This window comes from Aeromicrobium tamlense, from assembly GCF_013408555.1.
GTDB lineage: Bacteria > Actinomycetota > Actinomycetes > Propionibacteriales > Nocardioidaceae > Aeromicrobium > Aeromicrobium tamlense.
Map to the genome: position 1 here is coordinate 3,259,485 of NZ_JACBZN010000001.1, position 56,170 is coordinate 3,315,654.

53 protein-coding genes and 1 tRNA gene (2 of these 54 only partly in view) are annotated in these 56,170 nt (G+C 71.6%); 33 read left to right on the forward strand and 21 right to left on the reverse strand.

Features of this window, described 5'->3' with window-relative positions; genetic code table 11:
- Positions 1–880, forward strand: partial view of a DUF7059 domain-containing protein gene (locus BJ975_RS15960; RefSeq protein WP_317628242.1) — the 3' portion only. 572 nt of this gene lie to the left of the window's left edge; the window shows 880 of its 1,452 coding nt (coding positions 573–1,452); its start codon lies off the left edge, out of view; its stop codon occupies positions 878–880.
- Here BJ975_RS15960 and BJ975_RS15965 read toward each other — a convergent pair whose 3' ends face one another.
- Positions 881–2,050: an MFS transporter gene (locus BJ975_RS15965; RefSeq protein WP_179427704.1), complete on the reverse strand. Its 1,170-nt coding sequence runs from the start codon at positions 2,048–2,050 to the stop codon at positions 881–883.
- A 111-nt stretch (positions 2,051–2,161) separates the two neighbouring features.
- On the opposite strand from BJ975_RS15965, the gene topA reads away from it, so the two are divergent.
- From topA to BJ975_RS15990, 5 genes are all read left to right on the forward strand, one after another.
- On the forward strand, positions 2,162–4,846 hold the full coding sequence (gene topA / locus BJ975_RS15970; RefSeq protein WP_179427706.1) for a type I DNA topoisomerase: 2,685 nt from the start codon (positions 2,162–2,164) through the stop codon (positions 4,844–4,846).
- Positions 4,847–4,927: 81 nt separating this feature from the next.
- A complete protein-coding gene (gene aqpZ / locus BJ975_RS15975; RefSeq protein WP_218845978.1) occupies positions 4,928–5,680 on the forward strand; it encodes an aquaporin Z in 753 nt (250 codons plus the stop codon).
- Between the two features lie 304 nt (positions 5,681–5,984).
- The gene (tmk, locus tag BJ975_RS15980) at positions 5,985–6,647 is read left to right on the forward strand and encodes a dTMP kinase (RefSeq protein ID WP_179427708.1); all 663 of its coding nucleotides are present in this window, start codon (positions 5,985–5,987) and stop codon (positions 6,645–6,647) included.
- The gene (locus BJ975_RS15985; protein ID WP_179427710.1) at positions 6,644–7,774 is read left to right on the forward strand and encodes a DNA polymerase III subunit delta'; all 1,131 of its coding nucleotides are present in this window, start codon (positions 6,644–6,646) and stop codon (positions 7,772–7,774) included. The genes tmk and BJ975_RS15985 overlap by 4 nt, the downstream gene beginning before the upstream one ends.
- Positions 7,771–9,291 carry an alpha/beta hydrolase gene (locus BJ975_RS15990; protein WP_179427712.1) on the forward strand — a complete coding sequence of 507 codons (1,521 nt, stop codon included), beginning with the start codon at positions 7,771–7,773 and terminating at the stop codon, positions 9,289–9,291. Before BJ975_RS15985 ends, BJ975_RS15990 begins: the two co-directional genes overlap by 4 nt.
- Before the next feature lie 75 nt (positions 9,292–9,366).
- Here BJ975_RS15990 and BJ975_RS15995 read toward each other — a convergent pair whose 3' ends face one another.
- A complete protein-coding gene (locus BJ975_RS15995) occupies positions 9,367–9,666 on the reverse strand; it encodes a chorismate mutase (RefSeq protein ID WP_179427714.1) in 300 nt (99 codons plus the stop codon).
- A gap of 84 nt (positions 9,667–9,750) precedes the next feature.
- On the opposite strand from BJ975_RS15995, the gene BJ975_RS16000 reads away from it, so the two are divergent.
- A tRNA-Thr gene (locus BJ975_RS16000) sits at positions 9,751–9,826 on the forward strand.
- A 69-nt stretch (positions 9,827–9,895) separates the two neighbouring features.
- Here the strand turns inward: BJ975_RS16000 and BJ975_RS16005 are convergent.
- The 3 genes from BJ975_RS16005 to BJ975_RS16015 form a co-directional block, all read right to left on the reverse strand.
- Positions 9,896–10,417 carry a DUF1990 family protein gene (locus tag BJ975_RS16005; protein ID WP_179427716.1) on the reverse strand — a complete coding sequence of 174 codons (522 nt, stop codon included), beginning with the start codon at positions 10,415–10,417 and terminating at the stop codon, positions 9,896–9,898.
- Positions 10,418–10,656: 239 nt separating this feature from the next.
- A complete protein-coding gene (locus BJ975_RS17210; protein ID WP_218845980.1) occupies positions 10,657–12,708 on the reverse strand; it encodes a discoidin domain-containing protein in 2,052 nt (683 codons plus the stop codon).
- An 81-nt stretch (positions 12,709–12,789) separates the two neighbouring features.
- Positions 12,790–13,959, reverse strand: a complete 1,170-nt coding sequence (locus BJ975_RS16015; protein WP_179427719.1) for a pyridoxal phosphate-dependent aminotransferase — start codon at positions 13,957–13,959, stop codon at positions 12,790–12,792.
- Between the two features lie 231 nt (positions 13,960–14,190).
- On the opposite strand from BJ975_RS16015, the gene BJ975_RS16020 reads away from it, so the two are divergent.
- From BJ975_RS16020 to BJ975_RS16045, 6 genes are all read left to right on the forward strand, one after another.
- On the forward strand, positions 14,191–14,838 hold the full coding sequence (locus BJ975_RS16020; RefSeq protein WP_179427721.1) for a sortase: 648 nt from the start codon (positions 14,191–14,193) through the stop codon (positions 14,836–14,838).
- Between the two features lie 49 nt (positions 14,839–14,887).
- Positions 14,888–15,532: an orotate phosphoribosyltransferase gene (gene pyrE / locus BJ975_RS16025; protein ID WP_179427723.1), complete on the forward strand. Its 645-nt coding sequence runs from the start codon at positions 14,888–14,890 to the stop codon at positions 15,530–15,532.
- Positions 15,529–16,137: a TrmH family RNA methyltransferase gene (locus BJ975_RS16030; RefSeq protein ID WP_179427725.1), complete on the forward strand. Its 609-nt coding sequence runs from the start codon at positions 15,529–15,531 to the stop codon at positions 16,135–16,137. Before pyrE ends, BJ975_RS16030 begins: the two co-directional genes overlap by 4 nt.
- Before the next feature lie 29 nt (positions 16,138–16,166).
- Entirely contained in the window at positions 16,167–17,183 is a 1,017-nt protein-coding gene (fbaA, locus tag BJ975_RS16035) for a class II fructose-bisphosphate aldolase (protein ID WP_179427727.1), read from the forward strand.
- Between the two features lie 167 nt (positions 17,184–17,350).
- Entirely contained in the window at positions 17,351–17,788 is a 438-nt protein-coding gene (locus tag BJ975_RS16040) for a universal stress protein (RefSeq protein ID WP_179427729.1), read from the forward strand.
- Positions 17,789–17,819: 31 nt separating this feature from the next.
- Positions 17,820–18,224, forward strand: a complete 405-nt coding sequence (locus BJ975_RS16045) for a DUF3151 domain-containing protein (RefSeq protein ID WP_179427731.1) — start codon at positions 17,820–17,822, stop codon at positions 18,222–18,224.
- A 1-nt stretch (position 18,225) separates the two neighbouring features.
- Here BJ975_RS16045 and BJ975_RS16050 read toward each other — a convergent pair whose 3' ends face one another.
- From BJ975_RS16050 to BJ975_RS16060, 3 genes are read right to left on the reverse strand one after another with little or no spacing between them, the layout of a single operon-like run.
- On the reverse strand, positions 18,226–19,101 hold the full coding sequence (locus BJ975_RS16050) for a diacylglycerol/lipid kinase family protein (RefSeq protein WP_179427733.1): 876 nt from the start codon (positions 19,099–19,101) through the stop codon (positions 18,226–18,228).
- A gap of 10 nt (positions 19,102–19,111) precedes the next feature.
- Positions 19,112–20,512 carry a condensation domain-containing protein gene (locus BJ975_RS16055; protein ID WP_179427735.1) on the reverse strand — a complete coding sequence of 467 codons (1,401 nt, stop codon included), beginning with the start codon at positions 20,510–20,512 and terminating at the stop codon, positions 19,112–19,114.
- Entirely contained in the window at positions 20,509–21,900 is a 1,392-nt protein-coding gene (locus tag BJ975_RS16060; protein ID WP_179427737.1) for a condensation domain-containing protein, read from the reverse strand. The genes BJ975_RS16055 and BJ975_RS16060 overlap by 4 nt, the downstream gene beginning before the upstream one ends.
- Positions 21,901–22,158: 258 nt before the next feature.
- On the opposite strand from BJ975_RS16060, the gene BJ975_RS16065 reads away from it, so the two are divergent.
- The 8 genes from BJ975_RS16065 to purB all read left to right on the forward strand — a co-directional run bounded on the left by BJ975_RS16065 (position 22,159) and on the right by purB (position 30,072).
- A complete protein-coding gene (locus BJ975_RS16065; RefSeq protein ID WP_179427739.1) occupies positions 22,159–23,442 on the forward strand; it encodes an adenylosuccinate synthase in 1,284 nt (427 codons plus the stop codon).
- A 32-nt stretch (positions 23,443–23,474) separates the two neighbouring features.
- Complete coding sequence (locus tag BJ975_RS16070) at positions 23,475–24,002, forward strand: hypothetical protein (RefSeq protein WP_179427741.1); 528 nt, start codon at positions 23,475–23,477, stop codon at positions 24,000–24,002.
- The gene (locus BJ975_RS16075) at positions 23,999–24,955 is read left to right on the forward strand and encodes a hypothetical protein (RefSeq protein ID WP_179427743.1); all 957 of its coding nucleotides are present in this window, start codon (positions 23,999–24,001) and stop codon (positions 24,953–24,955) included. Before BJ975_RS16070 ends, BJ975_RS16075 begins: the two co-directional genes overlap by 4 nt.
- A gap of 1 nt (position 24,956) precedes the next feature.
- Complete coding sequence (locus BJ975_RS16080) at positions 24,957–25,703, forward strand: hypothetical protein (protein WP_179427745.1); 747 nt, start codon at positions 24,957–24,959, stop codon at positions 25,701–25,703.
- Complete coding sequence (locus BJ975_RS16085; RefSeq protein WP_179427747.1) at positions 25,696–26,235, forward strand: hypothetical protein; 540 nt, start codon at positions 25,696–25,698, stop codon at positions 26,233–26,235. The genes BJ975_RS16080 and BJ975_RS16085 overlap by 8 nt, the downstream gene beginning before the upstream one ends.
- A gap of 41 nt (positions 26,236–26,276) precedes the next feature.
- The gene (purD, locus tag BJ975_RS16090) at positions 26,277–27,521 is read left to right on the forward strand and encodes a phosphoribosylamine--glycine ligase (RefSeq protein ID WP_179427749.1); all 1,245 of its coding nucleotides are present in this window, start codon (positions 26,277–26,279) and stop codon (positions 27,519–27,521) included.
- 104 nt (positions 27,522–27,625) lie between these two features.
- Complete coding sequence (locus tag BJ975_RS16095) at positions 27,626–28,627, forward strand: Lrp/AsnC family transcriptional regulator (protein WP_179427752.1); 1,002 nt, start codon at positions 27,626–27,628, stop codon at positions 28,625–28,627.
- 23 nt (positions 28,628–28,650) lie between these two features.
- A complete protein-coding gene (purB, locus tag BJ975_RS16100; RefSeq protein WP_317628241.1) occupies positions 28,651–30,072 on the forward strand; it encodes an adenylosuccinate lyase in 1,422 nt (473 codons plus the stop codon).
- Between the two features lie 84 nt (positions 30,073–30,156).
- Here purB and BJ975_RS16105 read toward each other — a convergent pair whose 3' ends face one another.
- Together BJ975_RS16105 and BJ975_RS16110 are read right to left on the reverse strand one after the other, a co-directional pair.
- Positions 30,157–30,705, reverse strand: a complete 549-nt coding sequence (locus BJ975_RS16105) for a maltokinase N-terminal cap-like domain-containing protein (protein ID WP_179427756.1) — start codon at positions 30,703–30,705, stop codon at positions 30,157–30,159.
- Positions 30,706–30,709: 4 nt separating this feature from the next.
- Positions 30,710–31,897 carry an MFS transporter gene (locus BJ975_RS16110; protein ID WP_179427758.1) on the reverse strand — a complete coding sequence of 396 codons (1,188 nt, stop codon included), beginning with the start codon at positions 31,895–31,897 and terminating at the stop codon, positions 30,710–30,712.
- Positions 31,898–31,950: 53 nt separating this feature from the next.
- Here BJ975_RS16110 and BJ975_RS16115 point away from each other — a divergent pair, with 53 nt between their 5' ends.
- Positions 31,951–32,811 carry a phosphoribosylaminoimidazolesuccinocarboxamide synthase gene (locus BJ975_RS16115; RefSeq protein WP_179427760.1) on the forward strand — a complete coding sequence of 287 codons (861 nt, stop codon included), beginning with the start codon at positions 31,951–31,953 and terminating at the stop codon, positions 32,809–32,811.
- Between the two features lie 13 nt (positions 32,812–32,824).
- Here BJ975_RS16115 and BJ975_RS16120 read toward each other — a convergent pair whose 3' ends face one another.
- Entirely contained in the window at positions 32,825–33,676 is an 852-nt protein-coding gene (locus BJ975_RS16120; RefSeq protein WP_179427762.1) for a serine/threonine-protein kinase, read from the reverse strand.
- A 27-nt stretch (positions 33,677–33,703) separates the two neighbouring features.
- Between BJ975_RS16120 and BJ975_RS16125 the strand changes: the two genes are divergently transcribed.
- The 3 genes from BJ975_RS16125 (at position 33,704) to BJ975_RS16135 (ending at position 36,717) form a co-directional block, all read left to right on the forward strand.
- Positions 33,704–34,249 (forward strand): RNA polymerase sigma factor, encoded by a 546-nt coding sequence (locus BJ975_RS16125; protein ID WP_179427764.1) that lies wholly within the window; start codon positions 33,704–33,706, stop codon positions 34,247–34,249.
- A gap of 66 nt (positions 34,250–34,315) precedes the next feature.
- Complete coding sequence (locus BJ975_RS16130; protein WP_179427766.1) at positions 34,316–35,035, forward strand: hypothetical protein; 720 nt, start codon at positions 34,316–34,318, stop codon at positions 35,033–35,035.
- Between the two features lie 119 nt (positions 35,036–35,154).
- On the forward strand, positions 35,155–36,717 hold the full coding sequence (locus tag BJ975_RS16135; protein ID WP_179427768.1) for a long-chain-fatty-acid--CoA ligase: 1,563 nt from the start codon (positions 35,155–35,157) through the stop codon (positions 36,715–36,717).
- 66 nt (positions 36,718–36,783) lie between these two features.
- On the opposite strand, the gene BJ975_RS16140 is transcribed toward BJ975_RS16135, so the two are convergent.
- On the reverse strand, positions 36,784–38,100 hold the full coding sequence (locus BJ975_RS16140; protein WP_179427770.1) for a UDP-glucose dehydrogenase family protein: 1,317 nt from the start codon (positions 38,098–38,100) through the stop codon (positions 36,784–36,786).
- A 112-nt stretch (positions 38,101–38,212) separates the two neighbouring features.
- On the opposite strand from BJ975_RS16140, the gene BJ975_RS16145 reads away from it, so the two are divergent.
- From BJ975_RS16145 to BJ975_RS16155, 3 genes are read left to right on the forward strand one after another with little or no spacing between them, the layout of a single operon-like run.
- A complete protein-coding gene (locus tag BJ975_RS16145; RefSeq protein ID WP_179427772.1) occupies positions 38,213–38,494 on the forward strand; it encodes a GNAT family N-acetyltransferase in 282 nt (93 codons plus the stop codon).
- Positions 38,491–39,705: an Nramp family divalent metal transporter gene (locus tag BJ975_RS16150; RefSeq protein ID WP_179427774.1), complete on the forward strand. Its 1,215-nt coding sequence runs from the start codon at positions 38,491–38,493 to the stop codon at positions 39,703–39,705. Before BJ975_RS16145 ends, BJ975_RS16150 begins: the two co-directional genes overlap by 4 nt.
- Before the next feature lie 18 nt (positions 39,706–39,723).
- Positions 39,724–40,581, forward strand: a complete 858-nt coding sequence (locus BJ975_RS16155; RefSeq protein ID WP_179427776.1) for an Fpg/Nei family DNA glycosylase — start codon at positions 39,724–39,726, stop codon at positions 40,579–40,581.
- A gap of 62 nt (positions 40,582–40,643) precedes the next feature.
- On the opposite strand, the gene BJ975_RS16160 is transcribed toward BJ975_RS16155, so the two are convergent.
- Positions 40,644–41,543 (reverse strand): DUF6801 domain-containing protein, encoded by a 900-nt coding sequence (locus BJ975_RS16160; protein WP_179427778.1) that lies wholly within the window; start codon positions 41,541–41,543, stop codon positions 40,644–40,646.
- Positions 41,544–41,781: 238 nt separating this feature from the next.
- Between BJ975_RS16160 and BJ975_RS16165 the strand changes: the two genes are divergently transcribed.
- The gene (locus tag BJ975_RS16165) at positions 41,782–42,405 is read left to right on the forward strand and encodes a hypothetical protein (protein ID WP_179427780.1); all 624 of its coding nucleotides are present in this window, start codon (positions 41,782–41,784) and stop codon (positions 42,403–42,405) included.
- Positions 42,406–42,442: 37 nt separating this feature from the next.
- On the opposite strand, the gene BJ975_RS16170 is transcribed toward BJ975_RS16165, so the two are convergent.
- Positions 42,443–43,168: an ABC transporter permease gene (locus tag BJ975_RS16170; RefSeq protein ID WP_179427782.1), complete on the reverse strand. Its 726-nt coding sequence runs from the start codon at positions 43,166–43,168 to the stop codon at positions 42,443–42,445.
- Positions 43,165–43,881, reverse strand: coding sequence for an ABC transporter ATP-binding protein (locus tag BJ975_RS16175; RefSeq protein WP_179427784.1), 717 nt, complete (start codon positions 43,879–43,881; stop codon positions 43,165–43,167). The genes BJ975_RS16170 and BJ975_RS16175 overlap by 4 nt, the downstream gene beginning before the upstream one ends.
- Positions 43,882–43,977: 96 nt before the next feature.
- Between BJ975_RS16175 and purL the strand changes: the two genes are divergently transcribed.
- The 4 genes from purL (at position 43,978) to BJ975_RS16195 (ending at position 49,822) form a co-directional block, all read left to right on the forward strand.
- Positions 43,978–47,832 carry a phosphoribosylformylglycinamidine synthase gene (purL, locus tag BJ975_RS16180; protein ID WP_218845982.1) on the forward strand — a complete coding sequence of 1,285 codons (3,855 nt, stop codon included), beginning with the start codon at positions 43,978–43,980 and terminating at the stop codon, positions 47,830–47,832.
- A gap of 90 nt (positions 47,833–47,922) precedes the next feature.
- Complete coding sequence (locus BJ975_RS16185) at positions 47,923–48,102, forward strand: hypothetical protein (protein ID WP_179422414.1); 180 nt, start codon at positions 47,923–47,925, stop codon at positions 48,100–48,102.
- 79 nt (positions 48,103–48,181) lie between these two features.
- On the forward strand, positions 48,182–48,799 hold the full coding sequence (locus BJ975_RS16190; protein WP_179427786.1) for a DUF47 domain-containing protein: 618 nt from the start codon (positions 48,182–48,184) through the stop codon (positions 48,797–48,799).
- Positions 48,800–48,805: 6 nt separating this feature from the next.
- Complete coding sequence (locus tag BJ975_RS16195) at positions 48,806–49,822, forward strand: inorganic phosphate transporter (protein ID WP_179428393.1); 1,017 nt, start codon at positions 48,806–48,808, stop codon at positions 49,820–49,822.
- Between the two features lie 11 nt (positions 49,823–49,833).
- On the opposite strand, the gene pstB is transcribed toward BJ975_RS16195, so the two are convergent.
- The 6 genes from pstB to BJ975_RS16225 all read right to left on the reverse strand — a co-directional run.
- Complete coding sequence (pstB, locus tag BJ975_RS16200) at positions 49,834–50,613, reverse strand: phosphate ABC transporter ATP-binding protein PstB (protein ID WP_179427788.1); 780 nt, start codon at positions 50,611–50,613, stop codon at positions 49,834–49,836.
- A gap of 20 nt (positions 50,614–50,633) precedes the next feature.
- The gene (gene pstA / locus BJ975_RS16205; protein ID WP_179427790.1) at positions 50,634–51,695 is read right to left on the reverse strand and encodes a phosphate ABC transporter permease PstA; all 1,062 of its coding nucleotides are present in this window, start codon (positions 51,693–51,695) and stop codon (positions 50,634–50,636) included.
- 1 nt (position 51,696) lies between these two features.
- Positions 51,697–52,629 (reverse strand): phosphate ABC transporter permease subunit PstC, encoded by a 933-nt coding sequence (gene pstC, locus BJ975_RS16210; RefSeq protein ID WP_269304030.1) that lies wholly within the window; start codon positions 52,627–52,629, stop codon positions 51,697–51,699.
- Positions 52,630–52,703: 74 nt separating this feature from the next.
- Positions 52,704–53,810 carry a phosphate ABC transporter substrate-binding protein PstS gene (pstS, locus tag BJ975_RS16215; RefSeq protein WP_179427791.1) on the reverse strand — a complete coding sequence of 369 codons (1,107 nt, stop codon included), beginning with the start codon at positions 53,808–53,810 and terminating at the stop codon, positions 52,704–52,706.
- A gap of 133 nt (positions 53,811–53,943) precedes the next feature.
- Positions 53,944–54,816: an NUDIX hydrolase gene (locus BJ975_RS16220; protein WP_179427792.1), complete on the reverse strand. Its 873-nt coding sequence runs from the start codon at positions 54,814–54,816 to the stop codon at positions 53,944–53,946.
- 17 nt (positions 54,817–54,833) lie between these two features.
- Positions 54,834–56,170, reverse strand: partial view of an RNA degradosome polyphosphate kinase gene (locus BJ975_RS16225; protein ID WP_179427793.1) — the 3' portion only. Its footprint extends 796 nt past the window's final position; only the last 1,337 of its 2,133 coding nucleotides appear in the window; the start codon falls outside the window, past its right edge; it ends in the stop codon at positions 54,834–54,836.

Sequence of the window (56,170 nt, forward strand, 5' to 3'; positions counted from 1 at the left end):
GGCGATCAACGGCGTCGACCTCGACGTCCGCGAGGGCAGCCTCTTCGAGCCCGTCGCGGGGGAGCGGTTCGACCTCATCTCCACCAACCCGCCATTCGTCGTCTCGCCGCCCGAGGGCGACCGCCTCGTCTACCGCGAGACGGGCTTCCCCGGCGACGACGTCGTGCGCCGCATCGTCACGCAGGCGCCCGACCACCTGAACGACGGCGGCTGGTGCCAGGTGCTCGCCGCGTGGATCCACGAGGACGGCGTCCCGTGGCAGGAGCGGCTCGCGTCGTGGATCGAGCCCACGGGGATGGACGCGTGGGTCGTGCAGCGCGAGCGGGTCGACCTGCCCGAGTACGCCGAGATGTGGCTCGCCGACGCCGGACTGCGGCACGCGCCCGGTCACCTCGAGCGCTACGACCGCTGGCTCTCGTGGTTCGCCGAGCAGCGCATCGAGGCCATGGGCTTCGGCTGGATCACCCTGCGAAAGGCCGGCCGCGCGACGCCTCAGGTGAGGATCGAGGAGTGGACCGGTCCCGTGGCACAGCCGGTGAGCTCCGAGTTCGCCGCTTGGGCCGGCCGCACGGACGCGCTCGACACGGGTGACCTGCTCGACCGCGCGTGGCGGGTGGGCGACGACGTCGTCCAGGAGACGGCGGGCCCCGTGGGCGCGCCCGACCCGGCCATCATCCGCGCCGTGCGGATGGGTGGCCTGCGCCCCACGCGCCAGCTCGACACGATCGAGGCGGGACTCGTCTCGGCCAGCGACGGCGACCTCACGGCGGGCCAGCTGCTCGACGCGATCGCCCAGCTGCTCGAGCAGGACGCCGCCGAGGTGCGCCGGACCTACGAGCCCGCGGTGCGCGAGCTCGTGGCCGACGGCTTCCTCGTCTAGCTACTCGGCCCGCACGGGCACGGGCCGGCGCTGACCGCCCAGCGACACGAGCGCGATGGCGACTGCGATCCCGCCTCCGGCCGCGAAGCCCGCCGCCGCGCCCCACTGGTCGATCGCGGCGCCGATGACCGGCGCGCCGGCGGCACCGCCGACCGTGAAGGCCGTGGCCTGCCAGCCCATCGCCTCGCCGCGACGGGACTCGTCGGTGAGCTTGGCGATGTACTCGCTGCACGCGGTCATGATCGGCGCGCACAGCAGCCCGGCGGGGATCGACGCGAGCGCCAGCGTCCACGGCGCGTGCGCGATGCCGACCGGCATCGTCAGCAGGCCCATCGCCAGCAGCAGGTAGGTGGGCCGGATCGACGCCGGGCGCGCTCCGTAGATGAGACCGCCGACCAGCGACGACAGGCCCCAGCCGAGGTACACGACGCCGACGAGCCCGACCGCGTCGAGCTCGCGCAGCACGGCGATGATCCCGAGGTCGGTCGACATCAGGGCCACCATCGCGCCGCCCGACACGAGGAAGAGGAACATCAGGTCGCGCGTGACCCAGTCGAAGCCGCGGGTCCGCTCGGCCGGGGCCTGGCCCTCGCTGCGGGTGGGCGGGTCGAGCCACCACAGGATGAGCAGCCCGAGCGCGACGGTGAAGCCCACCGCGAGCAGCGCGATCTCCGGCGAGGCGGCCACCACCAGCACGCCCGCGGCCGCGGGGCCGATGATGAACGAGGCCTCCGCGATGACCGAGTCCAGCGCGAAGGCGCTGCGGTGGTGGCTCGACGGCAGGTTCGCCGCCAGCGACACCCGCACGATGGAGTGCACGGGCGCGATGAACAGGCCCATGACGAACGCCAGCGGGAGCAGCCACAGGTAGGTCGCGGTGGCGGCGAGCGGGTAGACGACGAAGAGGACCGCGATCGAGGGGATCAGCGCGCGCCGCACGCCGAGTCCGTCGATCATCCGGCCGCGCCAGGGTGCACCGAGGCCCGCGCCGATGGTCTCCACGGCGGCGATGATCCCGGCCTCGCCGTAGGAGGCGTCGAGCCCCTCGACGACCAGCAGGGTCAGCACGAGCGGGACCGCCATCATGGGGATTCGGGCGAGGAACGCCGCGATGTACAGCGGCACGGTTCCGGGTGACCGGAGCACCTGTCCGTAGGTCACCTTCTCCACTCGCCGGATTCTTCCACGGCTGACACCTGTGAGAAAAATGGTTGACAGGAGGCGCTACGGTGGGCCTCCATCGGCCTCTCTCCCCAACAGGCCCCCTCGGAGGAACCCAACGTGACATCACTGGTGATCGTCGAGTCGCCCAACAAGGTGCGCAGCATCGCGGCGTACCTCGGCGACGGCTACGTCGTGTCCTCCTCGGTGGGCCACATCCGCGACCTGCCGCAGGGCGCCGACCAGATCCCCGCGAAGTACAAGGGGGAGTCGTGGGCGCGTCTCGGCGTCGACATCGACAACCGGTTCGAGCCGGTCTACGTCGTCCCGGCCGAGAAGAAGAAGCAGATCGCCGAGCTGAAGAAGCTGCTCAAGGAGGCCGACGAGCTCGTGCTCGCGACCGATGAGGACCGCGAGGGCGAGGCCATCGCGTGGCACCTCTTCGACGAGCTGAAGCCGAAGGTCCCGGTCAAGCGCATCGCCTTCAACGAGATCACCAAGGAGGCGATCCAGCGCGCGATCGCCAACCCCCGCGACATCGACCAGGACCTCGTCGACGCGCAGGAGACCCGCCGCATCCTCGACCGCCTCTACGGCTACGAGATCAGCCCGGTCCTGTGGAAGAAGGTCATGAGCGGCCTGTCCGCCGGCCGCGTGCAGTCGGTGGCCACCCGCCTGGTCGTCGAGCGCGAGCGCGAGCGGATGGCCTTCCGCACCGCGTCGTACTGGGATCTCGAGGCCACGTTCGGCTGCGACCTCGAGCCCTCGCGCTTCCCGGCCAAGCTCGCCACGGTCGACGGCAAGCGCGTCGCCTCGGGCTCGAACTTCGACAGCAGCGGCTCCCTCAAGGGCAACGTCGTCCACCTCGACGAGCCGGCCGCGCAGGCGCTGTCCACCGCGCTCGAGGGCCGCGAGTTCACCGTGCGCTCGGTCGAGTCCAAGCCGTATACGCGTCGCCCCTACGCGCCGTTCCGCACCACCACGCTGCAGCAGGAGGGCTCGCGCAAGCACGGCTTCGGCGCCCAGCGCACGATGTCGATCGCCCAGAAGCTGTACGAGGGCGGCTACATCACCTACATGCGCACCGACTCGGTCACGCTGTCGCAGACCGCGCTGACCGCCGCGCGCTCGCAGGTCAAGGAGCTCTACGGCGCCGACTACCTGCCCGACAAGCCGCGTGTCTACAGCTCCAAGGTGAAGAACGCCCAGGAGGCGCACGAGGCGATCCGCCCCGCCGGCGAGACGTTCCGCACCCCCCAGCAGACCGGCCTGTCCGGCGACGAGCTCAAGCTCTACGAGCTGATCTGGAAGCGCACGATCGCCTCGCAGATGGCCGACGCGAAGGGCAACTCGGTCTCGATCCGCATCGGCGCGGCCACCGAGAACGGCCAGGACGTCGAGTTCGGCGCCTCGGGCCGCACCATCACGTTCCACGGCTTCCTCAAGGCGTACGTCGAGTCCACCGAGGACCCCGACGCCGAGGGCGACGACCAGCAGACCAAGCTCCCGAACCTCTCCGAGGGCGACGTCGTCACCGCGGTCGAGCTGGCCGCCGCCGGCCACCAGACCAAGCCGCCGGCGCGCTACACCGAGGCCTCGCTCATCAAGGAGCTGGAGGACCGCGAGATCGGTCGTCCCTCCACCTACGCCTCGATCGTCAACACGATCCAGAACCGCGGCTACGTCTACAAGAAGGGCACGGCGCTCGTGCCGGCCTGGGTCGCGTTCAGCGTGATCCGCCTGATGGAGCAGCACTTCCCGCGGCTCGTGCAGTACGAGTTCACCGCCGAGCTCGAGGGCGTCCTCGACGAGATCTCCCACGGTCGCGAGAACCGCGTCGCCGTCCTCGAGGGCTTCTGGTCCGGTGAGGGCGAGACCGACACCGGCCTCAAGCGCCTCGTCGACAACCTGCCCGAGATCGACGCCCGCGGCCTGGCCACGTTCGAGCTCGGCGAGGGCATCGCCGTGCGCGTCGGCCGCTACGGCCCTTACGTCGAGGGCCCGCCCATGGTCCCGGCCAAGGACGGCGGCGAGCAGCCCACCCGCGCCAACGTGCCCGAGGACCTGCCGCCGGACGAGCTCACGCTCGAGAAGGCCAAGGAGCTCCTCGCCACGCCCGCCGGCATGGAGAAGGTGCTCGGCACCCACCCCGAGACCGGCCTCGAGATCGTCGCGAAGAACGGCCGCTACGGCCCCTACGTCACCGAGTCCCTGCCCGAGGACGCCAAGAAGGGCGCCAAGCCCCGCACGGCGAGCCTGTTCAAGTCGATGGACCTCGACTCGATCGGCCTCGACGACGCGGTCCGCCTGCTGACGCTCCCGCGCGTCGTCGGCACCGACGTCGACGGCACCGAGATCACGGCGCAGAACGGCCGCTACGGGCCGTACCTCAAGAAGGGCACCGACTCGCGCTCGCTGGAGTCCGAGGAGCAGCTGCTCACGATCACCGAGGAGCAGGCGCGGGCGATCTACTCCCAGCCCAAGACCTACGGTCGTCGCGCTGCCGCCGCCCCGCTGAAGGAGCTCGGCGAGGACCCCACCAGCGGCAAGCCGATCGTCGCGAAGGACGGCCGCTTCGGCGCCTACGTCACCGACGGCGAGTACAACGCCACGCTGCGCAAGGACGACGACATCGAGACGCTGACGCACGAGCGCGCCGTCGAGCTGCTCGCCGAGCGCCGCGCGAAGGGACCCGCGAAGAAGGGCGCCAAGAAGACGGCGAAGAAGGCCACCAAGAAGACGGCGGCCAAGAAGACCACCGCGAAGAAGGCCACGACCAAGAAGTCGGCCGCCAAGAAGTCCTGAGCCCGCCCCTGCGGAGGTCTCGCCCACGACCGCGTTCGTGCCCTACGGTGTAGGAACCCTTCGCAGTGGGACGGAGCACTCATGACCGAGGCACCCGAGTACACGATGGCCCAGCGGCTGGGCGCCGAGGCGCTCGGCACGTTCTGGCTGGTCTTCGGCGGCTGCGGCACGGCGATCTTCGCCGCCACCGCGATCCCCGTCGACGCGCAGATGGCGGTCGGGGTGGGCTGGCTGGGCGTCGCCCTCGCCTTCGGCCTCACCGTGCTGACCGGCGCGTACGCGTTCGGTCCGGTGTCGGGCGGGCACTTCAACCCGGCGGTCTCGGTGGGCCTCGCGGTCGCGAAGCGGTTCGCGTGGCGCGACCTGCCCGGCTACGTCGCGGCGCAGGTCGTCGGCGCCACGCTGGCCGGTGCGGTGCTGCTGATCATCGCGCGCGGGATCGAGGGCGGCTTCGACCCGGTCGAGACCGGCTTCGCCACCAACGGCTACGGCGACCGCTCGCCGATGGGCTACAGCCTCGCGTCGGTGGCGCTCATCGAGGTCGTGCTGACGGCGGTGTTCCTCTTCGTCATCCTCGGCACCACCGCGAAGCGCGCCGCGGTGGGCTTCGCGGGCCTGTCGATCGGCCTGGCGCTGACCCTGATCCACCTCATCAGCATCCCGGTGTCGAACACCTCGGTGAACCCGGCGCGCTCGCTGGGCGTCGCCTGGTTCGCCGGCGGCGACGCGATGATGCAGGTCTGGGTGTTCATCCTCGCGCCGGTGGTCGGCGCCGCGATCGCCGGCTTCTCGCACGACTTCCTGCTCGGCCGCGACCGCGATCCCGTCGCGTAGATCGATGTGGGCGTGGGTGGGCCGCGCCTCGGAGCGCCTCTTCGGCCCGGGCCCGTCGGCAGGCCGGTACTTCTGCGTCACGGGTGTCTGGCTGGCGATCCTGCTCGCAGGGGTCGTCGTGGCACCGGCGTTGCCGTCGCCGGTACGGGAGACACTTGTCGCCGTGCTCATGTGCCTCGGGATCGCCTTCGTGCCGGTGCAGTTCCACGCACTCCGGAGCTTGGACTCCACTCGTCGACGCTGATGTCCACAGGCGTGCTCGGCCGTGCGCGCCGGTGTCGGGCGCGCCGACTAGGCTCGCCCCATGCAGCCATCGGACGACCCCCTCGTCACCGAGGTCGGCGTCTTCGTCGCGTTCGAGGGCGGCGAGGGCTCGGGCAAGTCCACCCAGTCGCGACTGCTCGCGTCCTGGGTCGAGTCGCGCGGGCACACCGCGCTGCTCACGCGTGAGCCCGGCGGCACCGAGGTCGGCGCGCGGCTGCGCTCGATCCTCCTCGACCCGGCCACCGGCGACCTGTCACCGCGCACCGAGGCGCTCATCTACGCCGCCGACAAGGCCGAGCACGTCGACACGATGATCCTGCCGGCGCTCGCCGACGGCTCGGTCGTCATCACCGACCGCTACGTCGACTCCACGCTGGCCTACCAAGGCGCCGGGCGGGCCCTGCACGTCGGCGAGCTCGAACCGCTCGCCCGCTGGGCCACCGCCGACCTGCGCCCGCACCTCACCGTGGTCCTCGACGTCGACCCGCGCGTGGGCCTGGCCCGCGCGGGCGAGCCCGACCGCATCGAGGGCGAGCCGATCGAGTTCCACGACCGCGTCCGCCGGCACTTCCTCGACCTCGCCGACGCCGACCCCGAGCACTACGTCGTCCTCGACGCCGACGAGGCGCCCGAGGCGATTCACGAGCGCGTCCGTGCCGCGCTCCTGCCGTGGCTCCCGCAGGCGCGAGGGGCGCAGGCATGACCGCTCCCGTCTGGGACGAGCTCGTCGGCCAGGACGACGTCGTCGCCACGCTCGGGTCGGCCGTCGCCGGGCAGATGACCCACGCGTGGCTGTTCACCGGGCCGCCCGGATCGGGTCGCTCCAACGCCGCCGTCGCGTTCGCCACCGCCCTGCAGTGCGAGCAGGGCGGCTGCACGACGTGCCACTCGTGCGTCACCGCCGCCGCGGGCAGCCACCCCGACATCGCCGTCATCAACACCGACGGCCTCAGCATCGGCGTCGACGCCGCACGCGACGCGGTCCGCCGCTCGGCCCTGCACCCGTCGATGGGGCGCTACCAGATCCTCGTGGTCGAGGACGCCGACCGCCTCACCGACCAGGCCGCCAACGCGCTGCTCAAGTCGATCGAGGAGCCCGCGCCCGGCACGGTCTGGCTGCTGTGCGCGCCAGCCGTCGAGGACGTCATCATGACGATCCGCTCGCGGTGTCGACCCGTTTTGCTGCGCACGCCGCCCGCCGCGGCCATCGCGCGGCTGCTGCACGAGCGCGACGGGATCGAGCTCGACGTCGCGCAGCGCGCCGCGGCCGCGGCCCAAGGGCACATCGGCCGCGCCCGCGGGCTGGCCCGCGACCCCGAGGCCCGTCGTCGTCGCGCCGAGATCCTCGCGCTGCCGGTCGGCCTGCGCGGACTCGGCGACTGCCTGCGCGCCGCGCAGCGGATCGACCAGGAGGCCACCGCCCGTGCCAAGGAGCGCTGCGACGTGCTCGACGCGCGCGAGCTGGGCAACCTGCAGGAGTCGTGGGGCGTCGAGGAACGGGGCCGCCGTCCGGCGGGCTACGCCGGCGCTCTCTCGTCGCTCACCAAGGAGCAGGAGCGCCGTCGCAAGCGCATGGCGCGCGACGCGATCGACGGCGTGCTGCTCGACCTCCTGTCGTTCCAGCGCGACGTGCTGGCGCAGCAGCTGGGCACCGGGGCGGCCGCCATCAACGCCGACGTCGCCGACGACATTGCCACGATGGTCGCCCGCTCCACGCCCGAGGGCACGCTCGCCTCGATCGACGCGATCGTCGGCTGCCGCGAGGCGCTCCAGGCCAACGCCGCGCCCCAGCTGGCGCTCGAGCACATGATGTCGAGGTTCCTCGGATGAAGCGCGTCACCGTCATCGCCCTGGTCTCGCTGCTGGTGGTCGCGCTGGTCGCCGGCGCCGTCAGCGCGCTCTTCCTCGTCGACCGGCCCGCGCCCGACCCCGAGCCCACCGGCGAGACGGCTCCGGCCGGCCTCGAGCGCTTCTACGACCAGGACCTCACGTGGCGCGACTGCCGTGACGACCGCTGCACCACGATCGAGGTGCCGGTCGACTACGAGGATCCCGACGGTGAGACCCTCCAGCTGGCCGTCCGCCGCGTCCCCGCCACCGGCAAGGGCGGGAAGGCGATCTTCGTCAACCCGGGAGGGCCGGGTGGATCCGCGGTCGGCTTCGTCGGCTACCTCGCCAGCGAGCTGCCCGACGACCTGCGCCGCACGCACGACGTGATCGGCATCGACCCGCGCGGCGTCGGCGAGAGCACCCCGCTGGAGTGCCTGTCCGACGAGCGGTTCGACGCGTTCATCGACACCGACCCCGATCCCGACGATGCCGACGGCGTCGCCGCGCTGACCCGGTCGGTGAAGGAGATGGGCACGGCCTGCCGCGAGAACTCCGGCGCCCTCGCCGAGCACGTCTCCACCGAGGAGGCCGCGCGCGACCACGACATCGCCCGCGCCGTGCTGGGCCAGGACGAGATGCGCTGGTTCGGCTTCTCCTACGGCACCCAGCTGGGCGCCACGTACGCCGACCTCTTCCCCGAGAAGGTCGACAAGATGGTGCTCGACGGCGCCGTCGACGTCACCCTCGACGCCGAGGGCCAGGGCCTGGGCCAGGCCACCGGCTTCCAGCAGGCGCTCGAGGCCTACCTCGCGTCCTGCATCGAGGGCGAGGCCTGCCCCGTGGGCGACTCGGTCCAGGAGGGCATGGACACGATCACCGCGCTCATGGCCAAGCTCAGCGACACCCCGCTGAAGGCGCCGGGCGGCCGTGAGCTCACCGAGGGCCGTGCCTTCTACGGCATCGCCGTGGCGCTGTACTCGGAGGAGTCCTGGCCGTACCTGACCACTGCGCTGCGCGGCCTCGTCAAGGGCGACCCGTCGGTCATGCTCGTCCTGAGCGACACGTACTTCGAGCGCGACCAGGACGGCTCCTTCGACAACAACTCCGGACAGGTCATCTACGCGGTCAACTGCCTCGACTCCGACGGCGCGCCCGACGCCGCGCAGACGCAGGACCTCATCCCGAAGTTCCGCGCGGTCTCGCCCGTGTTCGGCGCCGCGCTGGGCTGGGGCGTCATGGCCTGCCACGACTGGCCGATCAAGGGCGAGCACCCGCAGGAGGACGTCACCGCCGAGGGTGCGCCGCCGATCCTCGTCGTCGGCACCACGCGCGATCCCGCCACGCCGTACGAGTGGTCCGAGGCGATGGCCGAGCAGCTGGAATCCGGCGTCCTGCTCACCCGCGAGGGCGACGGCCACACGGCCTACACCTCGGGCAACGAGTGCATCCGCGACGCCGTCGACGCCTACTTCGGCGACGGCACGGTGCCGAAGGACGGCACCGTCTGCGAGGAGTGACCTGCCGGAAGCGCTGGGCGTGACGTTCGCGGGGAGAAAGGCGGTGATCAAGCCCGCAAACGTCACTGCCAGGGCTCAGTCGCGGATGGCCTCGTGGTGCCGGATGACCTCGCTGATGATGAAGTTCAGGAACTTCTCCGCGAACGCGGGGTCGAGGTCGGCCTCGAGCGCCTTCTCGCGCAGCCGCTCGATCTGACGCGCCTCACGGGCGGGATCGGCGGGCGGCAGGTCGTGCTCGGCCTTCAGCCGGCCGACCCGCTTGGTGCACTTGAAGCGCTCCGCCAGGAGGTGAACGAGCGCCGCGTCGATGTTGTCGATGCTGGCGCGGATGTCGTCGAGCTCTGCCTGGGTCGGTGCGTCCACGCGGCCGATCATACGGACCGCCCCCGGGTTTTCCGCGTGCTGGCTCGACCCGGTATAGTTCACACTTGGTTCGGCGGGCGATCCTCGCCGAATCGCGCCGCCTTAGCTCAGTCGGTAGAGCATCTCACTCGTAATGAGAAGGTCGTCGGTTCGATTCCGACAGGCGGCTCCACCAGAAGTTCCCCTCGGAGCGCGGAATCCTGCAGTCGCAGGAGCCGCGCTCTCGTCGTCTCCGGGCCGCTCAGGCCGCGCGGAGGTAGCGCTCGGTGATGCGGGACTGGACGAAGGTGGTCACCGGTCCGCCGAGTCTGGCCGGCAGTGTCGCGTGGCGGGAGAACGCCGTGATCGCCACCACCACGTCGCCGGACTCGTCCATCTCGACGACGAACGACTCCTCGCCGGACTCCGGGTGTCCCGGCAGGGTGCCGTAGGCGAAGCCCTGCCGACTCGGCTCGTCGATCACGTGGACCACGCGCACCGGCGCGTCCATCCCGAGCGGTCCCCATCCGACGCGCAGCACCGCGACCGCTCCCTCGACGACGCTCGGGCTGGACGCATGGACGCCGAGCCCCGCCCGGCGGTGCAGGTCCCAGTCGAGGATCGTGCGCGCGGCCTCCTCGAAGCGCTCCCGGCCGCGGCCGATGACGCGCCGCCGGGTCAGGGTCCGGTAGCCGCGGGGCAGGTCAGCGAGGGTCGCTCCGACGTCCGGGTACGTGAGCGCGGCCGTCGACAGCGTGCTGAGGTCCGACTCGCCACGACGCATGGGGACAGGGTGGCACGGTCGAGCCCCTCGGCGGTCCACCTCGCGTATCGGCCGGGTGTGCCGCTGGTCCTTCCGGAGGGTTTCCGGACCAGAACATGAGACCCTCCTCACGTTCGCTCAGGCAGGCCCTGTAGGTTGGGCACATCGCTTCGTGCGCTTCGGCCGAAGCGGTGGCCGGAGCAGCACCGGCCTCTCGCCGCCCCGGCCCCCATATCGGAGGGTTGGGGCGGTCCTCTGTCTCAGCTGAAGACGCCGAACTCCTTGATCGAGTAGCCGTAGCGGGTGGCGCGCTCCACGCCCTGCATCCGCACGAACCGCGCGGACTGGGGCTGCTGGAACGTCACGGTGTCCAGACCGCCGTTGCCGTTGCCGACGATGGCGACGTCGCGCCAGCGCTGGCCGTCGAGCGAGGTCTGCACGCGGTACTGGCGCGCGTAGGCGCTCTCCCACTCGATCGTCACCTTGCGGACCTGGCGCGGCGCGAGGAGCTCCACCTGGAACCACGCGTCGTCCTGGCCGTACTTGCTGGCCCAGCGCGTGGACAGCTTGCCGTCGACCGCGCGCCCCGGCTTGAGGTCGGTGAGCAGGCTCCACTCGGTGGAGCTCGCCGTGGCGATGGCACCCGTGGCGAGGTTGGCGCCCGGGGCGAAGTCCCTCGTCGCGCCCCACGTGCGCAGGTACGACTCGGAGCCGGCGGCGAGGTCGTCGACGATCTCGGACCCGGCCAGCGTGCGCAGGCTCTCGATCCAGTCCGGGACCAGACCGTAGTGCGGGACGCCCTCGTCGTTGTAGTCCCACGTGCGCTCGCCGGTGACCTGGCGGTCGAGGACCGTGCCGTCGCGCGCCGTGAACGGGTACTGGATCTTGCCGGACTCCTCCGGCGGGGCGGCGGTGCCGCCGAAGCCGTTCATGTCGGTGCCGTAGCCGTAGCCGACTCCGTACTTCTCGCGGACGGGCTTCGTCTCGCGCCACTGGGTGACGAACTCGCTCGCGGCGTGGCCGTACTGCGTGGCGAAGCCGCCCAGGGCGTAGAGGCGGTCCATGTAGTCGTTGGACAGCCAGTCGTGCGTGGACAGCGCGCCCGGGTAGGCCTCGGCCTCGAGGATGTCGAGCGCGCGGCCCGCGGCCTTGGCGCTCATGTGGTCCAGCTCGACCATCATGTTGCGCTTGATGAGGCCGCGCAGGGCGTACTCACCGAGCTCGGTCAGGCCGCGCGGGTTGCAGTGCGGGCCCTTCGGGTAGATCGGCAGCACGGCGGGCAGGCCCGGGACGCTGGCGATCTCGGGCGGCAGCACGCCGCCGATCACGGTGTTGTCGGCGACCTCGCCCTCCTTGCAGGTCTTGGGGTTCCACCACGTGCCGGTGGTGAGGAACTGGCCGGCGTTCACGAGCAGGCCGGCGGTCTCCTCGTCGTAGCGCACGCCGCACAGGGCGTTGTCGAACTTGTGGCACAGGAACATGCTCGAGACGCCCTTGGCCTTGAGCTCGTCGAGGCCCTTGTCGATGTCGGCCTTGGTGCACTGGGGCGCGCCAAGCACCTGCTTGCAGTTGAACGGCTCGGACACCTCGACGCCCAGGACGACCGCGAGCTTGCCCTGGGCGACGACGTCGCGCGCCTGCTTCGGGCTGGTGACGACGCGGTACCAGCCCTTGCCGGCGCCGCCGTACTGCTTGTCGATGAACGACTGGAGGTCGTAAGTGGCCTGGATCTGGCGTCGGACCGTGTCCATGTCGTTGCAGTTGTACTTGTTCGGCCCGGCGATCACGCCGAGGATCGGGCACAGGCCGGGGTTCGACACCATGTCGTTGACCATGATCCGCTGGCCGCCGCGCCACGCCCGCTCGACCCACTTGTAGTACATCTGCTGGTGCGTGAACGACGAGTAGGTGGGCCAGTCCTTGAACGTGGGCCAGCCGACGGTGTCGTGAGGGTCGAGGGGCCCGCGGCCGGCGCCGGAGTTCGTCAGGTTCTCCAGGAGCGAGACGCCGTGACGATCGCAGTCCTTGAGCGCGTCGGCGATGCCCTTCTCGCTGTACGTCGAGCCGCACACCGCGTTCCCGCCCATGCCGAGGTCCATGAACATGTGCGTGTGGGCGTCGATGTAGCCGGTGACCTCGCCGGCGGCGTTCGTGCCGCCCGAGGGCTCGCCGGTGGCGTTGACCTCGGACTCCGGGCTCGGTGTCGAGGTGGCGACCCACCATCCCGACTCGGCCGAGGCGCCGGCTCCCGCGGTGATCACCACCAGGGCGCCGAGCAGAGCCACCAGGATCGCCTTGAGCTGTCGTGACACGAGAGTCCCCCTCCGAGAGTGCCGTTGGCGTGACTCTAGGTGTGATCGGGGACACATGCAAACAGGAGTTGCACCGCGGGATCAGCGGGCTCGCAGGCGTGCGAGCCGCGTGACGGCCTCGTCGAGGACGGTCTCGCGCTTGCAGAACGCCCAGCGCACGAGCGTGCGTCCGGGGTTGGATCCGTCCGGGCGGTCGTCGTGGAACACCTGGTGCGGGATCGCGACGACGCCGGCGCGGCGGGGCAGCTCGCGGCAGAACTCCAGGCCGTCGTCGAAGCCCAGCGGCGCCACGTCGGTGGTGGCGAAGTAGGTGCCCTCGGGGACGAAGACGTCGAGTCCGAGGTCAGCGAGCCCGGCGCACAACAGGTCGCGCTTGTGCCGGAGGTCGTCGCGCAGCGCGACGTAGAACGCGTCGGGCAGGTCGAGCGCCGCGGCGACGGCGGGCTGGAACGGCGTGCCCGACGTGTAGGTCAGGAACTGCTTGGCGCCCATGAGCGCGTCGACGAGGTCGGCGGGTCCCGTGGCCCAGCCGACCTTCCAGCCCGTGAAGGAGAAGGTCTTGCCCGCGCTGCTGATCGTGAGGGTGCGCTCGGCCATGCCGGGCACCGTCGCGATCGGCACGTGCGGCGTGGCGAAGCTCAGGTGCTCGTAGACCTCGTCGGAGATGACGACGAGGTCGTGCTCGATCGCGACCTCCGCGACGGCGGTCAGCTCCTCGCGCGTGAGCACCGCCCCGGTCGGGTTGTGCGGCGAGTTCAGCACGATCGCGGTGGTGCGCGGCGTGACGGCGGCGCGCAGCTCGTCGACCGGCAGTCGGAAGTCGGGCGCGCGCAGCGTGACGGCGCGGTGACGGGCGCCGACCATCTGGATCATCGCGCGGTACGAGTCGTAGAAGGGCTCCAGCACGAGGACGTCGTCGCGCGGGTTCACCAGGCCGAGCAGTGCCGCCGCGACGGCCTCGGTCGCGCCGGTCGTCACGACGACCTCGCGCCCGGGGTCGAGCTCGATGCCGTGGAATCGCTGCTGGTGACGCGCGATCGCCTCGCGCAGCAGCGGGATGCCGATGCCGGCGACGTACTGGTTGGGGCCGTCGGTGATCGCGGCGCGCGCGGCCTCCTTGACGACCTCGGGCCCGTCCTGGTCGGGGAAGCCCTGGCCGAGGTTGATCGCTCCGGTCTCGACCGCGAGCGCGCTCATCTCCGCGAAGATCGTGGTGCCGATGCCGTCGAGACGAGCGCTGCGCCTGCTCACGGCTCGACCCTAGCCGGGACGGCGGAGCAGGGAGGGGGAGAAATAGGTCGGCCCGCCGTTCTCGGGGGGTGAAACGGCGGACCGACGGCAGATTCAGCGGCTCAAGAGCTCCCCGAACCTGCAACGCCAGAATACATGCGGGCACCTGACGGCGGTTGAAAATGATCAGATTCCTCATCGAGATCTCAGGCTGCCGCGCGGACGACGTGGTGCGCACCCGACAATGGGGAGGTGTCCGCCACTCCGACCCGCTCGCTCGCCTCGCGCCTCATGCTCGTCGCGGGCGTCGTCCTGCTGCTCGCCGGTGTGGGGATCCTGGGCTGGGTCGGCTGGCAGTACTTCGGCACCAACGTCGTCGCCCAGCGCGAGCACGAGCGCATCCGCGGCGAGATCTCCGAGGCCTGGAAGGCGGAGGAGGACCCGGTCACCGGCGCCGGGCTGCTGCGGGTGCCGCGGTTCGGTGCCGACTTCGAGGTGCCGATCCTCGACGGCGACGACGACGCCACCCTCGCGAAGGGGGTCGGTCGCGACACCGACGGCGCGCTGCCCGGCGAGGTCGGCAACCTCGTGCTCTCGGGCCATCGCGTGACGCACGGCGAGCCCTTCCGCGACTTCCTCAAGCTGCGCGCCGGCGACGAGGTCGTCGTCGAGACCCGCACGCACGTCTTCACCTACGAGCTGCGCCAGGACGGCGACCGGATCCGCGTGCCCTTCACGACCTCGTGGCCGCTGTGGCCCGTGCCCGACCCCGAGGCCGAGGGCGAGGAGCCCACCGAGGCCGTCGTCACCCTCGTGACCTGCTCCGAGCTCTTCCGCACCGACGACCGCAACGTCGTCGTCGGCGACCTCGTCTCCTCCGAGCGCAAGCCCGGCGCGTGACAGTTTCCCCACTTAACCGGGGAAACTGCGGGCGCCCTACGCTGGGCGGGTGCACGACTACCAGCGCCGGTTCATCGAGTTCGCCCTCGAGCACGAGGTGCTGCGGTTCGGGGAGTTCACCCTGAAGTCCGGGCGGACGTCGCCGTACTTCTTCAACGCGGGCGCGTTCGACACCGGGGCGCGGCTGGCGGCGCTCGGCGGCTTCTACGCCGACGCGATCGCCGGCGCGGGTCTGGAGTTCGACGTCCTGCTCGGTCCCGCCTACAAGGGCATCCCGCTCGCCGCCGCCACCGCGGTGCAGCTGGCCGACGCGCACGACCGCGACGTGCCGTGGTGCTTCAACCGCAAGGAGGCGAAGGACCACGGCGAGGGCGGCCTGTTCGTCGGCGCCGAGCCGCGCGGCCGCCTGCTGGTCATCGACGACGTCATCACCGCGGGCACCGCGATCCGCGAGGTCATCGCGCTGGTCGACCGCCTCGACGCCGAGGTCGCGGGCGTCATCGTCGCCGTCGACCGCCGCGAGCGCGGCACGGGCGAGCTCTCCGCCATCCAGGAGGTCGAGCGCGACCACGGCATCACCGTGACCTCCATCGTCAGCTTCGACGACATCATCGAGTACCTGGAGGAGACCGGCCGGCACGCCGAGCACCTCCCCGCGGTGCGCGCGTACCGCGAGCAGTACGGGGTGGCGTGACCGTCGGCCCGTGGGTGGGCCCGTGGCCCGACGACCCGCGGCTGGACCCCGACCTGCTGCGCGAGGGCGACACCCGCAACGTCGTCGACCGGTACCGCTACTGGACCGTGGAGGCGATCGTCGCCGACCTCGACCTGCGGCGGCACCGGCTGCACGTGGCCATCGAGAACTGGCAGCACGACTTCAACATCGGCTCGATCGTGCGCACCGCGAACGCGTTCAACGTGGGCGGCGTGCACATCATCGGCAAGCGCCGCTGGAACCGCCGCGGCGCGATGGTCACCGACCGCTACGTGCACGTGTACCACCACGAGGACGTCCCCGCGTTCGTCGCGTGGGCGCAGCAGGCGGGGGTCGCGGTGGTGGGCGTCGACAACCTGCCCGGCGCCGTCCCGATCGAGACCACGTCGCTGCCGCTGGACGCCGTCCTCGTCTTCGGCCAGGAGGGCCCGGGCCTCACCGACGAGGCCGCGCAGGCGTGTGAGCGGATGGTCGCGATCGCCCAGTTCGGCTCGACGCGATCGATCAACGCGGGGGCCGCGGCGGCGATCACGATGCACGCCTGGATCCGTGAGCATGCCGACCTCGCGTCGGTGGAATACTGACCGCAACACGAGTTCCCACAGGAGGACCCATGCCCGTCGCCACTCCCGAGGTCTACGCCGAGATGCTGGACAAGGCGAAGAACGACTCCTTCGCGTACCCCGCGATCAACGTCTCGTCCTCCCAGACGCTGAACGCCGCCCTGGCCGGCTTCGCCGAGGCCGGCAGCGACGGCATCATCCAGGTCTCCACCGGCGGCGCCGAGTACTTCTCCGGCCCCACCGTCAAGGACATGGTCTCGGGCTCGCTGGCCTTCGCCGCGTTCGCGCAGGAGGTCGCCAAGAAGTACCCGATCAACGTCGCGCTGCACACCGACCACTGCCCCAAGGACAAGCTCGACGGCTTCGTCCGGCCGCTGCTCGACGCCTCCGCCGAGCGCGTGAAGGGCGGCGGCCTGCCGTACTTCCAGTCGCACATGTGGGACGGCTCGGCCGTACCGCTGGCCGAGAACCTCGAGATCGCGCAGGAGCTGCTCGCCAAGGCGCACGCCGCGCACATCATCCTCGAGGTCGAGATCGGCGTCGTGGGCGGCGAGGAGGACGGCGTCGAGGCCGAGATCAACGACAAGCTCTACACCTCGCCCGAGGACGCGATCGCCACCGTGGAGGCCCTCGGCCTGGGCGAGAACGGCCGTTACCTCACGGCGCTGACCTTCGGCAACGTCCACGGCGTCTACAAGCCGGGCAACGTCAAGCTGCGCCCCGAGGTCCTCAAGGCCGCGCAGGAGGCCGTCGCCGCGAAGTTCGGCAAGGACCGCGCGTTCGACTTCGTGTTCCACGGCGGCTCGGGCTCGCTGCCCGAGGAGATCAGCGCGGCCGTCGACTACGGCGTCGTGAAGATGAACGTCGACACCGACACGCAGTACGCGTTCACCCGCCCGGTCGTGGGCCACATGTTCCAGAACTACGACGGCGTCCTGAAGGTCGACGGCGAGGTCGGCAACAAGAAGGCGTACGACCCGCGCGCCTGGGGCAAGGCCGCCGAGGCCGGCATGGCGGCGCGCGTCGTCGAGGCCTGCCAGAACCTGCGCAGCGCCGGCACGCACTGAGGCACCGAGCACCGACGGCGGGGACGAGGGATCGTCCCCGCCGTCGTCGCGTCCACGGGGTCTCGGTGACCGGGAACCGGACGTCCGGACCCACTCCGGGAGCCCGACTCCCACTAGGGTCGAGGCAGGAGTCCGGGCGGCCTCGCCCGCGTGACGAAGGGAAACCCATGGCCAAGATCGTCCTCACCGGCGTCGACAACACCGCCCCCGCGGCCGCCGCGGCCCGCAAGGCCGCCGAGCTGGCTGCCGGACTCGGTGCCCGCCTGCACGTCCTGTCGGCGTACGGGAAGAACTTCGAGGCCGAGCGCATCGAGGTCGGCTCCGAGGAGATCCTCATCACGAACGAGCAGACGGCCAAGGACGTCGCCGGCGACGTCTTCAGCCAGATCCGCAAGGACTTCCCGGGTCTCGAGGTGACGTACGGCGCCGGCGAGGGCAAGCCGGCCGACGCGCTCGTGCGCGCCGCCGAGGAGCTCGATGCCGACGTCATCGTCGTGGGCAACAAGCGCGTCCAGGGCCTGACCCGCGTGCTCGGCAGCATCGCGCGCGACGTCGCCGCGCACGCCCCGTGCGACGTCTACATCGCGCACACGCACCAGCGGTAGCGGTCGGACCGCCCGTCTAGGCTGGCTCACCATGACCAACCTTCTGGGAGAACCGCCCGAGACGCTGCTGCCCGAGGACCCGGGCACGGCCCTGCTGGCCGAGGGCGCCGAGGCCGACGAGGTCGCCTCGCGCCACCCCGACTCGGTCGCCGCGTGGGCCCGCCTGGCCGACGCCGCGCTCGCCGACGGCCGCGACCTCGAGGGCTACGCGTTCGCGCGCACGGCCTACCACCGCTCCCTCGACTCGCTGCGCCGCAACGGCTGGCGCGGTCACGGCCCGGTGCCGTGGACGCACGAGGCGAACCGTGGCTTCTTGCACGCCTTGGCCGTCCTGGCCACCGCCAGCGAGCGGCTCGGTGACGACGCCGAGGCGCACCGCTGCCGCGAGTTCCTGCGCGAGTCCAGCCGCGAGGGCTACGAGGCGCTCGTCGGCTGACTCAGGCCGGCAGCCGCATCGCGAGGCCGTCGGCGAGCATCCGCCAGCCGTGCTCCGAGCGCGGATCGGTGAGCTCGCCGTCGGTCGTGCAGCGCACGGCGTCGCCGGTCACGCGCACCGACGTCGCCCGCGTGTAGTGCACGAAGTCGGCGTTCGGGTGCGTGCCGCGACGCAGGTGCAGCGCGTACGCGATCCGCTGCGGCAGCCGGGCGGCGAACGCCACGGCCACGTCCATCAGGCCGTCGTCGACCACGGCCTTCGGCAGCAGCTCGCCGCCGCCGCCCACGAAGCGGCCGTTGCCCACGGCCACCTGGGCCACCCGGCCGCTGAGCGTGCGGTCGTCGATCGTGACGCGCACGTCGGCGCTCGGGGTGAACAAGGTCGAGATCGCGCCCAGCACGTAGGCCAGGGGCCCGAGGGCGGGCTTCACCGGCTCGGCCCGGGCCGCGGCCTCCGCGCCGATGCCCACGTGCGCGGCGTTCACCACCACCGTGCCGGTGGAGTCCAGGACCAGGTCGATCGAGCGCACCGAGCCGGCGGCCAGGTCACGCGCGGCGTCGACGGGGTCCTCGGCCAGCTGCAGGGTGCGGGCGAAGTCGTTGCCCGTGCCCAGCGGCACCAGGCCCACGGGCGTGCCCGGCAGCCGACCCGCGTCGTGCAGCGCCTGGACCACGGCGTGCAGGCTGCCGTCGCCGCCCATCGAGACGACGAGGTCGACGTCCGGGTGCTCGGCCAGCGTGCGCGCCAGGTGGTCGGGATCCTCGGTGGCGACGTGCTCCACCTCGGCGGCCTCGCGCAGGATCTCGAGGACCTGGGCGATCACCGCCTCGTCGGAGGATCCCGCTTGGGCATTGCTGACCGCCAGCCAGGAGTTCACGGGCTCGACGTTAGCGCGTGAGGGCCCCGCGCAGGAGGTTCGAGGCGTACGTGAAGAACGCGTCGACGTTCGCCACGGCCGTGGGGGTCTGCGGGACGCTGCACATCACGTAGAGCTCGGTCGGCGTGCGGTTGATCCAGACGTTGACGTTGTCGTCGTACCCCTGGCCGGTCGTGCCGTGGAACCGGTCCTGGGCCCACTTCTCCTGGCCGGGGATCATCCGGCCGTCGAGGTAGGAGACGATCGCGGGCCGGTGTGTGTCCTCGAGCGAGAACCCGAAGGCCTCCTGGACGACCTCCATGACGCGCAGGGCGGGCACCGGCTCGCACACTCGCGCGTCGCGGAACTTCTGGCGCACGTCGCGCGCGACGTCGAACAGCGTGGCCTCGGGGGCGACCGGGATGTGGATCGGCAGGACGTTGATCATCCAGCCCATCGTCGGGAGCGTCTCGGGGGTGTGGCGCGTCGCGACGGGGTTGAAGAAGCGGTAGGCGCTCGCGCCGGCGAGGTCGCGTGCGGCCAGCGCGAACGCGGCGTAGACGACGGACGGGAACGTGGCCGACTCCTCCTTCGCGATCGCCTCGAGCCGGTCGCACTCGGCCGCCGTGAGGATGTCGTAGTCCATCGGGACGAGCCAGAACCGCTCGCCCTCGGCGATGCCGAGATCCATCGGGAAGCCGTCCTTGGCGCCGGCGCCGTCCATCGCGTAGTCGGCCCAGAACTGCATCGACGGGTGGTCGATGCCGTACTGCTGCGCGTCGGCGCGCTCCTCCTGCGCGTACGTCATGTAGCCCTTCACGGGAGGCATCTCGACCTGCTCGTCGCCGATCTCGTTGGCGTACAGCTGTGAGAGCTCCATGTAGGCGAGCAGGACGCTGAAGCCGTCGCCGTAGCAGTGGTCGAACCCGCAGAAGATCGTGGACCGGTCCTCGCCCGAGACGCCGGCGATCGCATAGCCGAAGTTGTCGATCGGGTCGACGGCGTCGCTGAAGTGCTTGAGCAGGACCTGGTTGACCTCGTCGCCCGCGTGCGACCCGAGCGGGGTCAGGCTGAGCGTCAGGTCCTCGGGCGCGATCGCGTGGCGGGTCAGCTCGCCGTCGGGATCGGCGGGGTCGTCCTTGAAGGTGCCCCACATGACCTCGTGCCGACGGACCCACGCGGTGGCGGCGCGGTGCAGGGCGTCGACGTCGAGCGGGCCCTCGACGTCGAAGCACAGGCCCAGCCAGTTGGCGTCGGCCGAGCCCACCCGCTCCATGGCGCGTCGGAGCCGCAGGTGCTGGTCCTGCATGTAGGACGGCCGGTGCTCGTTCGCCGGGGCGGCGGCCAGGGCGGCGGCGGACTCCTCGGACGGGCGGAGGAGGAAGACGTCACCGTCGATGGTGTCGAGCTCCTCGATGCGGGTCATTCTCATGTCAGTGCCTCCATCGGGTCGTTGACCTCGCGCGTGACCGCCACCATCTGGTCGCGCATCCGGTTCATCACGCGGTCGAGCCATTCGGTGCAGGGCGGGGTGTCGGGGCTGCGGTGCAGCAGCTCGGTGCCGTAGGGCATCGAGTTGATCCACAGGTGCATCTCGTCGCTGGGCTCGACCTCGCCGAGGAACACGGTGGAGTCCATCTCCTCCCAGCCGTCCCGGCCGGGGCAGTGGCGTGAGTCCAGGAACGACACGACCGCCGCGGGGCGCATCGTGGTGCCGAGGAGGTGGTTGGCCAGGGGCAGCGGGATCGTCTCGGCGGTGCGACCGAACTGCCACGCCTCGGCCGTGCGCCGCACGAGCTCGATCAGCGGCAGGTCGCGGCCGAGATCCACCGTCATCGGCACGATGCCCGAGAACCAGCCGATGGCCTGGTGCCACTCGGGGCGGTTGCGGTTGTGCGTGGACATCAGCACCGTGAGTCGTTCGTCGTCCTCCTCCGCGACCATGGCGCGCAGCAGCACGGCGGTGAACGCCAGGGCGGGTGGCACGTCGTGCCGGTCGCACCAGCGGTGGAACGCCCGGCTCAGCCGGGGGCCCGCGAAGGTGGGGTACCGCATCCGGTGCTGGATCCGGTCGCCGCGCCGGACGCCGGTGGCGCGCGGCAGGCCGGGCAGGTCGCCCGTGGCATCGGCCGCGCGGCGCCAGGGCTCGAGGGCCGGGCTGTCGGGGCTGATCGCGTCCTGGAGGGCGCGCTGCTCGACGGCGAAGTCGACGTAGCTGCCCACGGGGGCGGGCAAGGGCGCGTGGTTCAGCTCGGCCTCGAGGTGGTGCTTGAGCTCGCCCATCGTCAGGTAGGCGCTGTAGCCGTCGAAGGTCACGTGGTCGAAGGCGGCGAACACCGTGATGTCGCCGTTCGCGTCGGTGACGCTGACGACCGTGGCGGCGGGCCACGACAGCGGACCCGTGCGGTCGTCGAGCTCGGCCATGACCGCGTCGAACGCCTCGCCCGGGTCGGCATGGTGGCCGAGGTGGCGCGGCTGGAAGCCGATCAGCTCCGCGTCGATGATGCGTCGCTCGTAGCTGCCGTCGTCGCGGCGCACGAACATGCAGCGCAGGCTCTCGTGGCGGGCGCAGTAGCGGCGCAGCGTGCCCGCCAGGGAGGTGAGGTCGGCGCCGTGGAGGGTGGCGCGCAGGCCGATCCAGGGGTTGACCTCGTCGTCCACGGGGCGCGGGAGGCCGGCGACGTCGAGGCGCCGCTGCTGGTCGGGAGTGACCGGGCGGGGGTCGGGCGCGGCGGTCGCGAACGCCCGCAGCGTGGAGGACCGCGGCACCCAGAGGTGGACGTCTCCCGCGGGGACGAGGGTCAGGCGATGGGGGTGCAAGAGGGTTCCTCCTTCGAGTGCCGCGGGTCCGGGGGAGTCCCAATGCAACTCACCGTTACACGTGCAGTTACAGGAAGGCTACGGCACGTTCCAGTGATGTCCATCACTCCGCCTGAACTGGTGCGAATGTCTCCTTTTCGCCGTCCTTCCACGCCCGGCGACAAGCGCCGGTGGCTCCCGCGCGGCGGGTTCTCGGTAGGATTGACGAGCACGAGCCCCCGTAGCGGGGCTTTCCGTCTGGTGGAGGGGTGGCATTCCATGCCCGCAGTCGTGATCGTCGGAGCCCAGTGGGGTGACGAGGGCAAGGGCAAGGCAACGGACCTCCTGGGCAGCCGCGTCGACTACGTCGTGAAGTTCAACGGCGGCAACAACGCCGGCCACACCGTCGTCATCGGCGACGAGAAGTACGCCCTGCACCTGCTGCCCAGCGGCATCCTGACGCCCGGCTGCGTCCCGGTGATCGGCAACGGCGTCGTCATCGACCTCGACGTCCTGTTCCAGGAGATCGACGGCCTCAACGAGCGCGGCATCGACACGTCGCGCCTGCTGGTCAGCGCGAACGCGCACCTCATCGCCGACTACAACCGCACGCTCGACAAGGTCAACGAGCGCTTCCTCGGCAGCCGCAAGATCGGCACGACCGGCCGCGGCATCGGCCCCACCTACGCCGACAAGATGAACCGCCTCGGCATCCGCGTGCAGGACCTCTTCGACGAGAAGATCCTCCAGGCGAAGGTCGAGGGTGCGCTCGACCTCAAGAACCAGATCCTCACCAAGGTCTACAACCGCCGCGCGGTCGACGCCGACGAGATCGTCGAGTCGCTGCTGGGCCACGTCGACCGCCTGCGTCCGTACGTCGCCGACACCGCGCTCGTGCTACACGAGGCGCTGCGCGACGACAAGACCGTGCTGCTCGAGGCCGGCCAGGCCACGCTGCTCGACGTCGACCACGGCACCTACCCGTTCGTCACCAGCTCGTCGGCCACCACGGGCGGCGCGTGCACGGGCTCGGGCATCGCCCCCACCGACATCACGCGCGTGATCGGGATCGTCAAGGCCTACGCCACCCGCGTGGGCGAGGGCCCGTTCCCCACCGAGCTGTTCGACGCCGACGGCGACCGCCTGCGCGAGAACGGCGGCGAGTTCGGCACCACGACCGGTCGCCCCCGTCGCTGCGGCTGGTACGACGCCCCGGTGGCGCGCTATGCCGCGCGCATCAACGGCGTCACCGACTTCGTGATGACCAAGCTCGACGTCCTCACCGGCTGGGAGCAGATCCCCGTGTGCGTGGCGTACGAGGTCGACGGCGAGCGCGTCGACGAGATGCCGATGACCCAGACGGGCTTCCACCACGCCAAGCCGATCTACGAGTTCTTCCCCGGCTGGACCGAGGACATCAGCGGTGCCCGCGAGCTGTCCGACCTGCCCGCGAACGCGCAGTCGTACGTGCGCGAGATCGAGGCGATGAGCGGTTCGCGCATCAGCGCCGTCGGCGTCGGTCCCGACCGCGAGGAGACGGTCGTCCTGCACGACCTGCTCTAGGATCTTCGAAGCACATTCACGGGGGAGACGGTGTGAGCGACGAGCAGAGGTACGAGTGGCGGTCCCACCGCCGGTCGTCATGGGGTCCGGTGCGCCTGGTGCGCCGCGCGGACGCGATCGAGGCCACGGTGGGCGACGCGACGGTGACCCTCGACCTGACCGATCGACGCACCGCCGCCGAGCGGCAGGCGAACCCGTTCCGCGACGCCTACGACGACGGGGTCCCTGTGACGCTGAACGGCGAGCGCGTCGCCACGATCACCACCGAGGGGAAGCGCAGCGGCCTCGGACGGCGCCAGCGTCTCGCGGTCACCGGAGACCAGCGGTTCGTGCTCCCCGGCATGCAGCTCACCCACCGCGGCCTGCCGAAGCTGCTCACGCTGCGCAGCGAGGCCGGCGTGCTGGTCGCCTCGCGCCGGTGGGCCTCGCCGCTCAACATGGCCGTCGTCGAATGGTCGTTCGTGCGCGAGCACGACCTCGTCCCCCCGCGCGTGGCCGGCGGCACCCGCCCCGAGCACGTCGCGCTGTGGTTCGCCGTGAAGGAGGAGGTCACGCTATGACCGTCGAGATGGACTACGACAAGCTCACGCTGTCGGCCACCCGCGCGGAGGAGCTGGCGTCGAAGATCCGCACCAACGCCGCGTCCGCGCGCTCCGCCAGCCCGGTCGCGCTGCCGAGCCTGGAGAACATCGAGGCCAAGGCGACGTTCCTCGACGACGCGGCCGAGAAGCTCAACGGCCTGGCCGACATTGCGCTGCTGCTCGACGAGTCGGGCGAGGGCAAGGTCACGATGTCGCTCAGCGCCATCAACGACACCCTCAACGACCTGCTGGGGGAGTACCTCGGCGCCGAGTTCGGCAACATCTTCGGCAACGACGACGACTTCCCGCTCATCTCCATCGCCTCGGCGCTGGGCAAGATGAAGAAGATGGCCACGGGCGTCGCGCCCATCTTCCAGACCGGCCTCGTCGGCCGCAACATGCTGACCCGCATGGCCAACGCCGGCGGGCGCACGGGCGAGTGGGCGCGCTGGATGCTCTCGGGCGGCGGGCGCCACGCGGCCCCGCCCACCGCGCTGCTGAACAAGCTGCCCAAGTGGGCCGGACCGGGCACCCGCTTCCCGACCGCCGGCTGGGCCGACCCGCTGAGCCGCAACCCCGGAGGCCTGGGCCTCATGCGCGGCCTCGGCATCGTGGGTGGCGTCTACAGCACGGCGGTCGGCGTCAACAACCTGATCCAGCAGGGCAACCCGATCGACGCCTTCGAGCGCGAGGGCGCCGGCTACGTGGCCGACGTGGCCGAGACCGCCTTCAGCGCCTCCACCACGGCGTTCCTCATCGCGCCCAACCCGGTCACCGGCGCCATCGCCGTGGGCACCGGCCTGGTCTGGGCCGGCGCCGAGGTGGTGGACCACTGGGACGAGATCAGCGACGGCGCCTCGAAGGCCTGGGACACCGTCACCGACGGCGACACCTGGAAGGACGTCGGCGACAAGCTGACGTTCTGGGACTGACATGAACGACACCCCTGCGAACGCTGGAGCCACCGTGCCGAGACTCGACGAGACCTTCCTGCAGCTCACCGTCGGCTACGACGACCTCATCAAGCTGGCCGAGGTGCACGCCGGCCGCGTGGCCCCGGCCGACGCGCCCACCCGCCTGCGCCAGGAGGGCCTCGTGACCTCCGCGGGCGTCCACCCCACGGCCGCGAGCCTGGTCGAGGTCGCGGTGGGTCCCGCGCGCAGCATCGTCGTCGAGCGCTTCGACGGCGCCACCCTCTCGCCCCTGTTCATCGGCTGGATGCCCGACGGCCGCGCCACCACGAGCGCGCCCGACACCGAGGGCGCCGTCGTCGTCACCGCCACCGAGCTCGGCCTGCTGCGCGACCAGCTGCGCCAGTGGCTGGCGATCTTCGACCGCGAGGTCCCGGCCGAGCGACCCACGGTCACGACGAACACCACCGTCATCGACGCGGCCATGACGCTCGAGGGCGTCGACCCCAGCGGCGACGCCGACCTCGACCCGGTCCTCGAGGGCTGGCGTCTGGCCTGGCGCGCCACCGGCAACTGGGCCGAGCGCGACGTCGACGCCACCGTCACGGTCGTCGACGCCGGTCCGCAGGGCTGGTACCGGGTCGAGCACGCCCCGCGCACGGGCACCGAGGAGGTCGAGGTCACCCTCGCGCCGCTGACGCTCGACGAGGTCGTCAGCGCCCTCGGCGACGTCGTCACGGGTCGCGGGTCCCGGGGGGCCGATGACTGACGTCCTTCCTCCGGCCGACCTGGTCTCGCGGCAGCAGGCGGCGCGCTTCACGCGGCTCCTGCGCGTGCTGGAGCGCCAGCACCGGCGCCCCGAGGCGATGGCGGGGTTCTTCGCGGCCATCGGCGCGGGCGGCGTCGTCTCGGCGCTGGCCACGATCGCGTTCGGACCACACCGCGAGGACATCACCGACTGGGACCGCCTGCCCGACCTGCTGCGCGACGGCCTGCACGCCGCCGCGTCGTGGCCCGAGTTCGACGCCGAGGGCTTCGGCGCCGACCTGGCCGAGCTGCTGCGCGAGGACGACGAGGCCCGGCGCGGCACGGTCTCGGCCGTCACGAGCTTCCTGCTCGCCTCGGGCCGCTACGACGAGCGCCTGCTGGCCGGCTGGACCCGCGCCTTCGACGACCTCGCACTGCCGGCGCCGCCGCCGCTGACGTGGTCCTCGTTCCTCACCGGCACCGACGGCCCGCGCCCGTGGGACGCGCTCGTGGCGTTCGCGCGCGAGATCGCCGCCGACATCACGCCGTCCTGATCGATGCGGGAGCCCGTGCGCACCGGCGATAGGCTCGACGGGTGAAGGTTCTCGTCATCGGCACCGGCGGCCGCGAGCACGCCCTGTCCCTGGCCCTCTCCCGCGACCCGCAGGTCACCGAGGTCCACGCCGCCCCGGGCAACCCGGGCATGGCCGACATCGCCACCCTGCACCCCGTCGACCCGCTCGACGGCGCCGCCGTGGCCGACCTCGCCACCCGCATCGGCGCCGGGCTCGTCGTCGTCGGACCCGAGGCCCCGCTCGTCGCGGGCGTCGCCGACGCGGTGCGCGATGCGGGCATCGCCTGCTTCGGTCCCAGCGCCGAGGCCGCGCAGCTCGAGGGCTCGAAGGCGTTCGCGAAGCAGGTCATGGCCGCCGCCGAGGTGCCCACCGCGATGGCGCGCGTGTGTGAGACGGCCGAGCAGGTCGCCGACGCGCTCGACACCTTCGGCCCGCCCTACGTCGTCAAGGACGATGCCCTCGCGGCCGGCAAGGGCGTCGTCGTCACCGAGGACCGCCAGGCGGCCTACGACCACGGCGTCTCGTGCGATCGCGTCGTGATCGAGGAGTACCTCGACGGTCCCGAGGTGTCGCTGTTCGCGATCACCGACGGCTCCACCGTGCTGCCGCTGCAGCCGGCGCAGGACTTCAAGCGCGCCCTCGACGACGACGAGGGACCGAACACCGGCGGCATGGGTGCGTACACCCCGCTCGACTGGGCGCCCGACGACCTCGTGAGCGACGTGACCCAGCGGGTCCTGCTGCCCACCGTCAAGGAGATGGCCGCGCGCGGCACCCCGTTCCAGGGGCTGCTCTACGCCGGCCTCGCCCTCACCAGCCGCGGCACGCGCGTGGTCGAGTTCAACGCCCGCTTCGGCGACCCCGAGACCCAGGCGCTGCTGTCGCTGCTGAGGACGCCGCTGTCGGCGCTCCTGCACGGCGCCGCCACGGGCACGCTCGCCGAGGTCGGGCTGCCGCAGTGGCGCGACGGCGCCGCGCTCACCGTGGTGATCGCCTCGGAGCACTACCCCGAGTCGCCCGTCACCGGCGACCGCATCGAGGGACTCGACGAGGCCAACGCGGTCGAGGGGGTCGACGTGATCCACGCCGGCACGAAGATCGACGAGGACGGCAACCTGGTCACGGCCGGTGGCCGCGTGCTGTCGGTGACGGCCGTCGGCGACGACCTCGACCAGGCCCGGGCCCGCGCGTACGAGGCCGTCGACCTCATCCGCATCCGCGGGGCGCACCACCGGCGCGACATCGCGGCGAACCTGCCCGGCTGAGTCCCCGCCGACGCCACAGCGCGGTTCCGTCAGTCGGAGGGCCCTCGGCGGGCTGATCCGTCACCTGGGCGTGCGGTCGGACCGGCAACCCGTATTCTGGCCGCATGTACGCGTCGTCGCAGTCCCTGCCTGAGCTCCCCGAGGTCGACCTCGCGCTCGTGCACGCCCTGCAGGTCGCTCCCCGGGCCCCGTGGAGCGCCATCGGCCGCACGATCGGCGTCGACCCCGCCACCGCCGCCCGTCGCTGGGACCGTCTGGTCGCCGAGCGGCTGGCCTGGTTCGTGGTGCGTCCCAGCGCCGAGCAGCTGGCGCCCGACCGCGATGCCGTGGTCCTCAAGCTGACCTGCCGTCCCGGTGCCGACGTCCGGGTCGCCGAGCAGATCGCCCAGGCGGAGGAGGTCTACTCCGTCGACCTGCTGGCCGGCAAGGACGATGTCGCCATCATCCTCATCGGCCGCGGACTGGGTCAGATGCGGCAGGCGGTCGACACCTTCGTGGGCGACGATCCCGACATCGTCGGCACGCGCGCCTCGTTCATCGCCGGAGTGCACCGCGAGGACGCGCAGTGGCGACTCGGCGCGCTCAGCCCCGAGCAGGTCAGCGGGCTCGACCGCCGTGGCGACGGCACCGTCACGCCGCCCGACGCGGAGGTGCTCGCCCAGCTCACCGAGATCCTCATCGAGGACCCCCGCATGAGCGTGGCCGACATCGGGCGCCGGCTCGACCGTCCCGAGCCCACCGCGCGCCGCCTGCTGGAGCGGGCGCTGCGCTCGCGCGCGATCCGGCTGGGCTGCGACGTCGTGGCCTCCGCGGGCGGTGCGGGACGCGGCGTGATCCTCGAGGCCGAGGCGGACGACCCGCGCACGGCGGGCGACGTGATCGGCGACCTGCCCTGCGTCGTGCGGTGCGCGGCCGTCGTGGGCGCGTCCAACCTCGCGCTGGTGGTGCGGTTCAACGCCCTTGCCGAGCTGTTCGAGTTCGAGGGCACGGCAGCGGAGCGCGTGCCGGGATGGCGGGTCACCGACCGCGCCACGATCGTGCGCAGCGTCAAGCGTCAGGGCAAGCTGCTCGACGACGAGGGCCGCGTCCTGCTCTCCACGCCCTGACCGCGGACTGCGACAATGGGCCGGTGACCACTCCGAACGTCCTCGCCTCCCGCTACGCCTCCGCCGAGCTGGCCCGCATCTGGTCGCCCGAGCACAAGATCGTCCTCGAGCGGCAGCTGTGGATCGCGGTGCTGAAGGCCCAGCGCGACCTCGGGGTGGAGACCCCCGACGGCGTCATCGAGGCGCACGAGGCCGTCGTCGACCAGGTCGACCTCGACTCGATCGCCGCGCGCGAGCGCGTCACCCGCCACGACGTCAAGGCGCGCATCGAGGAGTTCGCCGCGCTGGCCGGCAGCGAGCACATCCACAAGGGCATGACCTCGCGCGACCTCACCGAGAACGTCGAGCAGCTGCAGGTGCGCGCGTCGCTCGAGCTGGTGCGCGACCGCGCCGTCGCCGCGCTGGCGCGCCTCGGTCGCCTCGCGGGCGAGCACGCCGAGCTCGTCATGGCCGGCCGCAGCCACAACGTCGCCGCGCAGGCCACCACGCTCGGCAAGCGCTTCGCCACCACCGCCGACGAGCTGCTGGTGGGCATCGAGCGCGTCGAGCAGCTCATCGCGCGCTACCCGCTGCGCGGCATCAAGGGCCCGGTGGGCACCGGCCAGGACATGCTCGACCTCCTCGGCGGTGACGAGGCGAAGCTCGCCGACCTCGAGCAGCGCGTCGCGGCGCACCTGGGCTTCGAGCGCACGTTCACCAGCGTCGGCCAGGTCTACCCGCGCTCGCTGGACTTCGACGCCGTCAGCGCGCTCGTGCAGCTGGTCGCCGCGCCGTCGAGCCTGGCCCTCACGATCCGCCTCATGGCGGGCAACGAGCTCGTCACCGAGGGCTTCAAGCCCGGCCAGGTCGGCTCCTCGGCGATGCCGCACAAGATGAACACCCGCTCGTGCGAGCGCGTCAACGGCCTCGCCGTCGTCCTGCGCGGCTACGCGTCGATGGTCGGCGAGCTCTCGGGCGACCAGTGGAACGAGGGCGACGTGTCGTGCTCGGTCGTGCGCCGCGTGGCGCTGCCCGACGCGTTCTACGCCGCCGACGGCCTCTTCGAGACCTTCCTGACCGTGCTCGACGAGTTCGGTGCCTTCCCGGCCGTGGTCCAGCGCGAGCTCGACCGCTACCTGCCCTTCCTGGCCACCACCAAGGTGCTCATGGCCGCGGTGCGCCACGGCGTCGGCCGCGAGTCGGCCCACGAGGCCATCAAGGAGCACGCGGTCGCCGTCGCGCTGGAGATGCGCGAGCAGGGCACGGCCGACAACGACCTCTTCGACCGTCTCGCCGCGGACGAGCGGCTCGGCCTCACGGCCGACGACCTGCAGCGCCTCGTCGCCGAGCCACTGGCCTTCACCGGCGCGGCCGTCTCGCAGGTCCAGCAGGTGCTCACGCAGGTCGAGGCCGTCCTGCAGCGCCACCCCGACGCCGCGGCCTACGCGCCCGGCGCCATCCTCTGACCCTCGCGTGACGAGATCTGCTCCGATTTCTACCTTTCAGCAGGTCTGAAACGTAGAAGAGGGAGCACATCTCGGGACGGGCGGTCAGGCGAGCCAGGCCAGGACCGCGGGGCCGGGGTGCTCGGCCCACGTGGCCGTGAGGATGCCCGAGGCCTCGGCGGGCGCGTGGGCCTCGACGATCCGCGCGACGTGCAGCTGGCCGTGGCCCGTGCCGCTGCCGTGCACGGCAGCGGTGAACCGGCGGCGGGGGATCGGCTCGCCCTCGGGCGTCAGCATCGTCACCTCGCCGCGACCCTCACGGATCACGGCGGCCGCCTCGGCGAGGTAGACCGGGTCGGTCGCGCCGTCGTAGACCCAGCGGCGGCCCAGCGCCGAGTGGTCCATCTCGCCCACGAGCTCGGCGCCCTCGAGCGGGGCGGAGCGGTAGGTCAGCGGCACGTGCACGATGTCGTCGCCCACGGGGAGCAGGAACGACTCGATGCCGACCTCGCCCTCGGGGTCGTCGAAGCGGAAGTTCGCCTGGAAGGCGGGCACCTCCGCGCCCTGCGGCCACCAGTCGCGGCTCGGCAGCCAGGCTTCCAGCAGCTCGGCCTTGGTGGGGTTCAGCTCGGATCCGGGATGCACGACGCCCATGGCGTCATCGTGCCACGGGTCGGACGCTGGCGGCAGCCACGACGGCCGCCACGACCGAGAGGAGGGCGGCGCCGACGATCGGGGCGAGGTCGTTGAGGCCGTAGAGACCGGCGCCCAGCACCGGCCCGATCACATAGGTGAGACCCACGGTCGCCGAGAGCTGGCCCGCGACCGCGGCGTGCTCCGACGGCTCGACGACGAGCGTGGCGCCGCCGTTGTAGCCGGGCACGGCGAGCCCGAGTCCGGCCGCGATGACCATGAGCGCCGGCAGCAGCACGCCGAGCGTGGTGGCGACGATCGCGAGTGCGTAGCCGGCCGCGGCGACGAGGCTGCCGATCACGATGAGCGCGCGCGGCCCGCCGGGGACGCGGGGTGCGACGACGGCCTGCGTGAGGGCGAAGCCGATGCCGATCGCGACGCCCGCGACGGCGACGACGCCCGCGGTCTCGCTGTTCGTGAGGCCGAGGCGGTCCTGCACGAGGAAGCCGAGGATGATCTCGACGAGCGCCAGGCCGAGGAAGAGCGCGGCGCCCGCCGCGAGGTAGGGCAGCACACGCGGGTCGCCGAAGCCGAGTCGCTCGCGCTCGGGGCGCTCCTGCCGCTCGGGCGCGGGCAGCAGCCACACGGCGACGAGGGTCGCCCCGACGAGGACGGGCGCGAGGTGCACCGGCAGCAGCAGCCCGCCGATCGCCGCGAGGCCGCCGATGGCGGGACCCACGACGAGCGAGATGCCCTGCACCGCTCCGAACGCGCCCATCGCCTGCGTGCGCGCGGTGGCGCCGTCGCTCGTGGAGGCGAGATAGGTCAGCGCCGCGACGGGGACGGCGGCGAAGCCGACGCCGTAGAGCACGCCCCGGGTGAGGGCGAACGCCGAGAGCACGAGCCACCGCGGCAGCTCCTGCCGGACGGCGACCTCGGTCATCACGGCGAAGCCCGCCGCACCGATCGTGGCGATCAGCAGGCCGCGCACGAGGACCGCGTGGACGCCGACCCGGTCGACCTCGCGGCCCCACCACGGACCGGTCAGCACGAGCATCGCCGCGGACAGCGTCATGACGGCGCCGAGGTCGACCTCGCCGAGCCCGACCAGCCGGGTGACGGGCGCCAGCACCGGGACGAGCATCCCCTGGGCGCTGTAGACCACGAGGGCCGACACGAGCAGCGTCGTGGTCGTGGTCCGGGTCGATGGCACCGGCACAGCCTGCCACGGAAACGCGCCGACGGGCAGGCCACTAGCCTGATCCCATGCCGCTGGAGATTCCCGGAGCCACCCACCTGCACTCGGGCAAGGTCCGCGACCTGTACACGTACGGCGACCACCTGCTGATGGTCGCGTCGGACCGGGTCAGCGCCTACGACTTCCTGCTCGAGCCGGGGATCCCCGACAAGGGCGAGATCCTCACCCGGATGAGCCTGTGGTGGTTCGACCAGCTGGCCGACCTCGTGCCGCACCACGTCGTCAGCACCGACGTGCCCGACGAGGTGGCCGGCCGTGCGCTGGTCGTCGAGCGGCTCGACATGTTCCCGGTCGAGTGCGTCGCCCGCGGCTACCTCACCGGCTCGGGCCTGGCCGACTACCGCGAGACCGGAGCCGTGTGCGGCATCCCGCTGCCCGACGGGCTCGTCGACGGCTCGCGCCTCGACACCGCGATCTTCACCCCGGCCACGAAGGCCGATCTCGGCGAGCACGACGAGAACGTCTCGTTCGAGGCGGTCGTGGAGACCGTCGGCGCCGAGATGGCCGAGCGGCTGCGCGACCTCACCCTGGCCGTCTACGGCCGTGCCGAGGAGATCGCCCGTGAGCGCGGCATCATCCTGGCCGACACCAAGCTCGAGTTCGGCGCCCGTCCCGACGGCACGATCGTGCTGGCCGACGAGGTGCTCACGCCCGACTCGTCGCGCTTCTGGCCCGCCGACCGCTACGTGCCCGGCCAGGCGCAGCCCAGCTACGACAAGCAGTTCGTCCGCGACTGGCTGACGTCGGAGGAGTCCGGCTGGGACCGCGCGTCCGACACGCCCCCGCCGCGGCTGCCCGACGAGATCGTGGAGCGCACGCGCGACCGCTACATCGAGGCCTACGAGCGACTCACCGGCCTCACCTGGTGAGTCGCCGGTCGCCTCAGCCCAGGTACCAGGTCGTGACGGCGGCGGCGGCGAAGGCCACGGTCATCAGCAGGGCGACGAGCCAGGGCGGCACGGCCGTGCGCCCCGGCTCCTCGCTCGACTCGAGCGCCTCGGCCAGCGCGGCCGCCGACGCCGGACGCCCCTCGCGCCGCACGGACAGCGCTGCGGCGACGACCGCGTCGACCCGCGGGCCGGCTCCGGTCGGCTCCAGCCGGTCGTTGGCGGTCCGTCCGAGCGGACCGTCGAACGGCAGCCGGCCGGCGATCAGCTCGTGCGCGAGGACCCCGAGGGCGTAGACGTCGGTGCGCGCGTCCAGCGGCTGCCCGTACGCCTGCTCGGGTGCCATGTAGGCGGGCGTTCCGGTGGTGACGGTGATCCCGCTCGCCTCGGCCAGTCGCTTCGCACTCCCGAGGTCGCTGATGAGGACCTCGTCGTCGCCGCTCACCAGCAGGTTGGAGGGCTTGACGTCGCGGTGCAGGACGTCGTGGTCGTGCAGCGCCTGCACGGCCCGGCACGCCGCCACGACCCACGCCACGGCGTCGTCGGTGCCGAGATCGCCGACCCGGTCGGCCAGCGTCCCGCCGGGCACGAAGTCCATCACGAAGTACGGCCGGTCGTCCTGGACGCCGACGTCGTGGACCCGCACGACGAGAGGGTCGTGGATGCGGCGCAGCAGCCTGGCCTCCTCGAGGAATCGCTCGCGGACGTCGGGGTGGTGGGCCCAGTTGTCGGCCAGCACCTTCACCGCCACCGTGACGTCCAGATCGGGGTCGTGGCCGCGCCACACCGTCGCGAAGGCGCCGACCCCCTGCACGGAGTCGAGCCGGTAACGTCCGATCTGTCGCATCGTGACCAGTATCGGTGGGGAGGCCGGATGGACGTGCACCACGCCCTGGTCGCGCGCGCCCGCGCCGGCGATCGGGCGGCGCTCGAGGACCTGCTCGGACAGGTCCGACCCCTCGTGCAGCGGCGCTGCCGACGCGTCCTGCCCTACCCCCAGGACGCGGAGGAGGCCGCCCAGGACGCCCTGCTCACGATCGCCACGCGGCTCGACACCTGGGCGGCCCGGGGCTCGTTCGAGGCCTGGGCCGCGATGGTGGCGACCAACCAGGCGCGGATGACGTACCGGACGCTGAAGCGGCGATCCGTCGAGCGAGGCCTCGACGCGGCGCCGGAGACGGCCGACCCGGCACGCACCAGCGTCGTCGCCGGCACGCGGCTCGACCTCCTCGACGCGATCGAGGCGCTCGAGGAGCGCCACCCCGAGACGGTGGAGGCACTCGTCCTGCGCGACCTCGGGGGACTGCCGTACGACGAGATCGCAACGATCCTCGGCGTCGCGCTCGGCACGGTGAAGGCGCGGATCCACACGGCGCGGCGCTTCGTCCGGGCGCAGCTCACGGCCGGTGCCGATGCGTGACAACTTTCCGTGCCCCGGCGGCATCAGGAGGGTGAGACCGTCACGGAGGCGGTCGGTGAGGACACCATGAACCGCAGCATCGCAGCATCCCTCGTCGCCGCCAGCGTGATCGCCGGCGTCGGCGCCGGCTTCGCCGCCCGCCAGCTGGACGGAGGATCGGCGTCGGCCGCCGACCCCGGCACCACCGTCACGTCGTCGCCCGCCCCGACGGCCACGTCCCCCGCGCCGAGCGCCACGGAGGATCCCGATCTCGCGGCGGCCCGCGCCGACCGGACGGGGCCCTCCTGGTCTCCCGCCGACCCGGTCGACGCCGAGGGACGCCCGATCACGGTGGGCGACGTGGTTCCCGGTGCGATCGAGCCGATCCGGGTCGGCACGCCGGTCGACGAGGCGATCGCGACCGGGCTGATCGAGCGGGACGACAGTGGACTGGTCTGCGAGGGCACCCGGTACCGCTGGACCGGCGACCTCGGCGACGGATTCGACGTGCAGGTCCGGCAGGACGGCACGATCGCCACGCTGGGCCTGTTCAAGGACGGGGCCGAGACGGCGAAGGGCATCTCGGTGGGCAACAGCTACGGAGGCCTGCGCCGGGCCTACGGCGGGGCGCTGTCGGAGCCGGAGGAGGCCGGCTACTCGCAGACCGGCGCGTTCGTCCGTGAGGACACGCGCTGGATCGGCTTCCTCTTCGACGAGGCTCCGGACCGCCTCACGGACTCCTCGCGGATCACGATGGTCGAGGTCACCGACGGCAACCAGCCTGACCTGATGCGCGACGGCTGCTGAGTCGTCGGGAGGGGGTGTGGTCGCGACGCTTTGCTACAGGGGTCGCGGCACACTTTGTGCCGCGGTCGTTGGTTACAGTGACGATGTAACTGAGGCCACACCCCCCGAAAGAAGGCACCGTGACCAACCTCGCCGCGATCCTCGACGACACGACCGCGAAGTACCCCGAGCGCACCGCCATCGTCTTCGGTGACACGCGCCTGAACTACGCGCAGGTCAACGGCGCCGCCAACCAGGTCGCCAACCTGCTCGTCTCGCGGGGGATCAAGCCCGGCGACAAGGTCGCGATCTCGATCCCGAACCTGCCCTACTTCACGATCGCCTACTTCGGCATCCTCAAGGCCGGCGCGGTGGTCGTCCCGCTGAACGTCCTGCTGTCCGAGCGCGAGGTCGCCTACCACCTCGACGACTCCGGCGCCGTCGCCTTCATCGCCTTCGAGGGCACCCCCGACCTGCCGATCGGCGACCGCGCCTGGGCCGGCTTCAACGAGGTCGAGGCGTGCAAGGAGTTCTTCCTCATCAAGCTCGACTCGGCCGCGCCCGAGCCGATGGAGCCGCCGGAGTTCTACGGCCCGCTCGTGGCCCAGCAGTCGCCGGAGTTCACCACGGTCGAGCGCGACGACGACGACACCGCCGTGATCCTCTACACGTCGGGCACCACCGGACAGCCCAAGGGCGCCGAGCTGATGCACCGCAACCTGCGCGCCAACGCCGCCCTCGGCACCTCGCTGTTCGGCGCCGACGAGAACGACCCGGACACGTACCTCGCGGTGCTGCCGCTGTTCCACATCTTCGGCCAGACCGTCATCCAGAACGGCGCGTTCCTCTACGGCGGCACGGTCGTCTACCTGCCGCGGTTCGAGCCCGAGGCCGCCCTGGCGCTCCTGCTGAAGGAGAAGATCACGTTCTTCGCCGGCGTGCCCACGATGTACTGGGGCCTGCTGCAGGCGCTCGCCGCGTCCGACGGCAGCATCGACGTCGAGGCCATCGCCAAGACCATCCGCACCGCGGCCGCCGGTGGCGCCGCGCTCCCGGCCGACATCCACCGTCAGTTCGAGGAGAAGTTCGGCATCGTCATCCAGGAGGGCTACGGCCTCTCCGAGACCTCGCCCGTCGCCTCGTTCGGCGTCCGCGGCGAGGAGGTCCGCGTGGGCTCCATCGGCCGTCCGGTCGAAGGCGTCGAGATGAAGCTCATCAACGACGACTGGAGCGACGTGCCGCACGACCCCGAGGCGATCGGCGAGATCGCGATCAAGGGTCACGGCATCATGAAGGGCTACTACAACCGCCCCGCCGCCACGGCCGAGGCGATCCAGGGCGAGTGGTTCCGCACGGGCGACCTCGCCCGCAAGGACGACGACGGCTACTACTACATCGTCGACCGCAGCAAGGACATGATCATCCGCGGCGGCTACAACGTCTACCCGCGTGAGCTCGAGGAGGTGCTGATGACGCACCCGGCGGTCTCGCTGGTCGCCGTCATCGGCGTCCCGCACGAGTCGCACGGCGAGGAGATCAAGGCGGTCGTGGTCAAGAACGCCGACGATCCCACCACCGAGGCCGAGCTGCGCGAGTGGGCCAAGGGTCAGTTCGCCCAGTACAAGTACCCGCGCATCGTGGAGTTCCGCGACGCGCTGCCGATGACCGCGACGGGCAAGATCCTCAAGCGCGAGATCGACTGACGCCGACACGACAGGGGCCCGCAGCCGATGGCTGCGGGCCCCTGCTCTGTCGTGGGTGGGCGTGTCTCAGGCGCGGCGGCCCAGGGCGCGGTAGGTCCAGCCGGCGGCGCGCCAGCGGTCGGGGTCGACCGCGTTGCGCCCGTCGAGCAGCGCCCGGCGGTGCACCAGCGCGCCGACCGCCTCGGGATCGAGCTCGCGGTACTCGCGCCACTCGGTGAGCAGCAGGACGAGGTCGGCGCCGGTGAGCGCCTCCTCGGTGTCCTCCACGTAGAGCAGGTTCGGGTAGGACGACTTCGCGTTGCCCAGCGCGGCCGGGTCGGTGACGCGCACGTTCGCGCCCTGCAGCCGCAGCTGCTCGGCCACGTTGAGGGCGGGGGAGTCGCGGATGTCGTCGCTGTCGGGCTTGAACGAGGCGCCCAGCACCGCGACGGTGCGGCCCATGAGCGAGCCCCCGCACTCCTCGCGGGCGAGGTCGACCATGCGCACGCGGCGGCGGGTGTTGATCGCGTCGACCTCGGCCAGGAAGCTGAGAGTCTGGTCGGCGCCGAGCTCGCCGGCGCGCGCCATGAACGCGCGGATGTCCTTCGGCAGGCAGCCGCCGCCGAAGCCGAGGCCGGCGTTGAGGAACTTGCGCCCGATGCGGTCGTCGAGGCCGATCGCGTCGGCCAGCGCGGTGACATCGGCGTCGGTGCGCTCGCACAGCTCGGCCATCGCGTTGATGAACGAGATCTTCGTGGCCAGGAACGAGTTCGCGGCGACCTTGACCAGCTGCGCGGTGGCCGGGTCCATCGTGAGGCGAGGCGTGCCCTCGGCGAGGATCGCGGCGTAGACCTCGTCGAGCAGCGCGGTGGCGCGCTCGCCGGCCTCGCCGTCGGGAACGCCGTAGACCAGACGGTCGGGGTGCAGCGTGTCCTTGACCGCGAAGCCCTCCCGCAGGAACTCGGGGTTCCACACGAGCATCGCGTCGGGCCGGACCTCGGCCAGCTGCGCCGCGAGCCGCTCGGCCGTGCCGACGGGCACGGTGGACTTGCCGGCGACGAGCGCGCCGGGCGCGATGACCTCCAGCAGGCTCGTGAATGCGCCGTCGACGTAGGCCAGGTCGGCCGCGTACTCGCCGCGCTTCTGCGGCGTGCCGACACACAGGAAGTGCACCTGCGCGTCGGCGACGTCGGCGAAGTCCGTGGTGAACGACAGCCGGCCGCTGGCCAGGGTGCGCTCGAGCAGCTCGGGCAGGTTCGGCTCGAAGAACGGGGCACGCCCGGCGGACAGGCTCTCGATCTTGGCCAGGTCGGTGTCGACGCCGACGACCTCGTGGCCCAGCTCCGCCATGCTCGCGGCGTGGACGGCGCCGAGGTAGCCACAGCCGATGACGCTGATCTTCATACCCGACACCGTAGCGACTGCGCGGCGGGACCGGGCCCGAAGAGACGAACGTCGCCGTCGGCCCGGCACGCATGGTGCGCAAGGGAAAACCGAGTGTGGGAAGGTCGTTCCCATGACGGTCGACATCACGCACAACGCGGCGGAGCAGCAGTACGAGATCGCGGTCGACGGCGAGCGCGCCGGCTTCACCGAGGCTCGTGAGGAGGGCGACGTCGTCGTCTTCCCGCACACGATCATCGACGAGCGCTTCGAGGGCCAGGGCCTGGCCAGCCAGCTCGTGACCTTCGCGCTCGACGACGTGCGGGCGCGCGGCAAGAAGGCCCGCATCCACTGCAGCTACATCAAGCGGTTCGTCGAGAAGCACCCCGAGTACCAGGACCTGCGGGTCGAGTGACCCAGGTCCTGCGGCGCCGGCTCACGCTGCTGGGGCCGGCTTTCGTCGCTGCCATCGCGTACGTCGATCCGGGCAACGTCGCCACGAACCTCACGGCCGGCGCGCAGTTCGGCTACACCCTCGTCTGGGTGATCGTGCTGGCCAACCTCATGGCCGTGCTCATCCAGTACCTCTCGGCCAAGCTCGGCCTGGTCACCCGCCGCTCGCTGGCGGGCCAGGTGGGCGACCGTCTGGGCGTCCGCGCGCGCTTCGCGTACTGGATGCAGGCCGAGGGGATCGCGATCGCCACCGACCTCGCCGAGGTCATCGGCGGCGCGATCGCGTTCCACCTGCTGTTCGGCGTGCCGCTGCCGCTCGGCGCGCTGCTGACCGCCCTGGTCGCGATGCTGGTGCTCGCGATCGGCGACCACCGTGGCCAGGGCGCGCTCGAGCGCGTCATCGTCGGCTTCCTGCTGCTGATCGCGGTGGGCTTCCTGGCCGGCCTCGTCGTCGGCCCGCCCGCCGCTGGCGAGGTCGTGCAGGGACTGGTGCCGCGGTTCGACGGTGCCGAGAGCGTGCTGCTGGCCTCGGGCATCGTCGGCGCCACCGTCATGCCGCACGCGGTCTACCTGCACTCGAGCCTCACGGCCGACCGTCTGGGCGTCCGGGGCGAGAGCTCGTCGGTGCGCGACCTGCTGGCCGCCACCCGGATCGACGTCGTGCTGGCGCTGATCCTCGCCGGCATGCTCAACCTCGGCCTGCTGCTCATGGCCGCGGCGAACCTGCAGGGCCTGCCCGGCACCGATACGATCGCCGGCGCGCACGAGCTCATCACGAGCGAGATCGGCGCGGGCGTGGCGCTGCTGTTCGCGGTCGCGCTGCTGGGCTCGGGCATCTCGTCGACCTCGGTCGGCAGCGCCGCGGGCGCCGAGGTCATGCGCGCCCTGACGCCGTGGTCGCTCAAGCCGGTCACCCGGCGCCTCATCACGCTCGTGCCGGCCGTGATCGTCCTGCTGCTCGGGATCGACCCCACGCGGGCCCTCGTGGTCTCGCAGGTCGTCCTGTCGATGGGCATCCCGTTCGCCGTCGTGCCGCTGGTCTGGCTGACCTCGCGGCACGCCATCATGGGCGAGTTCGTGAACCGGCGGCTCACCACCGTGCTCGCGACGCTCGCGGCCGCGGCGATCGTGGCGCTCAACCTGGTGCTGCTGTGGCTGACGTTCGTCGGCTGATCCTCGTACGCTGACGTCATGCCCGAGATGCCCGAGGTGGAGGCCCTCGTCCACTGGCTGCAGGCCCAGCTCGAGGGCGCGGTCGTGGTCGAGATCGAGCCGGCGTCGTTCGCGGTGCTCAAGACCTACGACCCGCCCGTGTCGTCGTTCGCGGGGCTCACCGTCAGCGGCGTCACGCGGCACGGCAAGTTCATCGACATCGACGTCGACGGGCTGCACCTCGTGATCCACCTGGCCAAGGCGGGCTGGCTGCGCTGGTCCGACCACTTCGGCGACAGCCGGGTCAAGATGGGTGGCCCGCTCGCCCTGCGGTTCCGCGTCGACCGGGGCTCGGGCCCGCACGAGGGCTTCGACCTCACCGAGGCCGGCACCCGCAAGGGCCTGGCCGTCTACGCCGTGCGGGACCCGCACGAGGTGCCCGGGATCGAGCGGCTCGGTCCCGACCCGCTCGCGCCGGGCTTCGAGCTGCGGCCGCTGCTGCAGCGCCGGATGCAGGTCAAGCGGCTGCTGCGCGACCAGACCGTGGTGGCGGGCATCGGCAACGCCTACAGCGACGAGATCCTGCACGCCGCGCGGCTCTCGCCCTTCGCGATCGCCGAGAAGCTCGACGACGACGAGATCGCTCGCCTGGAGGAGGCGGTCACCTCGGTGCTCACCGAGGCCGTCGCGGCGGCCGACGGCAAGCCCGCGGCCGACCTCAAGGACGCCAAGCGCGAGCGGATGCGCGTGCACGGCCGGGCGGGCCAGACGTGCGAGGTCTGCGGCGACACGGTGGCCGAGGTGGTCTTCGCCGACTCCTCGCTGCAGTACTGCCCCACGTGCCAGACCGGCGGCACGATCCTCAAGGACCGCTCCACCTCGAAGTTCCTGAAATAGCCGGACAGGCGAAGGGGCGAGAGCCTCGCGGCCCTCGCCCCTGCGTCACGCTGCGGGTGGCGTCACTTCTTGACGGTGACGACGACCTTCACCTTGGCGCTGCCGCCGTAGCCGTCGCGGACGGTCACGTAGAACGCCGTCTTGCCCTTGAAGCCCTTCTTCGGGACGAACGTGAACTTCGGGCCCTTGCCCCTGACCTTGCCGGCCTTCTTGCTGACCTTGCCGACCTTGTAGGTCAGGCGGTCGCCGTCGGCGTCACGGGCGCGCAGCACGAAGGCCTTGGCCTTCTTCTGCTTCGTGACGACCTTGACCGTCTTCTTGCTGACGACCGGTGCACGGTTGGGGACCTTGATCGAGCCGAGGGCCAGGTTGGACGGGCCGGTGCACGTGAGGCTCGACGGGACCGTGGACTCGTCGGCGCGGTAGATCGTGGCCGCGATCGTGAACGACTTCGGCACGCCGAGCGCGACGGTGTGCTTGGTGTTCGCGGGCGCCTTGATCGCCGGGACCGTGCCGGTGGCCGGGATGGTCCACTTGTCGCCGACGTTCTGCGGGACCGGGGTCCGCGGGGCGGCCAGGCTCGGGATCCGCACCGCGGTGCTGCGACCACCGGTGGTCAGGGTGAGCGAGGCGTCGGTGCTGGCGCCGGCGGCCTCGCGGCCCTGCAGCAGGCCGGCCGTGGCGGCGCGGAGGTCCTCGGGGAGCGTCAGCGTGATGTTCACGGGACGAGCCGGGATCGTCTGGCCGGCGCGGACCGAGGTGGGCACGGTGGTGGAGATGGCCACGCCGAGGTTGTGCCGACCGAGGTCGAGCGGGCCCGCGGTGACGCCGCAGTTGTAGGTGAACGTCTTCGACAGTCGGACGTCGGCGGCGTTCGCCGTGCCGGCGCCGGCCATCGTCAGCGCGCCGGCCATGCCGGCGATCAGCGTGGCGGAGAGGGGCACGGCCAGACGGCGTGCCACAGCAGGAGTACGGGTCACGATGAGCCTTTCGGAAGGACGAGCTCCGTGCGGGTGGGAGTGCACGGAACGGAACGGTGGTGCGTCATCGTAACAAGGTTTTAACTGTGAGTTAAGCCACTATTTTCACGGCCTCCTCACCCGCCCGAGTTTTGCTCCGTTTTCGACCTTTCAACCGGCTTGAAAGGTCGAATACGGAGCACATCTCGGGGCCTGCGGGGGTGCTCCCTAGGCTGGAGGCATGGGCATCGGCAGGACGGGACGACGGGTGAACGCGGCGGTCGGAGGCTTCGCGTCGCGGGTGGACGGCCAGACCGAGGTCGCGGCGGCGCGTGCGGCGCAGGCGCTGCGACTCGGCGTGCGGCTGCTGCGCTGGCCCAGCCTCGGGATCATGGTGGTGTCGTGGCCGTTCCTGGTGGGCCTGGCGATCGTCAGCCTCCTGGCCGACGACACCTGGCTGACCGTCGTCGCCGGCCTGATCGCGCTCGTCGGCGCCGCTCTCTCGGGGGCGTTCGCGTGGCGGCGCTCGCGCATCATCGTGGCCGTCGAGGACGAGCAGCAGCTCGCCACCGAGCTCGGCATCGCCGTCGCGATGAGCGACGACGTGGGCGAGGCGCGCCTCGTGCTGGGCCAGCTGGCCGGCACCGCCGGCGGCCCGCGCGTGTTCTCGCGGCTCAAGGCGCTGGGGCGGGGCTTCGGCCTCGGTCCGGGTGTCCTCCAGGACGCGGCCGACCTGCCCCGCGCCCGCTGGTTCTTCCCGCCGAAGGTCGGCACGACGGTGACGCTCTTCTTCGGCGTGCTCTGGCTCGTGCCCGTCTCGTTCGTCAGCTGCCTGCTGCTCGCCATCGCGCTCGCCGCCCGCTGATCCCGCGCCACTCGCGACCTCGGTTTGCCACTCGGCGTCAGGGGGTGCGGCGGCGCAGGGTGAGCGAGGCCAGCGCGACCGAGCCGACGGCGAACCCGATCAGCACGACCAGGTCGGTGACCCGCTCCGAGGCCGCCTCGCCGGCCGCGAGGGAGGAGAACGCGTCGGTCGCGTAGGTCAGCGGCATGACGACCGAGAGCCACTGCAGCACCTCGGGCATCGCGTCCACCGGCACGAGCAGTCCGCACACGAGGATCTGCGGGATGATCACGAGCGGCATGAACTGCACGGCCTGGAACTCGGTGCGCGCGAACGCCGACGCCAGCAGCCCGAGCGCCGTGCCCACGACGGACCCGAGGATCGCGAAGACCAACGCCTCCCACGGCCGGTCGAGGCCGAGGTCCAGCAGCCACTGCGCCACCACGAGGCTGATCGCCGACTGCGCCAGCGCGACCAGACCGAACGCGACGCCGTAGCCGCCGATCAGCTCGCCGCGACGCAGCGGCGTCGTCAGCAGCCGCTCGAGTGTCCCGGAGATCCGCTCGCGCACCATCGTCACGCTGGTGATGAGGAACATCAGGATGAAGGGGAACAGCGCCAGCATCTGCGGACCGACCCGCGCGAACACCTGCGGCTGCTGGTCGAACACGTAGCGGAACAGCGCCAGCAGGATCGACGGCAGGAACAGCAGCATGACGATGCTGCGGGGGTCGTGCCGCAGCTGCGCCAGCACCCGCCGGGCCGTGGCGGTCGCGCCCGTCACGCGGCACCTCCCTCGGCCAGGGCGAGGAAGGCCGACTCGATGTCGGCCGTCCCGGTCGCGGCGCGCAGTCCGGCGGGGGAGTCCTGCGCGATCATCCGGCCCTCGCGCATGAGCAGCACGACGTCGCACCGGTCGGCCTCGTCCATGACGTGGCTCGAGACCAGCAGGGTCACGCCCGACTCGGCCAGCCCGCCGAACAGCCGCCACAGGTCGCGCCGCAGGACGGGGTCGAGGCCGACGGTGGGCTCGTCGAGCAGGCACACCTCGGGCTCGGCGATCAGCGCCGCCGCCAGCGAGACCCGTGCCCGCTGCCCGCCCGAGAGCTCGCGGGTCAGGCTCCCGCGCTGCGCGCCGAGGTCGACGGCGGACAGCACCGCCTCCACGCGGTCACGTCCCACCGCGGACAGTCGTGCGAAGTAGGAGAGGTTCTGCTCGACGGTGAGGTCGGGATAGACCGAGCTCGCCTGGGTCATGTAGGCCACGCGCCGCCGGTTCACGGCCGAGCCGGCCGGCTCGCCGAGCACCGTCACCGAACCCGACCTCACCACCTGGACGCCGGCGATGGCCCGGATGAGCGTGGACTTGCCGCAGCCGCTCGGTCCGAGCAGCCCGGTGACGCGGCCGCGCAGGATCTCGAGGTCGAGGCCGTCCAGCACGGTCCGGCCGCCGCGCTCGACGACGAGTCCGCTCACCTCCACCGCGGGCGTGGTCATGCTCCGACGATGGCACCGGACCGCGCCGCGCACCAGCACCCACGCGGACCGATGCGCCCGGCGGGCCGGGCAGGACGGGCCGATAGGCTGGGTCGCGTGTCGCGCGACGTCGAACTCACCGTGGTCGAGGGCGGCAACGCCCTCTCCGCCTTCCGAGCCCAGGCCCTGCTGACCCGTCTGCAGGAGGTGGCCCCCGGACTGACCGGCGTCCGCGCCCGGCACGTGCACTGGGTGGCCAGCGAGCGTCCCCTCGACGTGGCCACCACCGACACCGTCACGCGGATCCTCGACTACGGCGATCCGGTGCAGGACGGCCCTGACGGCACCCTGGTGGTGGTCGGACCGCGCCTCGGCACGATCTCGCCGTGGTCGAGCAAGGCCACCGACATCGTCCACAACTGCGGGCTGGACGTCCGCCGCGTCGAGCGGGTCACCGAGTACACGCTCGAGGGTGGCCGGCCGAGCCCCGATCAGCTCGCCGCGTGCGCCGACGTGCTGCACGACCGGATGACCGAGACCGCCCTGTACTCCCGCGAGGCCGCGGCCGAGCTCTTCGACGAGCGCGAGGCCGAGCCGATGCAGCGGATCGACGTGCTCGGCGGCGGCCGGGAGGCTCTCGAGCGGGCCGACGCCGAGTTCGGCCTGGCACTGTCGCCCGACGAGATCGACTACCTCGTCGACGCCTTCGTCGGCCTCGACCGCAACCCCACCGACGTCGAGCTGATGATGTTCGCCCAGGCGAACTCCGAGCACTGCCGCCACAAGATCTTCAACGCCGACTTCGTGGTCGACGGCGAGCCGCAGGACCGCTCGCTGTTCGCGATGATCCGCCACACCGAGGCGCTCCACGGCGCCGGCACGATCGTGGCCTACAAGGACAACGCCTCGATCATGGAGGGTGGCCCGGCCACGCGCTGGCTCCCCGAGTCGGCCGACCGCCCCAGCCGCTACGCGTCGCGCGACGGCGACGTGCACGTGCTGATGAAGGTCGAGACGCACAACCACCCGACCGCGATCTCGCCCTTCCCGGGCGCCGCGACCGGTGCCGGCGGCGAGATCCGCGACGAGGGCGCCACGGGCCGCGGCTCGCAGCCGAAGGCGGGCCTGACCGGCTTCGTCGTGTCGAACCTGCACCTGCCCGGCACCGACGAGCCGTGGGAGACCGAGCAGTTCGGCCGCCCCGCGCACATCGCGAGCCCGCTCGACATCATGACCGAGGGTCCGATCGGCGCCGCCGCGTTCAACAACGAGTTCGGTCGCCCGGGCCTCGGCGGCTTCTTCCGCGTCTACGAGCAGACGGTCGACGGCGTCCGTCGCGGCTATCACAAGCCGATCATGAGCGCGGGCGGCCTCGGCTCGATCAGCGCCGAGATGACCGAGAAGATCCAGTTCCCGGCCGGCACGCTGCTGGTGCAGCTGGGTGGCCCCGGCATGCGCATCGGCATGGGCGGCGGCGCGGCCTCCTCCAAGGCCGCGGGCGCTAACGCCGCCGAGCTGGACTTCGACTCCGTCCAGCGCGGCAACCCCGAGATCGAGCGACGCGCGCAGGAGGTCATCAACCACTGCTGGTCGCTCGGCGAGGAGAACCCGATCCTGTCGATCCACGACGTGGGCGCGGGCGGCCTGTCCAACGCGTTCCCCGAGCTCGTGGACGACGCCGGCGTCGGCGCCACGTTCGAGCTGGGCTCCGTGCCGCTCGAGGAGAGTGGCCTGGCGCCCAAGGAGGCGTGGTGCAACGAGAGCCAGGAGCGCTACGTCCTGGCGATCGCGCCCGAGTCCCTCGAGCGGTTCGCCGCGCTCGCCGACCGTGAGCGCTGCCCGTTCGCCGTCGTGGGCGTGGCCCGCGACGACGCCCAGCTCGTGCTGGCGCCGGTCGATCCCGAGGACGAGGTCCCGATCGACATGCCGCTCGAGGTGCTGCTCGGCAAGCCCCCGAAGATGACGCGCGACGTCACCCGCGTCGCGCGCGCCTCCGACGAGCTCGACCTCGCCGACGTCGACGCGCGCGAGGTCGCGTACGACGTGCTCCGCCACCCGTCGGTGGCCTCGAAGCGCTTCCTCGTCACGATCGGCGACCGCACGGTCGGCGGCCTGACGCACCGCGACCAGATGGTCGGCCCGTGGCAGGTGCCCGTCGCCGACGTCGCGGTCACCCTGTCGGACCACGTCGGCTTCGCCGGCGAGGCGATGGCCAGCGGCGAGCGCACCCCGCTGGCGTCGGTCGACGCGCCGGCCTCCGGTCGGATGGCCGTGGGTGAGGCGATCACCAACCTGCTGGCCGCGCCGATCCACCTGCCGGGCGTCAAGCTCTCGTGCAACTGGATGGCCGCGTGCGGCGAGGACGGCGAGGACGCCGCCCTCTACGACACCGTGCACGCCGTGGCGATGGAGCTGTGCCCCGCGCTGGGCATCTCCGTCCCCGTCGGCAAGGACTCGCTGTCGATGCGCACGCGCTGGACCGAGGAGGACGGCACCGAGAAGCAGGTCATCGCGCCGGTCTCGCTCGTCGTCACCGCGTTCGCGGCGCTGTCCGACGTGCGCGGCACCGCGACCCCCGAGCTGCCCGCCGGCGCGGCGCTGCTGCTCGCCGACCTCGGCGCCGGAGCGAACCGCCTCGGCGGCTCGATGCTGGCCCAGGTGCGCGGCGAGTTCGGCGGCACCGTCCCCGACCTCGACGACCCCGCCCGCCTCGTGTCGCTGGTCGACGGCGTCAACGCGCTGCGCGACGCCGGCCTGCTGCTGGCGTACCACGACCGCTCCGACGGCGGCCTGTGGGCGGCCGTGTGCGAGATGGCGTTCGCGGGCGGCGTGGGCGCCGACCTCGACGTCGCCGACCTCGCCGCGCTGTTCACCGAGGAGCTCGGCGCGGTGCTGGCCGTGCCCGCCGACCGCGCCGACGAGGCCCTCGCGCTGCTCGCCGAGCACGGCCTCGAGGACCTCGTGCGCCCAGTGGGCGCCTCCACCGAGGACCGCCACCTGCGCGTCCCGGCGCTCGGTCTCGACGAGCCGCTCCAGGGTCTGGCCCAGGCGTGGGACGAGGTCGCGTGGCGGATCTCGCGCCTGCGCGACAACCCGGAGTGCGCCGACGCCGAGCACGCCGCGATCGGTGCCGACGTCCCCGCGCTCACGGTCGCGCCGACGTTCGACCCCACCGACGACGTGGCCGCGCCCTACCTCGTCGGCCGGGCCCGCCCGAAGGTCGCGATCCTGCGCGAGCAGGGCGTGAACTCGCACGTCGAGACCGCGTTCGGCTTCGACCGCGCCGGCTTCGAGACCTACGACGTGCACATGACCGACCTGCAGTCCGGGCGCTTCGACCTCGCCGACGTGGTCGGCCTGGCCGCGTGTGGCGGGTTCTCCTACGGCGACACGCTCGGCGCCGGCGAGGGCTGGGCGCGCTCGGTGCTGTTCAACCCGGCGCTGACGGACGCGTTCGCCTCGTTCTTCGCCCGACCGGACACGTTCGGCATCGGCATCTGCAACGGCTGCCAGATGTTCGCGTCGCTCGCCGACATCATCCCCGGCGCCGACGCCTGGCCGCGCTTCACCCGCAACGCCTCCGAGCAGTACGAGGCGCGCCTGTCGCTCGTCGAGGTGCTCGACTCGCCGTCGATCTTCTTCTCCGGCATGGCCGGCTCGAAGGTGCCGATCGCGGTGGCGCACGGCGAGGGCTTCGCGAACTTCTCGGCCCGGGGCGACGCTGCCACCGTGCACCGCGCGGCCCGCTTCGTCGACGTGGACGGGCAGGTCGCGAGCGCGTACCCGGCCAACCCGAACGGGTCCCCGGACGGCCTCACCGCGGTCACGACGCCCGACGGCCGGTTCACCGCGATGATGCCGCACGCCGAGCGCGTCCAGCGCAACGTGCAGCTGTCCTGGACCTCGGGCGACGTGTCCGCCGAGAGCCCCTGGCTGCGCATGTTCCGCAACGCCCGCGTGTGGGTCGACTGACCCCCGGAACCGGGGTGTGGGCGTAGTCCGAACGGGCGGTTTTCCGTCCGGGACTTCGGTTACCGGCGCGTACCCGCGTACTCTCGGTATGTGGCCCTGTACCCCCCCGGCGAGCGCACGAGCGAGCCGCTCGACGATCGGCTGCGCGACGATGCCGCGCTGGCCGAGATCGAGCTGACCTCGCGGCTCATGATCGCGGCGTCGGGAGCCACCTCGCCACTGACCCAGTCGGAGATCGACGGCCTCCTGGGCGTCGACCCCGAAGCCTGACCGCCCTCGGTTGGCGGCGGCACTCGCCCAGCACCTACCATGGGCAGAGTCTGCCCGCCACATGCCGAGGAGTACCCGCGTGCGTTTTCGCATCCGACCGGTCGAGGCTTCGTTCTACGACCTCTTCACCGAGATGGCCAACCACTTGGTCACCGGCGCCGGGATCGTCGCCAGGGTCCTGGACCCCGAGGCCGACAAGACCGCACTCGCCGCGCAGATGAACGACGCCGAGCATGCCGCGGACGACACCACGCACGCGATCATCAAGCTCGTGAACAGCACGTTCATCACGCCGTTCGACCGTGAGGACATCTACGCGCTGGCCAGTGGCCTCGACGACGTCATGGACTACATGGAGGAGGTCGTCGACAGCGCGGCCCTCTACGGCGTCACGGAGTTCCCCGACGCCTTCGCGGCGCAGGTTCAGGTGCTCCAGCGCGCCTCCAACCTCACGGCCGAGGCCATGCCGCGGCTGCGCACGATGAAGGACCTCGACGAGTTCTGGATCGAGATCAACCGCCTCGAGAACGAGGGCGACCGGAACCACCGCCGCATGCTCGCTGACCTGTTCGACGGCAACTACAAGGCCATGCAGGTGCTGAAGCTCAAGGACATCGTCGAGGCCGTGGAGGCCGCGATCGACGCCCTCGAGTCGGTCGCCAACACGGTCGAGCAGATCGCCGTCAAGGAGTCCTGAGTGGACCTGGTCACGGTCATGGTGGTCACGGTCGTCGTGATCGCCCTCGTGTTCGACTACACGAACGGCTTCCACGACGCCGCCAACGCGATCGCCACCTCGGTGTCGACGCGCGCGCTGACCCCGCGGGTCGCGCTGGCGATGGCCGCCGTCCTGAACTTCGTCGGCGCCTGGCTGGGCGTCGAGGTCGCCAAGACGATCCAGGGGATCATCGACATCGACGGGGTCACCAGTCTGACCGACGCCGACCGGGCCCATGCACTGACGATCGTGCTGGCGGCCCTGATCGGTGCCATCACCTGGAACCTCATCACCTGGTACTTCGGCATCCCGTCGTCGTCCTCGCACGCCCTCATCGGCGGCATCGTCGGCGCCGGCATCGCCTCGTCCACCGTGGTCCACTGGGACACGCTGGTCGACAAGGTCGCGATCCCGATGGTGCTGAGCCCCGCGCTGGGCTTCTTCCTGGCGTTCGGGCTGATGACCGCGATCATGTGGATCTTCCGGCGTGCCAAGCCCACGCGGGTCAACCGCGGCTTCCGCCACGCGCAGACCGTCTCGGCCGCCGGCATGGCGCTCGGCCACGGCCTGCAGGACGCCCAGAAGACGATGGGCATCATCGTGCTGGCGCTCGTCGCCGGCGGCTTCCACACCGGTGACGACGTGCCCCTGTGGGTCATCGTCGCGGCCGCCAGCGCGATCGCCGCGGGCACATACTCGGGCGGCTGGCGCATCATGCGCACGCTCGGCCGCCGCATCATCGAGCTCGACCCGCCGAAGGGCTTCGCCGCCGAGGCCACTGCGGCCAGCGTCCTCTACGTGATGGCGATCGGCCTGCACGCGCCGGTCTCGACCACCCACACGATCACGTCGGCGATCATGGGCTCGGGCGCCACCAAGCGCTTCAGCGCCGTCCGCTGGGGCGTCGCGAAGAACATCGTCGTGGCCTGGGTCGTCACCATGCCCGCCGCCGCGGCCGTCGCCGCCGCGTTCTACTTCCTCGCGCGCCCCTTCCTCCCGTAAGAGGTGGTCGCTCAGCCGAACCGGCCCTGGATGTAGGCCTCGGTGGCCGGGTCGTCGGGGTTGGCGAACATCTTCTCGGTCGGGCCCAGCTCGACGAGGCGGCCGGGCTGGCCGACGCCCGCGAGGTTGAAGAAGGCCGTCTGGTCCGAGACGCGGGCGGCCTGCTGCATGTTGTGGGTGACGATCACGATCGTGTAGTCGTTCTTGAGCTCGTGGATGAGGTCCTCGATGACGCTCGTCGAGATCGGGTCGAGCGCCGAGCAGGGCTCGTCCATGAGCAGCACCTCGGGCTCCACGGCCACCGCGCGCGCGATGCACAGGCGCTGCTGCTGACCGCCGGAGAGGCCCGAGCCGGGTCGGTCGAGGCGGTCCTTGACCTCGGCCCAGAGCCCGGCGCGGCGCAGCGAGCGCTCCACGATGTCGTCGGCCTCGGACTTCTTCATCCGCTTGCTGTTGAGTCGCTGGCCCGCGAGCACGTTCTCCGAGATGGACATCGTCGGGAACGGGTTGGGCCGCTGGAACACCATGCCGATCTTGCGGCGGACGTTCACCGGGTCCATGTCCGAGGCGTAGAGGTCCTGGCCGTCGACCAGTACCTTGCCCTCCACGCGGGCGCCGCGGATGACCTCGTGCATGCGGTTCAGCGACCGCAGGAACGTGGACTTGCCGCAGCCCGAGGGGCCGATGAACGCGGTGACCGCGCGGGCGGGGACGGCGATGTTCACGCCCTCGACGGCGAGGAAGTCGCCGTAGTAGATGTTCAGGTCCGAGACGTCGATGCTCTTGGCCATGGGGTTTCCTTCCGGGTGGTTCAGCGCTCGCCCTGGGGCGAGAAGAAGTGGGAGACGAGGCGGGCGACGAGGTTCAGCAGCATCACGATGATCAGCAGCACGAGAGCGGCGCCCCAGGCGCGCTCGATGCTCGGCTCCGGCGGCACGCCGGGCTGCATGATGGAGGAGTAGGTGAAGACGGGCAGGGTCGCCATGCGCCCGTCGAACAGGTTGAAGTTGACCGAGTCGGTCGCGCCGGCGATCACCAGCAGCGGAGCGGTCTCGCCGATCACGCGGGCGATGGCCAGCGTGATGCCGGTGACGATGCCCGCCAGGGCGGTGGGCAGCACGACCTTGACGATCGTGCGCCACTTCGGCACGCCCAACGCGTAGGACGCCTCGCGCAGCTCGTTCGGGACGAGCTTGAGCATCTCCTCGCAGGAGCGGACGACGACCGGGATCATCAGCACCGACAGCGCGACCGCGCCGCCGATGCCCATGCGCACGCCGTCGCCGAAGAACACCACGAAGAGCGCGTAGGCGAACAGGCCGGCGACGATCGACGGGATGCCCGTCATGACGTCGACGAGGAAGCGGATCCACGTCGACAGGCGGCTGTCATCGCCGTACTCGATGAGGTAGATCGCCGTGAAGAGGCCGATCGGCACCGAGATGACGGTGGCGCCCGCGGTGATCAGCAGGGTGCCGACGATCGCGTGGTAGATGCCGCCGCCCTCGCCGACCACGTTGCGCATCGAGTAGGTGAAGAACTCCGAGCTCAGGACCGGCAGGCCCTTCTCGAGCACGCTCCACATGATGCTGCCGAGCGGGATGAGCGCGAGGCCGAAGGCCGACGCCACGAGCAGGGTCACGAGCCGGTCGACGGCCTTGCGGCGGCCCTCGACGAGGCGCGACCAGAGCGGGACGACCCAGGCGAGCGCGTAGCCCAGGACGGCGAGGCGCAGGTCGGTGAAGAGGCCGGCGACGACGAGGACGACGGCGAGCACGTGGATGGCCCGCGGTGCCGCCGCGGGCAGGCTGCGCGTGCGCAGGGAGTCCGCGAGGTCGTCCTGCTGCGGGGGAGGGGTGAGGGTCGTGGTCATGTCAGTTCGCTCCGGAGAATTCCTTGTTGCGGGCGACGATGGCGCGGGCGGCGAAGTTGACCGCGAAGGTGATGATGAACAGCACCAGGCCGGTCGCGATCAGCGCGTTGACCGTGAGGCCGCTGGCCTCGGGGAACGACTGCGCGATGTTCGCGGCGATCGTGTTGGGGTTGCCCGAGCTGATGACGTTGAAGGTGACGACGCCCGAGGCGCTCAGCACCATCGCGACGGCCATCGTCTCGCCGAGCGCTCGGCCCAGGGCCAGCATCGCCGCCGAGACCATGCCCGAGCGGGCGTAGGGGAAGACGGCCATCTTCGTCATCTCCCAGCGCGTGGCGCCGAGGGCGAGCGCGGCCTCCTCGTGCAGGCGCGGGGTCTGCAGGAAGATCTCGCGGCAGATCGCCGTCATGATCGGCAGCACCATGATCGCGAGCACGAGGGCGGCGGTCAGGATCGTGCGCCCCGTGGCCGAGGCGGGCCCGGCGAACAGCGGGATGAAGCCGAGGTTCTCCTCGAGCCAGACGTACAGCGGCTGGATCGCCGACGACAGCGTGATGATGCCCCACGTGCCGTAGACGACGCTGGGCACGGCGGCCAGCAGGTCGATGAGGTAGCCGATCGGCTGGGCCAGGCGGCGCGGCGCGTAGTGCGAGATGAACAGCGCGACGCCGATCGCGACGGGGGTCGCGATGACGAGCGCGATCGTGGCCGCCCACAGCGTGCCGAAGACCAGGGGTCCGACGTACTGCAGGAAGCCCTCGCCGCTCTTGACCTCGTCGGGGGAGGCGGTGATGCCGGGGATGCCCTCGGCGGTCAGGAAGATCGCCACGCCGGCGAGCGTCGCCAGGATGACGACGGCCGCCCCGAGGGAGATGCCCCGGAAGACGCGGTCCCCGGGGCGGGTGGCCGCTCGCGGTTCGGTGGAAGTGCTCACGTGTGTCCTTGTCGGAGTTCGTCTGCTGCGCATGACCCGGGCGAGGGGTGCGGCCCTCGCCCGGACCAAGCGCATCAGCCGATCGTGTCGATGGCCGTCTTGACCTTGGCGGCGAAGTCGTCCGAGAGCGGGGCCGAGCCGGCGGCCTCGGCGGAGGCGTTCTGGCCCTCGGAGCCGGCGACGTAGGTCAGCCACTCCTTGACGAGCTCGGCCTCGGTGGCGTCCTCGTACTTCTGGCAGGCGATCTGGTACGAGACCAGGACGATCGGGTAGACGCCCGCGGCCTCGGTCTTGCGGTCGATCTCCAGGGCGAGGTCGGTGGCGGCGCGGCCCTCGACCTGCGTGGCGGCGTCGAGGACCTTGGCGGCGGCCTCGGGGGTCGGCGCGACGAACTCCTCGCCGACCTTGACCGCGACGGTGCTCAGCTCGCCGGCCTGGCTGGCGTCGGCGTAGCCGATCGTGCCCTGGCCGCCGGAGACGGCCTGGATCACGCCGGAGGTCTGCTGGGCGGCCTCGCCACCCTTGACCGGCCACTCCTCGACCTCACCGTGCGTCCAGGAGCCCTCGGAGGCGGCGTCCAGGTAGGCGGTGAAGTTCTCGGTGGTGCCCGAGGCGTCGCCGCGGTGGACGGGCGTGATGGTCGAGTCGGGCAGCTCGGCGTCCGGGTTGTCCGCCGCGATGGCCTTGTCGTTCCACTTCGTGACGTCGCCCGCGAAGATCGCGCCGATGGTCTGCGGCGAGAGCTGCAGGTCGTCGACGCCGTCCAGGTTGTAGACGACCGCGACGGGGCTGACGTAGACCGGGACGGTCACGACGTCGGAGCCGCAGCGGTCCTTGGCGGCCGCCACCTCCTCGTCGTCGAGGAAGGCGTCGGAGCCGGCGAAGGAGACGCCGCCCGCGATGAACTGCTCACGACCGCCGCCGGAGCCGATGGCGTCGTAGTTGACGGTGACATCCGCGTTGGCGGTCTGGAAGCCCTGCTTCCACGCGTTGACGGCGGACTGCTGCGAGCTCGCGCCGGCGCCGTTGAGGGTGCCGCTGAGCGAGCTCTCGGAGGAGTCGTCGGCCGAGGCGCTCTCGTTGGCGGCGCCGCAGGCGGACAGGCTGAACAACAGCGCGGAACCCGCCGCGGTGGCGGCCAGGGTGCGCATGGACTTGCGGTTCACTGTGTTCCCTCTCATGGAGCGTGTGTGTGAGGCGATCGCCCCGAACACCGTCACGCTAGGAATCGCAGGTGTATCGAACCTGCGGCGAGGGTGAACGACAGGTGAACTCAGGCGGAAGGCTGGGTGTGCGCGACGGCGTTCCGGCCCGTCACACCAGCTCGGACGCCAGCACCCGTCCCTTGCGGTGATGGATCACCAGGGCGTGCCCGGGCGACAGCACCGGACCGTCGATGCCCAAGGCCGTGTAGACGTCGCGCAGCGTCGGGCGGTGTGTGCAGGCGACCGTGGGGCGCTTCGTGCCGAGGAGTCCCTCGACGGCCCGCTCGACCTTCGCGGCCGAGGCGCCCTCGACGAGCCGGTCGTCGAGCTCGAGCAGCTCGTCGGTGGCGCCGACGTAGGGGTCCACGGTCTGCACGGTGCGGGTGGCGGGGCTGCTGACGATGCGCCGGGCGCCGAACGCGGTGAGCACCGGGACGAGCTCCTTGGCGCGGTCGTGGCCGGCGGGGGCGAGCGGCCGGTCGAGGTCGCCGCCGTCCCACGCGTCGCGCCCGACCGCCTTCGCGTGTCGCAGCACCACGAGCGTGCGCGCCTTGTGCGACTTGCGCGCCACGAGGTCCTCGAAGGCCTCCAGCAGGCGGCGGTCGTGCTCGTAGGTCAGCTTCTTGCGCGCGGCGCGGGGCGAGAGCCAGCGCACCTGGTCGACCTCGCGGTTGGGACGGAAGTCGGTCTCGTCGTCGACGGTGCGGGCGATCCAGTAGGCGACCTGCTTGAGCCCGCCGCGGACGCGGTAGGTCACCTCGGGCAGCGGGTGCACGAGGCGCACCCGGTAGCCGGTCTCCTCGGCGATCTCGCGCACCGCCGTGACGGGCAGCGGCTCGTCGGGATCGGTCTTGCCCTTGGGGAAGGTCCAGTCGTCGTAGCCGGGGCGGTGCACGAGCAGCACCTCGAGGCCGCCGGATCCCTTCGGGCCGGCCTTGCGCCACACGATGCCGCCCGCGGCGGTGATGACCTTGCTCGCCATGGTGACAGTGTGCGCCCTCAGGCCCGGGACCGACGAGAGCGTGCCCGGTCGATGAGCATCTCCTGGACGTTCGCCCCGGGCACCCTGGTCCAGGCGCCGTCGGCGCCCAGGTGCCACGAGAGCGTCTCGTCGGACGCCATCGTGTCGAGGAGGTCGGCCAGCTGGTCGCCGTGGGCGGCCGAAGGCACCCGCACGAGCACCTCGACGCGACGGTCGAGGTTGCGGTGCATGAGGTCGGACGAGCCGATCCACACCTCGCGGTCGTCGCCGGCGCCGAAGACGAACACCCGGCTGTGCTCGAGGAAGCGGCCCAGGATGCTGCGCACCCGGATGTTCTCGGACAGGCCCGGCACGCCGGGTCGCAGCGCGCAGATGCCGCGGATGATGAGGTCGATCCCGACGCCCGCGCGGGACGCCTCGTAGAGCTTGTCGATGATCGCCTCGTCCACGAGTGAGTTCAGCTTGATCGCGATGTGCGCCGGCTTGCCGGCACGCTGCTTGTCGATCTCGCCGTCGATCCGCTCGATGAGGCCCGAGCGCAGCTCGCGCGGGGCGACCAGCAGCGAGTCGTAGTCGCTGGAGACCGCGAAGCCCGAGAGGCTGTTGAAGAGCTCGGTGAGGTCGTGCGTGATCTCGCGGTTGGAGGTCAGCAGGCCGAAGTCCTCGTAGTGCCGCGCGGTCTTCGGGTTGTAGTTGCCGGTGCCGATGTGGGCGTAGCGGCGCAGCCCGTCGGGCTCGTCGCGGATCACCAACGCCAGCTTGCAGTGCGTCTTGAGCCCCACGAGGCCGTAGACGACGTGGCAGCCGGCGCGCTCGAGCTTGCGGGCCCAGCGGATGTTCGCCTGCTCGTCGAAGCGCGCCTTGATCTCCACGAGGACCAGCACCTGCTTGCCCGAGCGGGCGGCGTCGACGAGCGAGTCGATGATCGGCGAGTCGCCCGACGTGCGGTAGAGCGTCTGCTTGATCGCGAGCACGTGCGGGTCTGCCGCGGCCTGCTCGATGAAGCGCTGCACGCTCGTGGCGAACGAGTCGTAGGGGTGGTGCACCAGCACGTCGCGCTTGCGCAGCGCGCTGAACATGTCGGCGGGGCTCGCGGTCTCGACCTCGGCCAGGTGCTCGTGGGTGCCGGGCACGAACGGCGGGAACTTCAGGTCGGGGCGGTCGTTGTCGGCGATCTCGTTGAGGCTGCGCAGGTCGAGCGGACCCCGCAGGCGGAAGACCTCCTCGTCCGAGACGCCCAGCTCGCTGACCAGCAGCTCGAGCACGGCGTCGGACATGGTCTCGTCGACCTCGAGCCGCACGGGCGGGCCGAAGCGGCGCCGCAGCAGCTCCTTCTCGAGGGCCTTCAGCAGGT

What these genes read in the sequence shown, in the direction of transcription:
- BJ975_RS16145 (WP_179427772.1), top strand. Translation starts at nt 38,213, where the DNA reads ATGACGGTCGACATCACGCACAACGCGGCGGAGCAGCAGTACGAGATC.
- pstA (WP_179427790.1), bottom strand. Translation starts at nt 51,695, where the DNA reads ATGACCACGACCCTCACCCCTCCCCCGCAGCAGGACGACCTCGCGGAC.
- BJ975_RS16165 (WP_179427780.1), top strand. Translation starts at nt 41,782, where the DNA reads ATGGGCATCGGCAGGACGGGACGACGGGTGAACGCGGCGGTCGGAGGC.
- BJ975_RS15990 (WP_179427712.1), top strand. Translation starts at nt 7,771, where the DNA reads ATGAAGCGCGTCACCGTCATCGCCCTGGTCTCGCTGCTGGTGGTCGCG.
- BJ975_RS16040 (WP_179427729.1), top strand. Translation starts at nt 17,351, where the DNA reads ATGGCCAAGATCGTCCTCACCGGCGTCGACAACACCGCCCCCGCGGCC.
- BJ975_RS15985 (WP_179427710.1), top strand. Translation starts at nt 6,644, where the DNA reads ATGACCGCTCCCGTCTGGGACGAGCTCGTCGGCCAGGACGACGTCGTC.
- tmk (WP_179427708.1), top strand. Translation starts at nt 5,985, where the DNA reads ATGCAGCCATCGGACGACCCCCTCGTCACCGAGGTCGGCGTCTTCGTC.
- BJ975_RS16080 (WP_179427745.1), top strand. Translation starts at nt 24,957, where the DNA reads ATGAACGACACCCCTGCGAACGCTGGAGCCACCGTGCCGAGACTCGAC.
- aqpZ (WP_218845978.1), top strand. Translation starts at nt 4,928, where the DNA reads ATGACCGAGGCACCCGAGTACACGATGGCCCAGCGGCTGGGCGCCGAG.
- BJ975_RS16175 (WP_179427784.1), bottom strand. Translation starts at nt 43,881, where the DNA reads ATGACCACGCCCGCGGTGGAGGTGAGCGGACTCGTCGTCGAGCGCGGC.
- BJ975_RS16005 (WP_179427716.1), bottom strand. Translation starts at nt 10,417, where the DNA reads ATGCGTCGTGGCGAGTCGGACCTCAGCACGCTGTCGACGGCCGCGCTC.
- BJ975_RS16140 (WP_179427770.1), bottom strand. Translation starts at nt 38,100, where the DNA reads ATGAAGATCAGCGTCATCGGCTGTGGCTACCTCGGCGCCGTCCACGCC.
- BJ975_RS16055 (WP_179427735.1), bottom strand. Translation starts at nt 20,512, where the DNA reads ATGAGAATGACCCGCATCGAGGAGCTCGACACCATCGACGGTGACGTC.
- BJ975_RS16125 (WP_179427764.1), top strand. Translation starts at nt 33,704, where the DNA reads ATGGACGTGCACCACGCCCTGGTCGCGCGCGCCCGCGCCGGCGATCGG.
- BJ975_RS16120 (WP_179427762.1), bottom strand. Translation starts at nt 33,676, where the DNA reads ATGCGACAGATCGGACGTTACCGGCTCGACTCCGTGCAGGGGGTCGGC.
- BJ975_RS16155 (WP_179427776.1), top strand. Translation starts at nt 39,724, where the DNA reads ATGCCCGAGATGCCCGAGGTGGAGGCCCTCGTCCACTGGCTGCAGGCC.
- fbaA (WP_179427727.1), top strand. Translation starts at nt 16,167, where the DNA reads ATGCCCGTCGCCACTCCCGAGGTCTACGCCGAGATGCTGGACAAGGCG.
- BJ975_RS16115 (WP_179427760.1), top strand. Translation starts at nt 31,951, where the DNA reads ATGCCGCTGGAGATTCCCGGAGCCACCCACCTGCACTCGGGCAAGGTC.
- BJ975_RS16045 (WP_179427731.1), top strand. Translation starts at nt 17,820, where the DNA reads ATGACCAACCTTCTGGGAGAACCGCCCGAGACGCTGCTGCCCGAGGAC.
- BJ975_RS16075 (WP_179427743.1), top strand. Translation starts at nt 23,999, where the DNA reads ATGACCGTCGAGATGGACTACGACAAGCTCACGCTGTCGGCCACCCGC.
- BJ975_RS16085 (WP_179427747.1), top strand. Translation starts at nt 25,696, where the DNA reads ATGACTGACGTCCTTCCTCCGGCCGACCTGGTCTCGCGGCAGCAGGCG.
- BJ975_RS16065 (WP_179427739.1), top strand. Translation starts at nt 22,159, where the DNA reads ATGCCCGCAGTCGTGATCGTCGGAGCCCAGTGGGGTGACGAGGGCAAG.
- BJ975_RS16130 (WP_179427766.1), top strand. Translation starts at nt 34,316, where the DNA reads ATGAACCGCAGCATCGCAGCATCCCTCGTCGCCGCCAGCGTGATCGCC.
- BJ975_RS16220 (WP_179427792.1), bottom strand. Translation starts at nt 54,816, where the DNA reads ATGGCGAGCAAGGTCATCACCGCCGCGGGCGGCATCGTGTGGCGCAAG.
- BJ975_RS15995 (WP_179427714.1), bottom strand. Translation starts at nt 9,666, where the DNA reads ATGATCGGCCGCGTGGACGCACCGACCCAGGCAGAGCTCGACGACATC.
- BJ975_RS16095 (WP_179427752.1), top strand. Translation starts at nt 27,626, where the DNA reads ATGTACGCGTCGTCGCAGTCCCTGCCTGAGCTCCCCGAGGTCGACCTC.
- pstB (WP_179427788.1), bottom strand. Translation starts at nt 50,613, where the DNA reads ATGGCCAAGAGCATCGACGTCTCGGACCTGAACATCTACTACGGCGAC.
- BJ975_RS16105 (WP_179427756.1), bottom strand. Translation starts at nt 30,705, where the DNA reads ATGGGCGTCGTGCATCCCGGATCCGAGCTGAACCCCACCAAGGCCGAG.
- pstS (WP_179427791.1), bottom strand. Translation starts at nt 53,810, where the DNA reads ATGAGAGGGAACACAGTGAACCGCAAGTCCATGCGCACCCTGGCCGCC.